General features: G+C 71.5%; 56 protein-coding genes and 1 pseudogene (2 of these 57 running past the window's edge). 23 read left to right on the top strand and 34 right to left on the bottom strand.

Translation table 11 applies throughout. The annotated features are described in order from the left end of the window. The 3 genes and pseudogenes from ABD951_RS10050 to ABD951_RS10040 all read left to right on the top strand — a co-directional run. On the top strand, positions 1-3,084 hold the 3' portion of the coding sequence (locus ABD951_RS10050; protein ID WP_345344236.1) for a multifunctional oxoglutarate decarboxylase/oxoglutarate dehydrogenase thiamine pyrophosphate-binding subunit/dihydrolipoyllysine-residue succinyltransferase subunit. The gene continues 690 nt to the left of window position 1, outside the view; 3,084 of the gene's 3,774 nt are visible here — the last part of the coding sequence; the start codon falls outside the window, past its left edge; the stop codon is at positions 3,082-3,084. Positions 3,085-3,134: 50 nt separating this feature from the next. After that, positions 3,135-3,835 (top strand): annotated as a pseudogene (locus ABD951_RS10045) (AAA family ATPase). 77 nt (positions 3,836-3,912) lie between these two features. After that, positions 3,913-5,319 (top strand): selenium-binding protein SBP56-related protein, encoded by a 1,407-nt coding sequence (locus ABD951_RS10040; RefSeq protein ID WP_345344234.1) that lies wholly within the window; start codon positions 3,913-3,915, stop codon positions 5,317-5,319. A gap of 28 nt (positions 5,320-5,347) precedes the next feature. On the opposite strand, the gene ABD951_RS10035 is transcribed toward ABD951_RS10040, so the two are convergent. Further along, positions 5,348-5,956 (bottom strand): TetR/AcrR family transcriptional regulator, encoded by a 609-nt coding sequence (locus ABD951_RS10035; protein ID WP_345344232.1) that lies wholly within the window; start codon positions 5,954-5,956, stop codon positions 5,348-5,350. Between the two features lie 72 nt (positions 5,957-6,028). Here ABD951_RS10035 and ABD951_RS10030 point away from each other — a divergent pair, with 72 nt between their 5' ends. From ABD951_RS10030 to ABD951_RS10020, 3 genes are read left to right on the top strand one after another with little or no spacing between them, the layout of a single operon-like run. Continuing rightward, positions 6,029-7,609 carry a flavin-containing monooxygenase gene (locus ABD951_RS10030; RefSeq protein WP_345344230.1) on the top strand — a complete coding sequence of 527 codons (1,581 nt, stop codon included), beginning with the start codon at positions 6,029-6,031 and terminating at the stop codon, positions 7,607-7,609. After that, a complete protein-coding gene (locus ABD951_RS10025; protein ID WP_345344228.1) occupies positions 7,606-8,442 on the top strand; it encodes an SDR family NAD(P)-dependent oxidoreductase in 837 nt (278 codons plus the stop codon). Before ABD951_RS10030 ends, ABD951_RS10025 begins: the two co-directional genes overlap by 4 nt. 4 nt (positions 8,443-8,446) lie before the next feature. Next, complete coding sequence (locus ABD951_RS10020) at positions 8,447-9,355, top strand: alpha/beta hydrolase (protein ID WP_345344226.1); 909 nt, start codon at positions 8,447-8,449, stop codon at positions 9,353-9,355. 3 nt (positions 9,356-9,358) lie between these two features. Here ABD951_RS10020 and ABD951_RS10015 read toward each other — a convergent pair whose 3' ends face one another. Continuing rightward, the gene (locus tag ABD951_RS10015) at positions 9,359-9,979 is read right to left on the bottom strand and encodes a glycine betaine ABC transporter substrate-binding protein (protein ID WP_345344224.1); all 621 of its coding nucleotides are present in this window, start codon (positions 9,977-9,979) and stop codon (positions 9,359-9,361) included. A 113-nt stretch (positions 9,980-10,092) separates the two neighbouring features. Between ABD951_RS10015 and ABD951_RS10010 the strand changes: the two genes are divergently transcribed. From ABD951_RS10010 to ABD951_RS09995, 4 genes are read left to right on the top strand one after another with little or no spacing between them, the layout of a single operon-like run. After that, positions 10,093-11,031 (top strand): ABC transporter substrate-binding protein, encoded by a 939-nt coding sequence (locus ABD951_RS10010; protein WP_345344222.1) that lies wholly within the window; start codon positions 10,093-10,095, stop codon positions 11,029-11,031. 6 nt (positions 11,032-11,037) lie between these two features. Further along, positions 11,038-12,132 (top strand): ABC transporter ATP-binding protein, encoded by a 1,095-nt coding sequence (locus ABD951_RS10005; RefSeq protein ID WP_345344220.1) that lies wholly within the window; start codon positions 11,038-11,040, stop codon positions 12,130-12,132. Continuing rightward, on the top strand, positions 12,132-12,818 hold the full coding sequence (locus tag ABD951_RS10000) for an ABC transporter permease (protein WP_345344217.1): 687 nt from the start codon (positions 12,132-12,134) through the stop codon (positions 12,816-12,818). The genes ABD951_RS10005 and ABD951_RS10000 overlap by 1 nt, the downstream gene beginning before the upstream one ends. Continuing rightward, positions 12,815-13,504, top strand: coding sequence for an ABC transporter permease (locus ABD951_RS09995; RefSeq protein WP_345344215.1), 690 nt, complete (start codon positions 12,815-12,817; stop codon positions 13,502-13,504). Before ABD951_RS10000 ends, ABD951_RS09995 begins: the two co-directional genes overlap by 4 nt. On the opposite strand, the gene ABD951_RS09990 is transcribed toward ABD951_RS09995, so the two are convergent. The 4 genes from ABD951_RS09990 to ABD951_RS09975 all read right to left on the bottom strand — a co-directional run bounded on the left by ABD951_RS09990 (position 13,491) and on the right by ABD951_RS09975 (position 16,461). After that, complete coding sequence (locus ABD951_RS09990; protein WP_345344213.1) at positions 13,491-13,625, bottom strand: hypothetical protein; 135 nt, start codon at positions 13,623-13,625, stop codon at positions 13,491-13,493. The genes ABD951_RS09995 and ABD951_RS09990 overlap by 14 nt on opposite strands. Positions 13,626-13,706: 81 nt before the next feature. Beyond that, positions 13,707-14,897 carry an NAD(P)-dependent malic enzyme gene (locus ABD951_RS09985; RefSeq protein WP_345344211.1) on the bottom strand — a complete coding sequence of 397 codons (1,191 nt, stop codon included), beginning with the start codon at positions 14,895-14,897 and terminating at the stop codon, positions 13,707-13,709. A gap of 335 nt (positions 14,898-15,232) precedes the next feature. Next, positions 15,233-15,610 carry a hypothetical protein gene (locus ABD951_RS09980; protein ID WP_345344209.1) on the bottom strand — a complete coding sequence of 126 codons (378 nt, stop codon included), beginning with the start codon at positions 15,608-15,610 and terminating at the stop codon, positions 15,233-15,235. Continuing rightward, positions 15,607-16,461: a PHP domain-containing protein gene (locus ABD951_RS09975; RefSeq protein ID WP_345344207.1), complete on the bottom strand. Its 855-nt coding sequence runs from the start codon at positions 16,459-16,461 to the stop codon at positions 15,607-15,609. Before ABD951_RS09975 ends, ABD951_RS09980 begins: the two co-directional genes overlap by 4 nt. A 104-nt stretch (positions 16,462-16,565) precedes the next feature. Between ABD951_RS09975 and ABD951_RS09970 the strand changes: the two genes are divergently transcribed. Next, complete coding sequence (locus ABD951_RS09970) at positions 16,566-17,648, top strand: magnesium and cobalt transport protein CorA (RefSeq protein WP_425569815.1); 1,083 nt, start codon at positions 16,566-16,568, stop codon at positions 17,646-17,648. A gap of 12 nt (positions 17,649-17,660) precedes the next feature. Here the strand turns inward: ABD951_RS09970 and ABD951_RS09965 are convergent, their stop codons facing one another. Together ABD951_RS09965 and ABD951_RS09960 are read right to left on the bottom strand one after the other, a co-directional pair. After that, the gene (locus tag ABD951_RS09965; protein ID WP_425569821.1) at positions 17,661-18,233 is read right to left on the bottom strand and encodes a suppressor of fused domain protein; all 573 of its coding nucleotides are present in this window, start codon (positions 18,231-18,233) and stop codon (positions 17,661-17,663) included. Between the two features lie 50 nt (positions 18,234-18,283). Next, a complete protein-coding gene (locus tag ABD951_RS09960) occupies positions 18,284-19,723 on the bottom strand; it encodes a cellulase family glycosylhydrolase (RefSeq protein WP_345344203.1) in 1,440 nt (479 codons plus the stop codon). Positions 19,724-19,758: 35 nt separating this feature from the next. Here ABD951_RS09960 and ABD951_RS09955 point away from each other — a divergent pair, with 35 nt between their 5' ends. After that, positions 19,759-20,352, top strand: a complete 594-nt coding sequence (locus ABD951_RS09955; RefSeq protein WP_345344201.1) for a hypothetical protein — start codon at positions 19,759-19,761, stop codon at positions 20,350-20,352. Here the strand turns inward: ABD951_RS09955 and ABD951_RS09950 are convergent. Then, positions 20,330-21,436 (bottom strand): winged helix DNA-binding domain-containing protein, encoded by a 1,107-nt coding sequence (locus ABD951_RS09950; RefSeq protein WP_345344199.1) that lies wholly within the window; start codon positions 21,434-21,436, stop codon positions 20,330-20,332. The two genes, ABD951_RS09955 and ABD951_RS09950, sit on opposite strands and share 23 nt — an antisense overlap. Before the next feature lie 297 nt (positions 21,437-21,733). Between ABD951_RS09950 and ABD951_RS09945 the strand changes: the two genes are divergently transcribed. After that, a complete protein-coding gene (locus tag ABD951_RS09945; protein ID WP_345344197.1) occupies positions 21,734-22,006 on the top strand; it encodes a hypothetical protein in 273 nt (90 codons plus the stop codon). Positions 22,007-22,070: 64 nt separating this feature from the next. Here ABD951_RS09945 and ABD951_RS09940 read toward each other — a convergent pair whose 3' ends face one another. Together ABD951_RS09940 and ABD951_RS09935 are read right to left on the bottom strand one after the other, a co-directional pair. Continuing rightward, positions 22,071-22,562, bottom strand: a complete 492-nt coding sequence (locus ABD951_RS09940) for a YflT domain-containing protein (protein ID WP_345344195.1) — start codon at positions 22,560-22,562, stop codon at positions 22,071-22,073. Positions 22,563-22,630: 68 nt separating this feature from the next. Next, positions 22,631-23,587, bottom strand: coding sequence for an HpcH/HpaI aldolase/citrate lyase family protein (locus ABD951_RS09935; RefSeq protein WP_345344193.1), 957 nt, complete (start codon positions 23,585-23,587; stop codon positions 22,631-22,633). 74 nt (positions 23,588-23,661) lie between these two features. Between ABD951_RS09935 and ABD951_RS09930 the strand changes: the two genes are divergently transcribed. From ABD951_RS09930 to ABD951_RS09910, 5 genes are all read left to right on the top strand, one after another. Then, the gene (locus ABD951_RS09930) at positions 23,662-24,933 is read left to right on the top strand and encodes a magnesium transporter MgtE N-terminal domain-containing protein (RefSeq protein WP_345344190.1); all 1,272 of its coding nucleotides are present in this window, start codon (positions 23,662-23,664) and stop codon (positions 24,931-24,933) included. Next, positions 24,926-25,441 carry a DUF1003 domain-containing protein gene (locus ABD951_RS09925; RefSeq protein WP_345344186.1) on the top strand — a complete coding sequence of 172 codons (516 nt, stop codon included), beginning with the start codon at positions 24,926-24,928 and terminating at the stop codon, positions 25,439-25,441. The genes ABD951_RS09930 and ABD951_RS09925 overlap by 8 nt, the downstream gene beginning before the upstream one ends. 94 nt (positions 25,442-25,535) lie before the next feature. After that, positions 25,536-26,594 carry a lytic transglycosylase domain-containing protein gene (locus tag ABD951_RS09920; protein ID WP_345344184.1) on the top strand — a complete coding sequence of 353 codons (1,059 nt, stop codon included), beginning with the start codon at positions 25,536-25,538 and terminating at the stop codon, positions 26,592-26,594. Positions 26,595-26,787: 193 nt separating this feature from the next. Next, positions 26,788-27,639, top strand: coding sequence for a lytic transglycosylase domain-containing protein (locus ABD951_RS09915; protein WP_345344182.1), 852 nt, complete (start codon positions 26,788-26,790; stop codon positions 27,637-27,639). A 48-nt stretch (positions 27,640-27,687) separates the two neighbouring features. Further along, on the top strand, positions 27,688-28,824 hold the full coding sequence (locus ABD951_RS09910; RefSeq protein ID WP_345344180.1) for an Mrp/NBP35 family ATP-binding protein: 1,137 nt from the start codon (positions 27,688-27,690) through the stop codon (positions 28,822-28,824). 28 nt (positions 28,825-28,852) lie between these two features. Here the strand turns inward: ABD951_RS09910 and ABD951_RS09905 are convergent, their stop codons facing one another. From ABD951_RS09905 to sigE, 14 genes are all read right to left on the bottom strand, one after another. Then, the gene (locus ABD951_RS09905; RefSeq protein WP_345344178.1) at positions 28,853-30,070 is read right to left on the bottom strand and encodes a vWA domain-containing protein; all 1,218 of its coding nucleotides are present in this window, start codon (positions 30,068-30,070) and stop codon (positions 28,853-28,855) included. After that, entirely contained in the window at positions 30,063-30,722 is a 660-nt protein-coding gene (locus ABD951_RS09900; protein WP_345344176.1) for an SRPBCC family protein, read from the bottom strand. The genes ABD951_RS09905 and ABD951_RS09900 overlap by 8 nt, the downstream gene beginning before the upstream one ends. Positions 30,723-30,748: 26 nt before the next feature. Beyond that, positions 30,749-31,639 carry an AAA family ATPase gene (locus ABD951_RS09895; protein WP_345344174.1) on the bottom strand — a complete coding sequence of 297 codons (891 nt, stop codon included), beginning with the start codon at positions 31,637-31,639 and terminating at the stop codon, positions 30,749-30,751. 3 nt (positions 31,640-31,642) lie between these two features. Continuing rightward, the gene (locus ABD951_RS09890; RefSeq protein WP_425569814.1) at positions 31,643-32,227 is read right to left on the bottom strand and encodes a nucleotidyltransferase family protein; all 585 of its coding nucleotides are present in this window, start codon (positions 32,225-32,227) and stop codon (positions 31,643-31,645) included. After that, positions 32,224-33,108 carry an XdhC family protein gene (locus ABD951_RS09885; protein WP_345344171.1) on the bottom strand — a complete coding sequence of 295 codons (885 nt, stop codon included), beginning with the start codon at positions 33,106-33,108 and terminating at the stop codon, positions 32,224-32,226. The genes ABD951_RS09890 and ABD951_RS09885 overlap by 4 nt, the downstream gene beginning before the upstream one ends. 28 nt (positions 33,109-33,136) lie before the next feature. Continuing rightward, positions 33,137-35,551: an aerobic carbon-monoxide dehydrogenase large subunit gene (locus ABD951_RS09880; RefSeq protein ID WP_345344169.1), complete on the bottom strand. Its 2,415-nt coding sequence runs from the start codon at positions 35,549-35,551 to the stop codon at positions 33,137-33,139. Then, on the bottom strand, positions 35,548-36,111 hold the full coding sequence (locus ABD951_RS09875) for a (2Fe-2S)-binding protein (protein ID WP_345344167.1): 564 nt from the start codon (positions 36,109-36,111) through the stop codon (positions 35,548-35,550). The genes ABD951_RS09880 and ABD951_RS09875 overlap by 4 nt, the downstream gene beginning before the upstream one ends. Positions 36,112-36,155: 44 nt before the next feature. Then, on the bottom strand, positions 36,156-37,022 hold the full coding sequence (locus ABD951_RS09870) for an FAD binding domain-containing protein (protein ID WP_345344165.1): 867 nt from the start codon (positions 37,020-37,022) through the stop codon (positions 36,156-36,158). A gap of 116 nt (positions 37,023-37,138) precedes the next feature. Further along, positions 37,139-38,266, bottom strand: coding sequence for an XdhC family protein (locus tag ABD951_RS09865; protein ID WP_345344163.1), 1,128 nt, complete (start codon positions 38,264-38,266; stop codon positions 37,139-37,141). Between the two features lie 35 nt (positions 38,267-38,301). Continuing rightward, on the bottom strand, positions 38,302-39,015 hold the full coding sequence (locus tag ABD951_RS09860) for a DsbA family oxidoreductase (RefSeq protein WP_345344161.1): 714 nt from the start codon (positions 39,013-39,015) through the stop codon (positions 38,302-38,304). Between the two features lie 25 nt (positions 39,016-39,040). After that, on the bottom strand, positions 39,041-39,442 hold the full coding sequence (gene tatB / locus ABD951_RS09855; protein ID WP_345344159.1) for a Sec-independent protein translocase protein TatB: 402 nt from the start codon (positions 39,440-39,442) through the stop codon (positions 39,041-39,043). Positions 39,443-39,582: 140 nt separating this feature from the next. Next, complete coding sequence (locus ABD951_RS09850) at positions 39,583-41,049, bottom strand: S1C family serine protease (protein ID WP_425569820.1); 1,467 nt, start codon at positions 41,047-41,049, stop codon at positions 39,583-39,585. Positions 41,050-41,076: 27 nt separating this feature from the next. Continuing rightward, positions 41,077-41,442, bottom strand: a complete 366-nt coding sequence (locus ABD951_RS09845; RefSeq protein ID WP_345344557.1) for an RNA polymerase subunit sigma-70 — start codon at positions 41,440-41,442, stop codon at positions 41,077-41,079. A 17-nt stretch (positions 41,443-41,459) separates the two neighbouring features. Then, a complete protein-coding gene (gene sigE / locus ABD951_RS09840; RefSeq protein WP_345344155.1) occupies positions 41,460-42,086 on the bottom strand; it encodes an RNA polymerase sigma factor SigE in 627 nt (208 codons plus the stop codon). 300 nt (positions 42,087-42,386) lie between these two features. Here sigE and ABD951_RS09835 point away from each other — a divergent pair, with 300 nt between their 5' ends. Then, the gene (locus ABD951_RS09835; RefSeq protein ID WP_345344555.1) at positions 42,387-42,998 is read left to right on the top strand and encodes an O-methyltransferase; all 612 of its coding nucleotides are present in this window, start codon (positions 42,387-42,389) and stop codon (positions 42,996-42,998) included. A gap of 9 nt (positions 42,999-43,007) precedes the next feature. Here the strand turns inward: ABD951_RS09835 and eutC are convergent, their stop codons facing one another. From eutC to eat, 3 genes are read right to left on the bottom strand one after another with little or no spacing between them, the layout of a single operon-like run. Beyond that, the gene (eutC, locus tag ABD951_RS09830; protein ID WP_345344153.1) at positions 43,008-43,781 is read right to left on the bottom strand and encodes an ethanolamine ammonia-lyase subunit EutC; all 774 of its coding nucleotides are present in this window, start codon (positions 43,779-43,781) and stop codon (positions 43,008-43,010) included. Continuing rightward, complete coding sequence (locus ABD951_RS09825) at positions 43,778-45,190, bottom strand: ethanolamine ammonia-lyase subunit EutB (protein WP_345344151.1); 1,413 nt, start codon at positions 45,188-45,190, stop codon at positions 43,778-43,780. The genes eutC and ABD951_RS09825 overlap by 4 nt, the downstream gene beginning before the upstream one ends. Continuing rightward, positions 45,187-46,641 carry an ethanolamine permease gene (gene eat / locus ABD951_RS09820; protein ID WP_345344149.1) on the bottom strand — a complete coding sequence of 485 codons (1,455 nt, stop codon included), beginning with the start codon at positions 46,639-46,641 and terminating at the stop codon, positions 45,187-45,189. The genes ABD951_RS09825 and eat overlap by 4 nt, the downstream gene beginning before the upstream one ends. A 284-nt stretch (positions 46,642-46,925) precedes the next feature. On the opposite strand from eat, the gene ABD951_RS09815 reads away from it, so the two are divergent. The 3 genes from ABD951_RS09815 to ABD951_RS09805 are packed head-to-tail and all read left to right on the top strand — an operon-like array spanning position 46,926 to position 50,271. Further along, positions 46,926-47,639 carry a TetR/AcrR family transcriptional regulator gene (locus ABD951_RS09815; protein WP_345344147.1) on the top strand — a complete coding sequence of 238 codons (714 nt, stop codon included), beginning with the start codon at positions 46,926-46,928 and terminating at the stop codon, positions 47,637-47,639. Next, complete coding sequence (locus ABD951_RS09810) at positions 47,636-48,583, top strand: ABC transporter ATP-binding protein (RefSeq protein WP_345344145.1); 948 nt, start codon at positions 47,636-47,638, stop codon at positions 48,581-48,583. The genes ABD951_RS09815 and ABD951_RS09810 overlap by 4 nt, the downstream gene beginning before the upstream one ends. Next, on the top strand, positions 48,580-50,271 hold the full coding sequence (locus ABD951_RS09805; protein ID WP_345344143.1) for an ABC transporter permease: 1,692 nt from the start codon (positions 48,580-48,582) through the stop codon (positions 50,269-50,271). Before ABD951_RS09810 ends, ABD951_RS09805 begins: the two co-directional genes overlap by 4 nt. Positions 50,272-50,293: 22 nt before the next feature. Here ABD951_RS09805 and glgC read toward each other — a convergent pair whose 3' ends face one another. Then, positions 50,294-51,508, bottom strand: coding sequence for a glucose-1-phosphate adenylyltransferase (gene glgC / locus ABD951_RS09800; protein WP_345344141.1), 1,215 nt, complete (start codon positions 51,506-51,508; stop codon positions 50,294-50,296). A 132-nt stretch (positions 51,509-51,640) separates the two neighbouring features. Between glgC and glgA the strand changes: the two genes are divergently transcribed. Further along, entirely contained in the window at positions 51,641-52,807 is a 1,167-nt protein-coding gene (gene glgA, locus ABD951_RS09795; protein ID WP_345344139.1) for a glycogen synthase, read from the top strand. On the opposite strand, the gene ABD951_RS09790 is transcribed toward glgA, so the two are convergent. The 5 genes from ABD951_RS09790 to ABD951_RS09770 all read right to left on the bottom strand — a co-directional run. After that, complete coding sequence (locus ABD951_RS09790) at positions 52,783-53,646, bottom strand: putative RNA methyltransferase (protein ID WP_345344137.1); 864 nt, start codon at positions 53,644-53,646, stop codon at positions 52,783-52,785. The genes glgA and ABD951_RS09790 overlap by 25 nt on opposite strands. A gap of 110 nt (positions 53,647-53,756) precedes the next feature. Then, positions 53,757-53,924, bottom strand: coding sequence for a DUF3117 domain-containing protein (locus tag ABD951_RS09785; protein ID WP_006554284.1), 168 nt, complete (start codon positions 53,922-53,924; stop codon positions 53,757-53,759). 148 nt (positions 53,925-54,072) lie between these two features. Beyond that, positions 54,073-54,639 carry a DNA-3-methyladenine glycosylase I gene (locus tag ABD951_RS09780; protein WP_345344092.1) on the bottom strand — a complete coding sequence of 189 codons (567 nt, stop codon included), beginning with the start codon at positions 54,637-54,639 and terminating at the stop codon, positions 54,073-54,075. Further along, positions 54,636-54,968 carry a DivIVA domain-containing protein gene (locus ABD951_RS09775; protein ID WP_345344090.1) on the bottom strand — a complete coding sequence of 111 codons (333 nt, stop codon included), beginning with the start codon at positions 54,966-54,968 and terminating at the stop codon, positions 54,636-54,638. The genes ABD951_RS09780 and ABD951_RS09775 overlap by 4 nt, the downstream gene beginning before the upstream one ends. A 48-nt stretch (positions 54,969-55,016) precedes the next feature. Then, a protein-coding gene (locus tag ABD951_RS09770; RefSeq protein WP_345344089.1) for a glucosyl-3-phosphoglycerate synthase crosses the window boundary here: on the bottom strand, positions 55,017-55,688 show its 3' portion. The gene runs 258 nt beyond the window's last position; only the last 672 of its 930 coding nucleotides appear in the window; the start codon falls outside the window, past its right edge; it ends in the stop codon at positions 55,017-55,019.

The raw sequence follows: 55,688 nt of genomic DNA, 5'->3' as shown, positions 1-55,688 counted from the left end.
ACCAACCTTGGCCTGGCGATCGACCTGCCCGGCAAGGACGGCAACCGGTCGCTGGTCGTCGCCGCGATCAAGGGCACGGAGTCGATGAACTTCGTGCAGTTCTACTCGGCGTACGAGGACATCGTCCGCCGCGCCCGCGACGGCAAGCTCACCGCCGAGGACATGTCCGGCGTGACGATCTCCCTGACCAACCCGGGCGGCATCGGCACCGTGCACTCGGTGCCGCGTCTGATGCAGGGCCAGGGCGCGATCATCGGCGCCGGCGCGATGGAGTACCCGGCCGAGTTCCAGGGGTCGAGCGCCGAGAAGATCGCCGAGATGGGCGTCGGCAAGCTGATGACCCTGACGTCGACCTACGACCACCGGATCATCCAGGGCGCCGAGTCCGGCGACTTCCTGCGGACGATCCACAACCTGCTGATCAGCGACGAGTTCTACGACGAGATCTTCCACTCGCTGCACATCCCGTACGAGCCGGTCCGCTGGCGTCAGGACGTGCCGGAGGGCGCGGTCGACAAGAGCACCCGCGTGCTCGAGCTGATCGCCGCGTACCGGCACCGCGGCCACCTGATGGCCGACACCGACCCGCTGCAGTTCGTCAAGGACAAGTTCCGCAGCCACCCCGACCTCGACGTCACCACCCACGACCTGACCCTGTGGGACCTCGACCGCGAGTTCAACGTCGGCGGCTTCAACGGCAAGGACCGGGCGAAGCTGCGCGACGTGCTCTCGATCCTGCGCGACGCGTACTGCCGTCACGTCGGCGTCGAGTACACCCACATGCTCGACCCCGAGCAGATGAAGTGGCTGCAGGAGCGGGTCGAGGCGAAGCACGTCAAGCCGACCGTCGCGCAGCAGAAGTACATCCTGAGCAAGCTCAACGCCGCCGAGGCGTTCGAGACGTTCCTGCAGACGAAGTACGTCGGCCAGAAGCGGTTCTCGCTCGAGGGCGCCGAGTCCGTCATCCCGATGATGGACGCCGTCATCGACCAGTCCGCCGACCACGGCCTCGACGAGGTCGTCATCGGCATGCCGCACCGCGGTCGCCTGAACGTGCTCGCGAACATCGTCGGCAAGCCCTACTCGAAGATCTTCACCGAGTTCGAGGGCAACATGAACCCGGCCGCCGCGCACGGCTCCGGCGACGTGAAGTACCACCTCGGCGCCGAGGGTCAGTACATCCAGATGTTCGGCGACAACGACATCAAGGTCTCGCTCACCGCGAACCCGTCGCACCTCGAGGCCGTCGACCCGGTGCTCGAGGGTCTGGTCCGCGCCAAGCAGGACATCCTCGACAAGGGCCAGGAGGGCTTCACCGTCCTGCCGCTGATGCTGCACGGCGACGCCGCGTTCGCCGGTCAGGGTGTCGTCGCGGAGACCCTGAACCTGGCGCTGCTGCGCGGCTACCGCACCGGCGGCACCGTGCACATCGTGGTCAACAACCAGGTCGGCTTCACCACCGCGCCGGAGCACTCGCGCTCGTCCGAGTACTGCACGGACGTCGCGAAGATGATCGGCGCGCCGGTGTTCCACGTGAACGGCGACGACCCGGAGGCGTGCACCTGGGTGGCGCGTCTGGCCGTGGACTTCCGCGAGAAGTTCAACAAGGACGTCGTCATCGACATGATCTGCTACCGCCGCCGCGGCCACAACGAGGGCGACGACCCGTCGATGACGCAGCCGGCGATGTACGACCTGATCGACACCAAGCGCAGCGTCCGCAAGAGCTACACCGAGGCCCTGATCGGCCGCGGCGACATCTCGCTCAAGGAAGCCGAAGACGCCCTGCGTGACTACCAGGGTCAGCTGGAGCGGGTGTTCAACGAGGTCCGCGAGCTGGAGAAGTTCAAGCCGGAACCGTCGGAGTCGGTCGAGCTGGACCAGACCCCGCCGGCGCGCCTGCAGACCTCGGTCGACGCGGCGACGCTCGCCCGCATCGGTGACGCGTTCCTGAACGTGCCGGAGGGCTTCACGGTCCACCCGCGCGTCAAGCCGGTCATCGAGAAGCGGCACGAGATGTCCCGCGAGGGCAAGATCGACTGGGCGTTCGCGGAGCTGCTCGCGTTCGGCTCGCTGGTCGAGCAGGGCGCCCTGGTGCGCCTGGCCGGTCAGGACTCGCGCCGCGGCACGTTCACCCAGCGCCACTCGGTGCTGATCGACCGCAAGAACGGCGACGAGTACAACCCGATCGCGCAGATCGCGGCGAACGCGGACAACGGCGGCAAGTACATGGTCTACGACTCGGCACTGACCGAGTTCGCGGGCCTGGGCTTCGAGTACGGCTACTCGGTCGGCAACCCCGACGCGCTCGTGCTGTGGGAGGCGCAGTTCGGCGACTTCGTCAACGGCGCGCAGACCATCATCGACGAGTTCATCTCCTCCGGTGAGGCGAAGTGGGGTCAGCTCTCCGACGTCGTGCTGCTGCTGCCGCACGGCCACGAGGGCCAGGGCCCGGACCACACCTCGGGCCGCATCGAGCGGTTCCTGCAGCTGTGCGCCGAGGGCTCGATGACCGTCGCGGTGCCGTCCACCCCGGCGTCGTACTTCCACCTGCTGCGTCGCCACCACCTCGACGGCATCCGCCGCCCGCTGGTGGTGTTCACCCCGAAGTCGATGCTGCGCAACAAGGCCGCGGTGTCCGAGCTCGAGGACTTCACCACCGGCAAGTTCCGCTCGGTGTTCGAGGAGCCGACGTACGAGACCGGGGGCGGCGACCGCTCCAAGGTCACCCGCGTGCTGCTGGTCAGCGGCAAGCTGTACTGGGAACTGTTGGCGCGCAAGCAGAAGGACAGCCGCGACGACATCGCGATCGTGCGGATCGAGCAGCTGTACCCGCTGCCGAGCCGGCGTCTGCGCGAGACCCTGGACCGCTACCCGAACGCCACCGAGTTCCGCTGGGTCCAGGAGGAGCCGGCGAACCAGGGCGCGTGGCCGCTGTTCGGTCTCGCCCTGCCGGAGAAGCTGCCGGAGAAGCTGGCCGGCATCAAGCGGATCTCGCGTCGTGCCATGTCGGCCCCGTCGTCGGGTTCGAGCAAGGTGCACGCCGTCGAGCAGCAGGAGATCATCGACGAGGCGTTCCGCTGAGCGCGTGACCGCCTGACGACACCGACCCACGGCGAGCCGTGCAGTTACCGCTGGGCCGGGTCGAGTTCACCCCACGGGATGGATTCGACCCGGCTTCCTGGTATCTGGAGGTTCCCGCGATCGCCGAACTGTGCGGTCGCGGCGTGGAGTTCACGAACCCGGTGACGGTGATCGTCGGCGAGAACGGGGTCGGCAAGTCGACGCTCGTCGAGGCCGTCGCCGGGGCGTGGCAGTCGGGGTTCACCGGTGCGCAGGACCGGATGTGGTCGGCGGGCGGCAGCGCCGAGGACACCGACCTGCCGTGGCACCTGACCTGTGTCGGCGCCCGGCCGCGCCCGCACGGCGGGTGCTTCCTCCGCGCCGAGACCATGCACGCGGTGTTCGCGCGGGCGGACGCGGACCGGGTGCGCAGCGCCGATCAGGGCTTCGACGAACTCTCCCACGGCCAGTCGTTCCTGCACTACGTCGCCGAACGCCCGGTCGGGGTGGGGTTGTGGATTCTCGACGAACCGGAGGCGGCACTGTCGTTCCGGTCCTGCCTGGCCCTGCTCGGGGTGATCGGCGACCTGGTCGCCGAGGGGTCCCAGGTGATCGTGGCGACGCACTCCCCCGTCCTCGCCGCCTGCCCCGGGCCGACATCTGGGAACTCACCGAGGACGGCATCGAGCACCCGGCCTGGGAGGACCTGGACCGGGTCCGCGACTGGCGCGCCTTCCTGGACGCCCCGGACCGTTACCTGCGCCATCTCTGAACTCGGTGCGGTTCCGCACCCCGGCCGGTTCTCCTAGTCTGAGAAGCGGGTCTACCCGTCGACTAAGGAGGCTGAAGATGAATCAGCCAACCACCGACCCGACCTTCTATCGGACGGCAGCGGACGCGGCCGCCGCCCCACCGGAACGACTGGCCTACGTGGCCGCGTTCGACCGCGCGGCGGACAAACCCGACGCGATGAGCGTGATCGACGTGGATCCCGGCTCGGACACATTCGGCCGGGTGGTGGGCTGGACCGAGGTTCCCGGGCGCGGCAACGAACTGCACCACTTCGGCTGGAACGCGTGCAGCAGCGCGCTGAAGCACGAGGGTCACGACATGGCAGGGCTGGCCCGCCGGTACCTGATCGTGCCGGGCCTGCGTTCGTCCGCCCTGTACGTGCTCGACACCGAGCCCGACCCCCGCCGGCCGACCGTGGTCAGGGTCGTGGACGCCGAAGAGCTCGCCGCCAGGGCCGGCTACTCCCGACCGCACACGTTGCACTGCGGGCCGGACGGCGTGTTCCTGACCTGCATCGGCGGCGCCGACGGAGCGGACGGACCGGGCGGGATCGCGCTGCTCGACCACGACACGTTCGACGTGCTCCGGCAGTGGGAAACCGACCGGGGGCCGCAGTACTTCGCGTACGACGCCTGGTGGCATCTGGGCCGGAACACACTGATCAGCAGCGAGTGGGGCACGCCGTCGATGATCGAGGACGGGTTGGTGCCCGACCTGCTGCTGGAGAACCGCTACGGCCACGCCATCCACTTCTGGGACCTCGCCACGGGCGAGCACCGGCAGCGGGTGGACCTCGGCGCGCAGCACCAGATGCCGCTCGAACTGCGCCCGTCGCACGACCCGGAGGCCACCTGGGGATTCGTCGGCGTGGTCGTCTCGACCGAGGACCTGTCGGCTTCGGTGTGGCGCTGGCACCGCGACGACGACACCTGGGCGGTGGACCGGGTGATCACCATTCCGGCCGAGCCGGCGGATCCGGACCTGCTGCCGCCGGCGCTGAAGCCGTTCGGTGCCGTGCCGCCGCTGGTCACCGACATCGACCTGTCGGTCGACGACGAGTTCCTCTACGTCTCGTGCTGGGGAACCGGCGAGCTCAAGCAGTTCGACGTGCGCGATCCCGCCGCCCCGCGGGAGACCGGGTCCGTCCGGCTCGGCGGGATCGTCGGCCGCACCCCGCATCCGGCGGCACCGGGCCGACCGCTGACCGGCGGCCCGCAGATGGTCGAGATCAGCCGGGACGGCCGCCGGGTGTACCTCACCAACTCCCTGTACGGGGCGTGGGACGACCAGTTCTACCCGGACGGGGTAGGCGCCTGGATGGCGTTGCTGCACACAGATCCTCGCGGCGGGATGACCGTCGACGAGCGCTTCTTCCCGCACGACGGGGACTTCCGGGGCCTCCGGGCGCACCAGGTCCGGCTCCAGGGTGGCGACGCCTCGTCCGATTCGTACTGTTACCGCTAGCCGGCCTGTTACCGCCGGCCGACCGGTGTCACTGCAGTAGCGCGGCCGCCGCGGACGCGCCGAGGGTGACGGCGGGCAGCGCCGCGACGTGCAGGTCGATCAGCTCCTCGCGGGTGATCCGGGCGTCGCGGAGCCAGCTGATCGTGGCCTCCTCGACGAACGCGATCCAGCCGCGGACCGCGAGGGCGGCCCGGGCGTCGGGAGTGATGCCGACGCGCGGCAGGTACGCGATGATCCGGTCGGCCATCGCCGCGCGGGTCCGTTCGAACTCCTCGCGCATCTCCTCGTCCCCGCTGGCGCTGCCGCGCAGCAACGAGACGTAGGTGTTGCGGTTGTCCGAGACGTAGTCGACGTACGCGGCGACCGCGGTCCGCAGCATCTCGATCGGTTCGAGCGCCGGGTCGGGTTCGGTGTGCACGAGCATGTCGGCGCCTGCGTGCCGGACGATTGCCAGGTGGAAGTCGTGTTTCGACGCGAAGTAGTGGAACAGCAGGCCACGGGAGACACCGGCCTGATCGGCGATCTCCTCGACCGAGATCTGTTCGAGGGGACGCTCGGCGAGCATGCGGGCGCCGAGCTCGAGCAGCTGGGCACGCCGGTCCTCCGGGCTCATTCGGGTGCGCTTGACCACCTCCATGACTCACCATCTTACTGAACGGTGATCAACAGACTGTTGACTGCGGCTCAATAGGCCCATATCCTTCGGTACATGAGTCTCCCAGTTACAGGTACCGCCGCGAAGGCGGGGACTGCTCCGCGCGAGATCGACACTCTGATCATCGGCAGCGGCTTCGCAGGTCTCGGTGCCGCCATCAAGCTGTCCCAGGCGGGCAAGAAGAACTTCGTCGTGCTCGAACGGGGATCGGACGTCGGCGGCACGTGGCGCGACAACACCTACCCCGGTGCCGCCTGCGACGTCCCGTCGCACCTGTACTCGTACTCGTTCGCACTGAACCCCGACTGGACGCGGTCCTTCTCGCGGCAGCCGGAGATCCAGCGGTACATCGAGTCGGTCTCCCGCAAGTACAACGTCCTCGACAAGCACGTCTTCAACTGCGACGTGCAGTCCGCGCGCTGGGACGCCGACCGGGCCCGCTGGATGGTCGAGACCTCGCAGGGCTCGTTCGTCGCCAAGTTCGTCGTCTCCGCGATCGGCGCGCTGTGCGAGCCGTCCCTGCCGGACATCAAGGGCATCGAGGGGTTCGAAGGCGAGATCTTCCACTCCGCGCAGTGGAACCACGACTACGACCTGACCGGCAAGCGTGTGGCGGTGATCGGCACCGGCGCGTCCGCGATCCAGATCGTCCCTCAGCTCGCCGCCAAGGCCGAGCAGCTCGACGTGTACCAGCGCACCGCACCGTGGATCCTGCCCCGCGCCGACCGCGAGTACACCGCCGCCGAGCGGTTCGCGTTCAAGCACCTTCCCGGCTTCCAGAAGCTGTCCCGGCTCGGGATCTACCTGATGCGTGAGACGCAGGTCGTCGGGCTGGCCAAGGCGCCGGTCTTCATGAAGCCGCTTCAGCTGACCGCACAGATTCACCTGCGCCGCCAGATCAAGGACCCGGTGCTGCGCAGGAAGGTCACCCCGAACTTCCAGATCGGCTGCAAGCGGATGCTGATCTCGAACAACTACTACCCGGCACTCGCGCAGTCCAACGTCGACCTGGTCACCGACGGCGTCGCCGAGGTCACCGCGACCGGGATCGTCGACCGGACCGGCCGGACCCGCGAGGTCGACGCGATCGTGGTCGCCACCGGCTTCCACGTCACCGACTCCCCGACCTTCGCCGGCATCTTCGGCAAGGACGGCCGCAGCGCCGCAGAGGTTTTCGAGAGGAGCGGTCAGCAGGGCTACAAGGGGTCCGCGATCGCGAACTTCCCCAACATGTTCTTCCTCGTCGGCCCGAACACCGGCCTCGGCCACACGTCGATGGTGTACATGATCGAATCGCAGCTCAACTACGTCGTCGACGCGCTCGACGTCGTCGAGCGCAACGACATCGGCACCATCGAGGTCCGCAAGGACGTGCAGGACGCCTACAACCGCGACCTGCAGGAGAAGCTGTCGCACAGCGTCTGGAACAACGGCGGTTGCGCCAGCTGGTACCTCGACAAGCACGGCAACAACACCACGCTGTGGCCCGGCTTCACGTTCGAGTTCCGGGGCATCACGCGCACATTCGACCTCGAGGCCTACGACAGCGTGAACGTCGCAGACCTGCCGGCGGCCACCATCGGCACCCCGGCGACCTCCCCCGACAGCGACGACGAGAAGGTGACGGTTCAGTGAGCGAGTTCGCAGGCAAGGTCGTCGTCATCACCGGCGCCGGTTCCGGCATCGGTCGCGCACTCGCGCTGAACCTGGCTCGCCGGGGCGCGAAACTGGCACTGTCCGACCAGGACTCGGTCGGACTCGCCGAGACCGCCCGGCAGGCGAAGGCCCTGGGCGCCGAGGTCAGGTCCGATCACCTCGACGTCACCCAGCGCGAGGCGGTGCTCGAGTACGCCGACGCGGTCGTCGCCTACTTCGGTGGGGTCAACCAGGTCTACAACAACGCCGGCATCGCCTACCACGGCGAGTTCGTCAAGTCCGATTTCAAGGACATCGAACGCATCATGGACGTCGACTTCTGGGGAGTCGTCAACGGCACCAAGGCCTTCCTGCCGCACCTGATCGCATCCGGCGACGGTCACGTGGTCAACGTGTCCAGCCTGTTCGGTCTGCTGTCGATGCCCGGGCAGTCCGCCTACAACTCGGCGAAGTTCGCGGTCCGCGGATTCACCGAGTCGCTGCGCCAGGAGATGCTCATCGCGAAGCACCCGGTCAAGGTGACGTGCGTGCACCCGGGCGGCATCAAGACCGCCATCGCACGCAACGCCACCGCCGGCCCCGGCGAGGACCTGGCCACGTTCGCCGAGTTCTTCGACCGGAAGCTGGCCCGTACGACTCCGGAGGACGCGGCCGCGACGATCGTGAACGGGGTCCGCAGGGGCAAGGCGCGGGTGTTGATCGGCGCGGACGCCAAGCTCCTCGACGCCTGGGTGCGGCTGGTCGGTTCGAGCTACCAGCGGATCGTCGCGGAGGTCGCCGGGCGCGTGCTGCCGAAGTCGAAGACGGCGTAGTCCGATGCCGTACCTGCCACGGCCGCTGGTGGCCGCCAATCTGGGCCTGTTCTACCGCCTGGCACTGCACCGGTCGCTCCCGGCGCCGGTGGCCCGCAGAATCCTCGACGCCGGGGCCGTGGTCCAGCGGCTGCCGCGGGACACCGTCGTGCGGCGGACCACTCTGGCGGGCCGCCCGGCCGAGCGGGTCACCGTCGGCGCCACCGAACGGCGCACGGCGGTGCTGTACCTGCACGGCGGCGGGTACACGCTCGGCTCCCCGACCACCCACCGGTCCGTCGCCGCGCACCTGGCCCGCGAGACCGGTGCCGCGGTGTACGTGCTCGACTACCGGCTGGCTCCGGAGCATCCCTACCCGGCGGCGTTCGAGGACGCGGTCGCCGCGTTCCTGCAGATCGTCACGGAGCACGGGTTCACGCCGGACCGGGTTGCGGTCGCGGGCGATTCGGCGGGCGGAGGCCTGGCACTGGCGACCGCCCGCCGGCTGATCGACCGGCACGGCGTACGTCCGGCCGCGCTCGGGCTGATCGCGCCGTGGGTGGACCCGGGGGCCCGCGACGCCCCGTTCCCGCGGGACCTGGTCGTGAACACCGGGTGGTCGTACCGTGCCGCCGCCGCGTACCTCGGTGGCGGCGACCGCACCGATCCCGGCTTCGCTCCCCTGCTCGGCGACCTGTCGGGGCTGCCGCCGACGATCGTGCACGTCGGTACCGGCGAGGTGCTCCACCCGCAGGTCGTCGAGCTGGTCGGCCGGCTCCGCGGCGCCGGCGTCACGGTCACGTTCACCGAGTACCCGACCCTGTGGCACGTCGCGCACCTGCAGGCCTCGCTCGTCCGCGACGCCGACGACGCGGTGCGCGAACTCGGCGGCTTCCTGCGCGACGCCCTGGCACGCACCCGGCGGGTGGCGTAGCCGCTACTGACGCGCGGCGAGCCAGTCCGCGGCCGCCTGCTCGGGGGTGCGCTCGCCGCGGTCGACGGAGTCCGTCATCGCGGCGAGCTCCGCCGACGTCAATTCCCCCGCGACGACGCTCAGCGCCTTGATCTGCGGCTCGGTCAGCACACCCGTCCGCATCACGGGCACCACGTCGAGCGCCGGGCGGGTGCCGCCCTCCTCACCCGCGTCGCCGGCGTTCGGCGCCTGCGCGCTGCCCGGGTCCGACACCGAGAGTCCTTGCGGGAGAGATCTGTTCAGTTCCTCGTAGACCTCGTCCGAGGTGATCGCGGACGCACCCGGCTGCAGCCGGAGCAGCAGCTCTCCGGTGTACTCGGGGACCAGTGTCACGGTGCCGGCGTCGAGCGCGGTCAGGTCCTCTCCCCCGGCCAGTCCGGGCTCGGTCCGCACCGGGGATCCGGCGCCGCGCAGCACCCCGGCGTAGATCTCGGCGAGCACCCGGCTGTCCGGCGACGCTCCCGCGCCGACGGTGACCGCGGCCGGCGCCGGATCCGCGGTCAGTGTGCTGCTCGGCGCGCACCCGGCGACGGCCGCCGCCGCCGTCGCGGCCGCCGCCACGACCCTGGCCACCCGGAGATTCATCGCGCGCCACGCTCCTCTGCTCACCGTGCGATCACGGCATCCATCGTTACACTGAGCGCCGGCGTCGGCACGAGCGGCCGGGCGCTGACGGAAGGATCCGACGGAAGGACACCATGACGATCTCGTTCCGCTCCCGCCTCGCGCTCGGGGCCGCGCTCGTCCTCACCACGGTCACCGCGTGCGGGAACTCCGACCCCCTCGCCACCGGCGGTGGCAGCACCGACCCGAACGCGGTGATCGTCGGCTCGGCGAACTTCCCCGAGTCCGAGACGGTCGCGAACGTCTACGCCGAGGCGCTGCGGGCCAACGGTTTCGCCGTGAGCACAAAGCTCGGGATCGGGAGCCGCGAGACGTACGTTCCGGCGCTCCGCGACGGATCGATCGACGTGATCCCGGACTACACGGGCAATCTGCTGCAGTTCCTCGACAAGAACGCGACCGCGACCAGCGCCCCCGACGTGAACGCGGCGCTCACCGCGGCCGTCGGACCGGACCTGGCGATCACCACCCCGGCTCCGGGCGAGGACAAGGACGCCGTCGTCGTCACCCGCGGAACCGCGGACCGCTGGCAGCTCACCGGGATCGGGGACCTCGCGCCGCACTCACCGGAGGTCACGTTCGCCGCCCCCGCCGAGTTCCAGGAACGCCCGGCCGGGCTGCCCGGACTGCGCGAGAACTACGGCCTCGACATCGCGCCCGGCAACTTCGTGCCGATCGCCGACGGCGGCGGCCCGGCGACGGTGCGCGCGCTGGCCGACGGAAAGGTCACGGCCGCAAACATCTTCACCACCTCGCCGGCGATCGGCGCGAACGACTTCGTGGTCCTCGCGGACCCGAAGAACAACTTCCCGGCCCAGAACGTGGTGCCCCTGCTGCGGGCACAGAAGAAGTCGGACAAGCTCTCCGCGGTCCTCGACGCCGTGTCCGCGAAGCTGACCACCGACCAGCTGATCGCCCTGAACGACGCGGTGTCCGGCGACGCCAAGACCGAACCCGCCGACGCCGCGGCACGGTGGGTGCAGGCGCAGGGACTCGACCGGCCGGTGTCGTAGGCCGCCGTGATCACGTTCGAGTCGGTCACCAAGCGCTACCCCGGCGGAACGGTCGCGGTCGACGACCTCGACCTCACCGTCGAGGCCCACAGCCTGACCGTGTTCGTCGGCCCGTCCGGGTGCGGCAAGACCACCTCGATGCGGATGATCAACGCGATGGTGGCGCCCACGTCCGGCACCGTCACCGTGAACGGCCGGGCGGTCGCGGACACCGACGCCGTCGAGCTGCGGCGCGGGATCGGCTACGTCATCCAGGGAGCCGGCCTGCTGCCGCACCGCACCGTCGTCGACAACGTCGCGACCGTGCCGGTCCTGCGCGGCGAGTCGCGCCGCACCGCCCGCCGCGCGGCCCTCGAGGTGCTCGAGCGGGTCGGCCTCGACCTCGCGCTGGCCGGGCGCTACCCCGCGCAGCTGTCCGGTGGCCAGCAGCAGCGGGTCGGCGTCGCCCGTGCGCTCGCGGCGGACCCGCCGATTCTGCTGATGGACGAACCGTTCAGCGCGGTCGACCCGGTGGTGCGGGCGGACCTGCAGGCCGAGATGCGCCGTCTGCAGGCGGACCTGCGCAAGACGATCGTGTTCGTCACCCACGACATCGACGAGGCCGTCACGCTCGGTGACCGGGTGGCGGTGTTCGGTCCACACGGCCGGCTGCAACAGCACGCGGACCCGCGCACCGTGCTCGCCTCCCCCGCAACCGATTTCGTGGCCGCGTTCGTCGGTCGCGATCGCGGGTACCGCGGCCTGTCGTTCCGCACCGCGGACGAGGTTCCGCTGTCCGAGATCCGGACTGTGACGCGGGCGCAGGTGCCGGGCCTGCACGTCGGCTCGGGCGAGTGGGTGCTCGTCGTCGGCGACACCGGCGCACCGGTCGGCTGGATCGGCGCGGACGGCATGCACCCCGGAGGTTCCGTGTTCCCCGTCGGCGGCGACCTCCGCCAGGCGCTGGACTCCGCGATCTCCTCGCCGTCGGGAACAGGTGTGGCCGTGGACGATTCCGGCCGGGTGGTCGGCGGCATCGACGCGACGCAGGTGATCGCCGCGCTGGCCGAGCAGCGTCGCACCGAGATGCGCGGCGGGACCGACGGCGGGCGACCGCTCTGATGCGCTGGCTCGTCGACAATTTCGCGTATGTCCGCGATCTGGCCGCGACGCATCTGTACCTCGCGCTGGTTCCGCTGCTCGTCGGCCTGATCGTCGCGGTCCCGCTCGGCGCCGTGATCCGCCGGGTTCCGTGGCTGCGGCGCACCACGCTGACCGTGGCGTCGCTGGCGTTCACGATCCCGTCGCTGGCCCTGTTCGTGACGCTGCCGCCGCTGCTCGGCCTGTCGATCCTCGACCCGCTCAACGTGGTGATCGCGCTGAGCATCTACTCGACCGCACTGCTGGTGCGTGCGGTGCCGGAGGCCCTGGACTCGGTGCCTGCCGCGGTGGTCGACGCGGCCACCGCGGTCGGCTACGCCCCGGCGCGCCGGGCGTTGACCGTCGAACTGCCGCTCGCCCTTCCGGTGTTGATCGCGAACGTCCGGGTCGTGGCGGTCACGAACATCTCGCTGGTGTCCGTCGGATCGCTGATCGGCGTCGGCGGGCTCGGCGTCCTGTTCACCCGCGGCTACCAGCGTGACTACCCGGACCAGATCCTGGCCGGCATCATCGCGATCGTCGCGTTGGCGCTGTTGTGCGACGCGCTGCTGTACCTGGCGGGACGAGTGCTGACGCCGTGGACACGGACGGGCCGGGCGCGCGACGAGCCGGCCGCGGCGCTGCGGGCGGGTGAGGGGCCGGCGTGAACATCTTCGGTTCGGCCTTCGCCTACATCGGTGACCCCGCGAACTGGTCGGGGCCGACCGGCATCACCGCCCGGATCGTCGAGCACCTCGGGTACAGCCTCCTCGCGCTCGTCCTGTCGGCCGTGGTCGCGGTCCCGCTCGGACTGGCGATCGGCCACGCCCGCCGCGGCGAGGTGCTGCTGGTGGGTCTGGTCAACGCGCTCCGGTCGCTGCCGACGTTGGGCGTGCTGACCTTCCTGGTGCTGCTGCTCGGGCTGGGCCTGATCCCGCCGATGCTGGCCCTGGTGCTCCTCGGTGTGCCGTCCGTCCTCGCCGGCACCTATGCGGGGGTCGCGTCCGTCGACCCGGTCGTCGTCGACGCCGCCCGGTCGATGGGCATGACCGAGACCCAGGTTCTCACCCGCGTCGAGATCCCGAACGCGCTGCCGCTGATCCTCGGCGGAATCCGCGGCGGCGCACTGCAGATCATCGCCACCGCCACCATCGCCGCCTACGTGAACCTCGGCGGGCTGGGCCGGTACATCTTCGACGGCCTGGCACTCGGCGACTACCCGCGCGTCGTGGTCGGCGCGATCCTCGTCGCGGTCCTGGCGCTGGCCGTCGACGGCCTGTTCGCGCTGGCGGTGTGGGCGTCGGTGCCCGGCACCGGCCGCCTGCGCCGCCCGGTCGTGGTCACCGCGCCGTGAGGAACTCCCGGACGCGCATGCCCACCTCCGGTGGCCGTTCGAGCCGGAGGAAGTGGCCCGCGCCGGCCATCACGTGAACCGCGCTGCCCGGCGGCAGCACGGGCCGAGAGCGACGGGCCACGCGGGCGATCCACCCGACAGCATGCAGCGGGGCCCCGCCGCTGCGTGCGACGGGGCCCCGCTGACGAGCATGGTTACCGGGTCAGGCGACGCCCTCGGCCTTGGCGGCCTTCGCGACGGCCTCGGCGACCGCCGGGGCCACCCGCGGATCGAGCGGGCTCGGAACGATCTTGTCGGCAGCGAGCTCGTCGGCGACGACGGACAGGATCGCGTCGGCGGCGGCCAGCTTCATGCCCTCGGTGATGCGCCGGGCACCGGCGTCCAGCGCACCCTTGAACACACCCGGGAACGCGAGCACGTTGTTGATCTGGTTCGGGAAGTCGCTGCGTCCCGTGGCCACGATCGCGGCGTGCTTGCGCGCGATGTCGGGGTGGATCTCCGGATCCGGGTTCGACATCGCGAAGATGATCGCGTTGTCCGCCATCGTCGCGATGATCTCCTCCGGCACCGTGCCTGCCGAGACACCGAGGAACACGTCCGCACCGTCGAGCGCCTCGACGAGGCCACCGGTGCGGCCGGCCGGGTTGGTGCGCGACGCCAGGTCCACCTTGATCTCGTTCAGGTCACCACGCTCGCTCGACACGATGCCCTTCGAGTCCAGCACGGTGATGTCGGAGATGCCCGCGGCGAGCAGGATGTTCGCGCACGCGACACCGGCGGCGCCGGCACCGGAGATGACGACGCGCAGCGTCGTGATGTCCCGGTTCTGGACCTTGACCGCACCCTTGAGCGCGGCCAGCGCCACGATCGCGGTGCCGTGCTGGTCGTCGTGCATGACCGGGCAGTCGAGGGCCTCGATGACCCGCTTCTCGATCTCGAAGCACCGCGGCGCCGAGATGTCCTCGAGGTTCACGGCGCCGAAGCTCGGGCGCAGCCGGATCAGCGTCTCGACGATCTCGTCGGGATCCTTGGTGTCGAGAACGAGCGGGATCGAGTTCAGGCCGGCGAAGTTCTTGAACAGCGCGGACTTGCCCTCCATCACCGGCAGCGACGCACGGGCGCCGATGTCGCCGAGACCGAGCACCGCGGAGCCGTCGCTGACGACGACGACGAGGCGGCTGGTCCAGGTGTAGCGGTCGGCGAGGGTCTCGTCGGCGTGGATCGCGCGGCTCACCTGCGCGACACCGGGGGTGTACGCGATGGACAGCGCACGCTGGGAATCGAGGGGGGCCGTCGTCTCGACCGAGAGCTTGCCTCCGATGTGGCCGGAGAAGATCTCCTCGTCGGTCAGCTCAACCTTGGGCGGGGTGGTTGGTTCAGACACGAGAGACACGATGACACTCCTACTCATGCCGCCACCACTCGGGGGCGGGTTACTGGTAAGTAGCAGCGGCGAAGGATGTTTTTCGACGCAGCCGCAGGTTTTCGTACGAGACTTCTTGCGCGCTCCGAGGGTGCACGATGGAACCCGATCGGTCTACGGGAAGGGCACTCGGCCCGGAGGCTCGTGGGCACCGGACGGGGTGAGTCCGGGCGCTGGAATCTGCCGCTGGTTGAATCCGACTTCGCTCCGCGGTCGGGCTGTGGCACCGGCTGTGGAGTGCAGCAAGTGTGCCACCGTTGCCTCACTCCGGGCAAATCTCACCGGTGAGCAGGGTCGCGGGTGAGCTACCCCCACCACTGGGTCCAGAGCAGCAGCACTGTGATCAAGAACACGGCCACCGACCCCGCCACCGCGAGCGGACCGCGACGGTGATCGGCGAAACGCTGCGCGACGACCACCGCGACGGCCGCGAGAACGTGCGCCGTCACCGACATCCCACCGGGGCCGGGGAACCCGCGTCGCGACCCCAGGTAGGCGGTCACGACCACGACCACCGCGAGCAACACCACCCCGGCGGTGACCGCCCCGCTGAGCGCCTGCAGCACCCGCCCGGCACCGGTCCGCCGCGGCGGTCGCGGCGGCTGCCGGCGCGGCTCCCGCGGCGGAGGATCGCCCTGCGCGTACCGCTCGCCGTCGTACTCGTCGACCCAGGCGTCACTCATCCGGCCACCACCTCGACGCCGGACGCGGACGCGACGAGGCGCTCGAACTGCTCGGGCGCGGTGACGAACTCGCCCAGCACCACCGACTTGTTCCGGCCGTGGTAGTCCGAGGACCCGGTCACGACCAGGTCCAGGTCCGCGGCGATGCCGCGCAGCAGCGCCTCGTCCGCCGCGCCGTGGTCGTGGTGGGCGACCTCCACGCCCGACAACCCGTCGGCGACGAGCTCGCCGATCTGGTTCATGTCCATCAGTCGGCCCCGGGCCGATGCGCGCGGGTGGGCGATCACGCTGACCCCGCCGGCCTGCGCGACCATCCGGACCGCGTCGGGCAGCGGAGTGTCCTCCTTGTGCACGTAGTAGCGCCCCCGGATGCTCAGCAGGTCCTCGAACGCCTCGTTCACCGATCCGACGACGCCGGCCTCGACCAGGGCCCGCGCGAGGTGCGGACGCCCGGCCGCCGGTCCGGCCGCCGCCAGGACCGCCTCCGGGTCCACCGGCAGCCCGTCGGCCGCCATCTTCTCGGCCATGCCCCGCAGCCGCGACGTCCGTTCGGCGCGCAGCCGTTCCCGTTCCCGCGCGAATCCCTCGTGCGCCGGGTCGAACAGGTACGCGAGCAGGTGCACCGCGACGGGACGCCCGTCCTCGCCGCGACCCTCGCACGACATCTCCATCCCCCGCACCAGGCTCAATCCCGCGGGCAGCGCGTCGACGGCCTCCGCCCAGCCGGCCGTGGTGTCGTGGTCGGTCAGCGCGACGACCCCGAGACCCGCCTCCCCCGCGGCGCGCACCACCGTGGCGGGACTGTCGGTTCCGTCCGAGGCGGTCGAGTGGGTGTGGAGGTCGATGCGCACCCCGCCATTCTTCCAGGCGGCGGCGCGCCACGTCGGGCCGCCGCCGGGGCGCGCCCGGCATAGGATCGAAGCGGAACGTTCCGAGCGACCTGGAGGTGACCGCGGTGCCGTCCCTGCCGCCGAGGTCGTCGCTGCGGCCGTCCCGCACACCGGCCGACACGTCCGCGCACGCGATTCGGGTCCCCGCGGCGCGTGCCGTCGTCGACTGCGCGGTCTACGTCGACGGCCACCGGCAGCCTGGCCGGTACACGCACTCGGCCGCGCTCGCCGAGGTGCGCGAACGCGGCGAGGGCTTCGTGTGGCTCGGACTGCACGCCCCGGACGAACGCCAGATGAGCTCCATTGCAGAGGTTTTCGGACTCCACGCGCTGATGGTCGAGGACGCGGTGCACGCGCACCAGCGTCCGAAGCTCGAAATCTACGACGACGTGCTGTTCCTCGTCCTACGGACCGTGAACTACGTCGAGCACGAGTCGATCTCGACCGCCCGCGAGATCGTGGAGACCGGCGAGATCATGATCTTCGTCGGGCGGGACTTCGTCGTCACCGTGCGCCACGGCGACCACTCCGGACTCTCCGGTGTCCGCGCCGAAATGGACGCGCACCCGGCGCGTCTGGCGCTCGGCCCGACGACGGTGCTGCACGCGATCGCCGACCACGTCGTCGACAACTACCTGGCCGTGACCGAGTCGGTCGAACACGACGTGGACCTGCTCGAGGAGGACGTGTTCAGCCCCAGCAGCCACGTCGCGATCGAGCAGATCTACCTGCTCAAGCGCGAGATCGTCGAGTTGCGCAAGTCGGTCGCGCCGCTCGGCGCGCCACTGCAGCGTCTCGGGCAGGATTCGAATCTCGGTGTGCCGAAGGAGGTTCGGCGTTACCTGCGCGACGTCCAGGACCACCACACGATCGTCGCCGACCGGGTCTCGGAGTTCGACGAGGTGCTCAGCACGCTGGTCGAGGCGGCCCTGGCGAAGGTCGCGGTCCAGCAGAACACCGACATGCGCAAGATCTCGGCGTGGGTCGCGATCGCGGCGGTCCCGACGATGGTGGCCGGGGTCTACGGCATGAACTTCGAGCACATGCCGGAGTTGCAGTGGAGTTTCGGCTATCCCGCGGTGATCATCGTCATCGCGGTGGTGTGCGCCGGACTGTTCGTGACGTTCCGGCGCAACAACTGGCTGTAGCGCCGCTCGGCCTCAGAGCGAGACGGGCCCGCGGCGGGGGTCACGCACGTCGATGCCGGCCTCGGTCCAGGCCTCCCGGAGTGCCGCGGCGCCCCGCAACCGGACCCAGGCCGCCTCGGTCCCGGTGATCGGCACCGCGGCGAGGAACTTCACCGGCTCCGCCGGCTCCGGAAGCAGGAGGTCGTCGATGCCGCTGTCCCCCATCAGGATTGCGGTGAACGGTGCACCCACCCACAGCGGCTCCCCCAGGTCGAGCAGGCCGTCGGCGGCGAGGACCACGCCCTCGACCGCGGGTGCGGCGGCGAGGACGGCGAGCGACTTGTGCACCCCCGAGGCCACGCCGAGCCCGCCGCGCACCGTGAGCACCAGCTCGGCGCGGGGTCCGCGGACCGGGTCGGCGACCAGATCGCTGGGGTCGCCCATCGGCCGCCGCGAGCACCCGAGCGTGACGTACCGGACCAGGCCGTCGCGGCCGGCCTCGAAGCGCAGCACCTCGAGCGGCTCCAACCCCAGGAACGTCACCGACGCGGCGGACGGCTGCGGTCCACCGATGTGCTCGACCAGGTGGGCACGAACGGAGGGCAGGACGTCGGCGATCACCACTCCATCTAACACCCGGCGGCCGAACGGCCCGATCAGCGGATCGGTGTGACGGTGAGCGTCACGTCACCGGAGCCGGCCGGGGTCCGCACGGTCAGCAGCCGGGTCTGCTGGTTCCAGTCGACGATGTCGGCGCCCGCGACGTCGACGCCGCCCGGGAAGCCGCGCCGCGGCAGGTGGATCTCCGTCGGCGCACCGACCGCCGGGTCGGGCCGGTAGGTCAACTCCAGCCGGTCGACCTGGGCGGTCCACGTCACCGGGGTGCCGGCCACGGCCCGGGGATACGGCGTGTCGAGCGCGGCCACCAGGTTCCGGGGGGTGCCGTCCTCCTCGTACGGGCCCCACGGTCCGGGGTCGCGGGACCAGTAGCTGACCCCCGCACCCATCTCGGCGGCCGTCGCGTACATGCGGTCCACGAAGTCGAGTGCCCCGGGCAGGGTGGTGTCGAGCCCGAACTCGCCGAGGACGATCGGCACACCCCCCAGCGCGTCGGCGGTGCGCTGCGCGTTGGCCCGCCACGAGTCGACGGTCGCGTCGACGAGGGTGCGCGAGGTGCCCTCGTATCCGCCGCCGAGGTCCATCGGCAGCGGATAGATGTGCGGGCAGTAGGCGATCCGGGGATCACCCTCGCGGGCGTCGTCGATCTTGCCGAGCCCGCTCGGGGTGCCCCAGTTGGTGCCCATCGCCTGCGGGGCCACGCACACCCAGGTGTCCTGGTCGACGGTGCGGATCGCGTCCGCGGTCCGCTGGTACGTCGAGGTGAGCGGACCGGCCTCGAAGACCGGGCCCTGCAGGGTGCCGCCGTAGGGCTCGTTCATCAGGTCGTAGGCGATGACGGCGGGGTCGTCCGCGAACCGCTCCGCCACCGCCCGCCACGCGCCCGCGTAGTGCTCGACGAGCTCGGGATGCTCGCCGGTGGTGTTCCAGAAGTTGTCGAAGGCACGGATGACGCCGGCGTCCAGGTAGTACTGCTCCCACATCTCGTGCTCGCCGACCGGCATCCCGTCCATGTACGTGGCCCAGGCCGGGGCGCCGTTGCCGGTCCTGCCGTCCGGGGTGATCGCGCCGGACCACAGGTCCTGGTGCATGTCGAGCATCACGTGATAGCCGCGCTCGGCGTACCAGCCGACCCGCTCGGCGACCCGGTCCAGATACTCCCGGCTGTAGACCCCGGGCTCCGGCTCCACCGACCGCCACGAGATCAGGAACCGAACGAAGTTCGTGCCCATGTCGGCGTGTTCGCGGTCGAGCTGGTCCTCGGTGAACTCCGGCATGCCGTCCGGGGTGCTCTTCGCGCTCGACGCGGTGTTGAAGCCGCGCAGGATCAGGGCGCGGCCCTGCTCGTCCCGCAGGTAGACGCCGGACGGTTCGGGGTCGCTGCGCAACGCGGCCGCGACCCCACCGGCGAGCACGAGGGTGGCCGCCACCACCAGGGACACGATTCGGATGCGCCGCACGCCTGCCTCGACTTTCAACCCCGAATTGGACATTTGTCCACTAATGTTGCGACATGCCCGACACCAGCGCGCCGGAATCGCCCAACCGGCGGGCCGACCCGGTCCCGTCCCGCCCGCTGCCCGCGGCGGCGACCGCCCTCGCCGTCACGGTGCTGGCGGGCGTCTGGCCGCTGACCGGGACGGTGATGACGTACGTCCCCGCACTGCTGGTGCCCAGCGCGATCGGACTGCCGTTCGCGGTGCCGGCACTGCGGCCGTGGCCGCTCGGCCGGACCACCACCGGGCACTGGCTCGTGGACCTGCTCGCCGCGCTGGTGCTGATCGCGGTCGTCGCGGTCCGGCTGACCCGACCGGTGGCCGGGCCGTGGCGCGCGTTCGCCGCCGGGGTCGGTGCGACCGTCGTCGGAATGGTCGCCGCCAACCTGATTCGCTCGGTGTACCTGAGTTTCGTCGAGCACGCCGGGCTCGGCACCTACCTGTTCGCGCTGCTCGGCGGCGCCGCCCTCGCGGTGATCTGGGGGACCGCGGCGGGCATCCTCGTCGGCGCGGTGCACGCGGCCGCGACCGCACGGCCTGCTCGCCGGAGCGCCGAGCACCCCGTGGTCACCGTGACCGCCGAGAGCGTCACCGCACCGCAGGGATCCTGACGTCGTGCGACTCGGCGTCGGGGTGCGTGAAGCGCAGCAACCGCATCGCCTCCTTCTCGACGACGGGAAGGTCTCGTCGTGAAATCCTCTGCAGCAGAGTGATCTCCACCGCTGCGGCGCCCCGTTTCGCGCTCGTCGCGACGTGACCTGCGACCCTGCCGTCGACCAGCAGCGCCGGTTTGACGATGCCGTTCACCGTGAACAGCGCCGCGCGGGCGGCGTCGTCGAGCACGCGGCCGCGATTCGCGTGGGCGAGCAGCAGGCTGTCGAACGGTGCGAGGATCCGCGCCGGTGCCGGCGTGTCCGGGTCCGGGCGGGGCGCGTCGGGCAGGTCGAACAGTTCCGTGCCGCAGGCATCCACGAAGCAGCGCAGCCGGGGGCGCAGCCGGTCGAACACCTCGCCGAGCCGGGTCAACCCGGACCACGCCTGCGCGTCGGCCACCGATGCCGGTCCGTACGCCCGCAGGTAGCGCGTCACGAGCCGCTCGGGGTCCGGCGCGGACAGCGACTCCCCCGTCCACCGTTCGAGCGTCGTGCACACCGGCCCGCCGGACCGTCCCCACAGGCCGCGCGGCGGCATCTGCACCAGCGGCAACACGTCCCGCACCGCGTGTGCGAGCGCCTCGGGATCGTGGTCCGGCCACCGCCGTGCGAGGTGCGGCCGCAACGCGGCCAGCGTCATCGGCGTCTCGTCGAGGATCGCCCGAGCGTGGTCGGCGAGCGCGACGACGTCGAACCCGGCCAGGGCGCGTTTGTGCCGGGCGTTGGTGCGCAGGTCGGCATCCATGATCGGCTGCAGCCAGGGCCGCAGCTCGAGCGCGTCCGCCGCGGTCACCGCGTGCACCGTGCGCCGCATCACCGCGATCCGCACGACCGCGCCGTCGGCGATCAGCCGGGACAGGTCGCCGGGTCGAAATCCCTCCGAGCGGGCCCACAGCGCGAAGTACGGGGCGGTCGGTGACTGCGCCTGCAGGCCGAACAGGTGCCGGGTCATCGCCGCCGCGGAGTCGGTCGTCCGGGCGAGCAGGTGCTGACGCGCCAGGGTCGCCCGCCCGAGCGCGCGATCGTCGAGTGTCGTCCGCATGCATCCCCCACTGTCGCTCCGGAACGGGCCGAACTCACAGTAGTTCTCGAGGTGGCATCGTCTGCACAGGCCGTGCCGTGCGACTGCGGCGGCGCCGTCCGTCCGGCCCGGGACCGGCCGTGATCAGCCGATCCCGGTGCCGTAGCACGGGATTCGGCGCACGTCGGCCCGGTCCTGTCACCCTGCTGTGAAGGCCGCTCGGGACCTGTCGCCTGCCGCCACCGGCTCCTACCGTCGAAGACGAGCCCGGAACCACCGGTCCGGGCCCGAATTGCACTGACGACGAAGGGAAACCCCATGTCTGCACGTACACGGTCGGGACGGCGCACGCTTCGCCGGGTTGCGGTGACCGGAGCCCTGATCGGACTGCCCCTGATGGCCGTCACCGGGACCGCGATGGCCGACCCGGTCCACCACGACACACCGAGCCGGAACTGGGGGCAGGACCGGCAGCACGACCAGGACCGGAACCACGATCAGGACTGGCAGCAGTGGTGGAATCGGATCGTTCCGGGACCGCAGCAGCCCCCGCAGCTGCCGCAGCAGCAGGCTCCGATCTTCGGGAGCTGACCGAGGGGACGCGCCGCCGCCCGTCCGGACGCCCCACGGATCGGGCGGCGGCCTCGTCCTGCGGCTAGAGCGCCAGCTTGGCCAGCATGTCGCGGGCCCGCTCGGCCGTCTTCGGTTCGCACAGCACGTCGTAACGGCCCGCGACGAGCTGCATCGTCGAGGCGAAGTCCCGGGTGCCGCGGGTGGCCGCGTACGGAATCGTGGTCGAGATCACACCGAAGACGATGCCCCCGAGAATGCCGGCGATCAGCGGGCCGAGCAGGTTGTCGGTGAACAGGCCGAGCAGCAGGCCCAGGAACACACCGAGCCACGCTCCCGAAACAATGCCGCCACCAATGACTTTCGCCCAGGTGAGCCGACCCAGCACCCGCTCGACCTGCATCAGGTCGACGCCGACGATCGTGACGTCCTCGACGGGGAACTGCTGGTCGGACAGGTAGTCGACTGCGCGCTGCGCCTCCGCGTAGGTCGGGTAGGAACCGATCGGCCACCCGCTGGGCGGGGTCGGAAGCCCGCCCCGTCCGGGCCGGTTCGGCGCTCCGAGTGGATTGGTCATCGTCCGCGCTCCCTGAATTCGTCGTCCGGTCTGGGCGTTCACCCCGACGGGCCCGCCCGGTGTCCAGTTTACGGAGATTCGGGATCGAATCGCGTCGTGCGCCTCATGCCCGCCGCCCGCCCCTTGGCGGCGACGACCTGAGCCATCTTCGCGCTCGCCTCGTCGATCATCTCGTCGCCGAGCATCGCCGCGCCGCGGCCGCCACCGGCCGCGGAGGTGTGGAACTCGTAGGCGTCGAGGATCATCTCCGCCTTGTCGTAGTCGGCCTGCCGCGGACTGAACACCTCGTTGGCCGCGTCGATCTGCGTCGGGTGCAGCACCCACTTGCCGTCGAAGCCCAGCGCCGCCGTCCGCCGCGCCGCACGCCGGAACGCCTCGACGTCCCGGATCTGCAGGTACGGCCCGTCGATCGCCTCGAGCCCGTGCGCGCGGGCGGCCATCAGGATCGTCATCAGGATGTGGTGGTACGCGTCGCCGGTGTCGTAGCCGTCGGGCTGCTCCCCGACCACCAGCGTGCGCATGTTGATGCTCGCCATGAAGTCCGCAGGACCGAACACCAGCGTCTGCACACGCGGGCTGGCGGTGGCGATCGCGTCGATGTTGCGCAGACCGATCGCGTTCTCGATCTGGGCCTCGATTCCGATTCGCCCGACTTCGAGCCCGTTGGCCTTCTCCACCTGGGTCAGCAACAGGTCCAGTGCCCGAACGTGACTGGCGTCGACCACCTTCGGCAGCAGGATCGCGTCGAGGTGCGCACCGGCCGCGGACACCACGTCGACGACGTCGCGGTACGTCCACTCGGTGGTCCAGTCGTTGACCCGCACCACCTTGATCTGCGACCCCCACCCGTCGGAGGCGAGCGCGTCGGCGATCTCGGTGCGCGCCTGCGCCTTTGCGATCGGGGCGACCGCGTCCTCGAGGTCGAGGAACACCTCGTCCGCGGGCAGACCCTTCGCCTTCTCGATCATCTTCCGGCTGCTGCCGGGGACTGCGAGAACCGACCGACGCGGACGCGCGAGCACCATCGTGAACCTCCCACCGAGCCGTGACGGCATCCGCGGTCGCACGTGCGGAGGCCGGGACAATTAGCCTTGCCATCATGGCAGCAGTGAGCAAGGTCTTCGCAGCCAGGCTCTCCGGTCTGGTGGTGCTCGGACCGGACGGTGAATCGATCGGACGCGTTCGCGACGTCGTCATCACGATCCGCATCGGCCGACAGCGCCCCCGGGTCCTCGGACTCGTCGTCGAACTGGTCACCCGGCGCCGGATTTTCGTCCCGATGCTCCGCGTCACCGCGATCGAACCGGGCTCGGTCACGTTGACCGGCAGCGTCAGCCTGCGCAAGTTCACCCAGAAGCCCGGCGAAGTGCTCGCGCTCGCCCAGGTCGTCGACACGAAGGTCCGGGTCGACGACCCCGCACTCGAGGATCTCACCGGGATCGACCTGCTCGTCGTCGACCTCGGCATCGAACTGACCCGGACCCGGGACTGGGTGGTCTCCCGGGTCGCGGTCCGCAAGCCGCGCGCCGGGCTGGCCCGCCGGTCGGCCGTGCACGTGGTGGAGTGGCAGCACGTGCAGGGGCTGACGCACTCCCAGCTGGACCTGCCGGGCCAGGGCGTCTCGCAGCTGCTCGCGCAGTTCGAGGGGATGCGGCCGGCGGACGTCGCGGAGGCGATTCGGGACCTGCCGGACAAACGTCGCCACGACGTCGCGCTCGCGCTCGACGACGAGCGGCTCGCGGACGTGATCCAGGAGCTGCCGACCGACGACCAGACCGACCTGCTCACGCACCTCGAGGTGGAGCGGGCCGCGGACGTCCTCGAGGCGATGGACCCGGACGACGCGGCCGACCTGCTCGGCGAGCTGCCCGCGACCGAGGCGGAGTCGCTGCTGCAGCTGATGGACCCGGAGGACTCCGAGCCGGTGCGCCGACTGCTCGAACACTCCCCCGACACCGCGGGCGGCCTGATGACCCCCGAACCGGTGATCCTGACCCCGGCGACGACGGTCGCCGAGGCGCTCGCACGCGCCCGCAACCCCGACCTGACGCCGGCACTGGCCAGCATGCTGTTCGTGGTGCGCCCCCCGATCTCGACCCCGACCGGCCGCTACCTCGGCTGCGTGCACCTGCAACGCCTGCTGCGGGAACCGCCGGCGTCGCTGGTCGGCGACCTCCTCGACACCGACCTGATCCGACTGTCCCCCGAGGACCCGCTCGCGCAGGTGACCCGCTACTTCGCCCGGTACAACCTGGTGTGCGGACCCGTCGTCGACGACGAGGGACACCTGCTCGGCGCCGTCGCCGTCGACGACGTGCTCGACCATCTGCTGCCCGAGGACTGGCGCGAAGAGGAGACGGCCCATGAGTGACAAGCGCCCGGACCGCTCCGCGCAGAGTGCCCGCGCCCGCCTCGAGACGCCCGGCAGCCGCTGGCGCGGGTTCCACATCGACGTGGAGGCGGTCGGTCGCGTCAGCGAGTCGATCGCCCGGTTCCTGGGCACCGGCAAGTACCTGGTGATCCAGACGGTCGTCGTGGTCGTGTGGATCATCCTCAACGTGGCCGCCGTCGGGTTGCAGTGGGACCCGTATCCGTTCATCCTGCTGAACCTGGCGTTCTCGACCCAGGCCGCGTACGCGGCCCCGCTGATCCTGCTGGCCCAGAACCGGCAGGAGAACCGGGACCGGGTCTCGCTCGAGGAGGACCGGGCCCGCGCCGAGCAGACGAAGGCGGACACCGAGTTCCTCGCGCGCGAACTGGCCTCGCTGCGACTGGCGGTCGGCGAGGTCGCCACCCGCGACTACCTGCGCCGCGAGCTCGACGAGATCAAGTCGCTGCTGGCCGAACGGGACATCGAGGACGCCCGGGTGAACCGGTAGTGGACAACGGAACGGCGACGCGGGGGGTGGCCGTTCTGTAATGTCGGTCACATTCCGGGTCGGGGCCGGGACGTGAACGACGAGGGGGGCGTGCATGCGACTGCGGGGGTTGGCGGGAATCGCCACGGCCGCGCTCGTCGGCGGCGTGACGGTCGGGATGTCGATCGGGGGCCCGTCCACGGCCCCGGGCGCCCTCGCCGAACCCGTCGCGGTCACGACGGACCTGCCGACCGGCACGGTCGGGGTGCTCGCGCCCGCACCGCAGCTCTCCCGCCCGCCACGGGCGTACACGCCACCCCCGCCGGTCGCCTTCGAGCTGCCGCCCGCCGTCGCCGAACGGCTGTCGTCGCCGTTCACCGAGTCGCTGACACCGATCCCGGTGTCGATCGGCGCGCTCGGCATCCCGGAGCTGGTCCTCGGCGCCTACCGCTCGGCCGAGGCGACCCTGGCCGCCGAGCAGCCGGGATGCGGGGTGTCCTGGCACCTGCTGGCCGGGATCGGCCGCATCGAGTCCGGGCACGCCGGAGGCGGCCGCACCGACGCCGCCGGGACGACGGTCGCCCCGATCCTCGGCCCGCGGCTGGACGGCTCGCTCGCGGGCAACAACGTCATCCTCGACACCGACCGCGGCACCGTCGACGGCGACCCGGCCCACGATCGGGCGGTCGGGCCGATGCAGTTCATTCCCGGCACCTGGGCGAAGTACGCCGCGGACGGCAACGACGACGGCCGCGCCGACCCGAACAACGTCTTCGACGCCGCCCTCGCCGCGGCCCGGTACCTGTGCTCGGGCGGCCTGAACCTGCGCAACCACGACCAGGAGCTGCGCGCGGTGCTGCGCTACAACAACTCGATGGCGTACGCGTCGAACGTGTTGGCCTGGTCCGCCGCCTACGCCGCCGGCGGCACGCCAACACCGGGGTCGATCCCGGAGGTTCCCGCCGCACCGGGCCGTCCCGCCGAACCGACCCCCACCCCGGCGCCGGCCCCGTCTCCCACCCCGGATCACGACACCCTGCGCGACGCCGCCGCCCGGAGTCCGGGCGCGCCGGCCCCGGCGATTCCGGGCCTGCCCGCGCTGCCGACGCTCCCAGCGCTGCCGCCGCTGCCGTGCCTGGCGTTCTGCCCGCCGGCGCCGGCCCCCGCGCAGTAACCCTTTCGACACCCGAAACACCGATTTCGAGACCTTTCCGATACTTTCCGGAAAGGGCCTTTCACCTGCCTTTTTCATTCCGATCCGCGGCCGCATTCATCACGGTCAGGTAACGGAAATATCTCGAATCGGGTAGCCTCGTCTGCGGTTCACGGCACTACACGCCCCGCCCTGGGGCCGCAGGAGGTACCAGGTGGGTCGTCACAGCAAGAAGTCGGACTCGAAGATCCGGCGCAATTCCGTCATCGCGCTGACCGGTCTCGTCCCGGCCGGACTCGTCACCGTGACGGCCACCGGCGCCCCGGCCTCGATCCCGCTCCTGGCGACGGCCGGGTCCGCCCCGATCACCGAGCCGCCTGCCGAACCGGCGGCCGCACCCACCGTCGCCCCCGCGGCCGACATCACCCCGGCACCGGCCGCCGCGGCGCCGGCCATCGGCACCCCGGCTCCCGCCCCCGCACCCGCGCCGGCCCCCGCGCCGCTGCCCGACGGCCCGCTCGGCATCCCCGGCATCAACTTCGCCGCGTACCAGTCCGCGGAGAAGATCATGGCCGAGCGCAACCCGGCCTGCGGCATCACCTGGCAGCAGGTCGCCGGCGTCGGCCGGGTCGAGTCCAGCCACGCGAACGGCGGCAAGGCCGACGACAAGGGCAACCTCCTCGAGCCGATCATCGGTCTGCCCCTCAACGGCAGCCTGCCCGGCCAGGCCACGATCATGGACACCGACGGCGGGAGGCTCGACGGCGACACCGTCTACGACCGCGCGGTCGGCCCGACCCAGTTCATCCCGACCACCTGGGCCCGGTACGGCATCGACGGCAACGGTGACGGCGTCGCCGACCCGCAGAACCTCTACGACGCCGCCGCGTCGACCGCGAACTACCTGTGTGACGGCGGCACCAACATGCGCGACATCGTCTCGGCCACGAAGGCGATCCTGCGTTACAACAACTCGATGGCGTACGTCGCGAACGTGACCGCGTGGTCACTCGCGTACTCGACCGGCGTCAACCCGAGCGCCGCGGACCTGCCGCGCATCCACTGAGTCGTCCCTGCCGCGAATCCACCGATCCGGCGCCCCTACCATGGGGGTATGTCAGCAGTGACCGAGTCCGACGTTCGCAGCGCCCTGTCGAAGGTGATCGACCCGGAGATCCGCAAGCCCATCACCGAACTGGGCATGGTCAAGAGCGTCACGCTCGCCGACGACTCCGGGGTCGACATCGTCGTCTACCTGACGACGGCGGCGTGCCCGATGCGCACCGAGATCACCGAACGGGTCACCAGGGCGGTCGCCGACGTTCCCGGCATCGGCCCGATCCGTGTCGAGCTCGACGTGATGAACGACGAGCAGCGCACCGAGCTGCGCAAGTCGCTGCGCGGTGACTCCCCCGAACCGGTCATCCCGTTCGCCCAGCCGGGGTCGCTGACGCGGGTGTACGCGGTCGCGTCCGGCAAGGGCGGTGTCGGCAAGTCCTCGGTCACGGTCAACCTGGCGGCCGCGATGGCCGCGCGCGGCCTGTCCGTCGGCGTGCTCGACGCCGACATCTACGGTCACTCGATCCCCCGCATGCTCGGCACCGACGCGAAGCCGACGCAGGTCGAGCGGATGATCATGCCGCCGCAGGCGCACAACGTGAAGATGATCTCGATCGCCCAGTTCACCCAGGGCAACACGCCCGTCGTGTGGCGCGGGCCGATGCTGCACCGCGCGCTGCAGCAGTTCCTCGCCGACGTGTTCTGGGGCGACCTCGACGTGCTGCTGCTCGACCTGCCGCCCGGCACCGGCGACGTCGCGATCTCCGTCGCGCAGCTGATCCCGAACGCCGAGATCCTGGTCGTGACGACCCCGCAGCAGGCCGCCGCGGAGGTCGCCGAGCGCGCCGGATCGATCGCGCTGCAGACCCGCCAGCGGATCGTCGGCGTGGTCGAGAACATGTCGTGGATGGAGCTGCCCGACGGCACCCGCATGGACGTCTTCGGCTCCGGCGGCGGCCAGGTGGTCGCCGACCGCCTCAGCCGCGCCGTGGGTGCGCCGGTCCCGCTGCTCGGCCAGATTCCGCTCGAACAGTCCGTCCGCGAGGGCGGCGACGATGGCGTCCCGATCGTGCTCGGTGCCCCCGACTCTCCCGCGGGCACCGCGCTGCGCGAGATCGCCGAGAAGCTGACGGTCCGGGCGCGCGGGCTGGCCGGTATGTCCCTCGGCATCGACACCACCCGGCACCTCTGAGATCCCCGTGGGCCCGACCGACGTCGGGTCAGTGCGCCGTGGCGGTGCGGGGCCGCGCCGCCACGGCGCCGATCACCGCCAGCGCCTCGCACACCGCGGTCAGCGTGTCCGCGGGAAGCAGCCGGTCGCAGTAGGGCAGCGCGGCGGCCATCGCGCCCGCGAGCGGCTCGAAGTGCGCCGCCCCCGCCCGTGGGTTGAGCCAGATCACCCGGTGGGCCCGGCGCTGCAGGCGGGCCATCGCGGCTCGCAACTCGTCGGGGCGGTCGCTGTCCCACCCGTCCGAGGCGATCAGCACCACCGCGCCGCGCAGCGCGTTGCCGTGATGCGACGCCAGCAGCGCGCGCACGCTGCCTGCGATGTGGGTGCCACCGAACCGGTCGACCACCCGGTCGTTGGCATGGGCGATCGCGGCCTCGGCGGATCGGTGCGCCAGCACCGCGGTCAGCCGCGTCAGGCGGGTCGAGAAGGCGAACACCTCCGCGTCGCGGCGGGTCACGGCGGCCCGCATCAGGTGCAGGTAGACACCGGCGTAGGGCTGCATGGACTGGCTCACGTCACAGAGCAACACCAAGCGCCGAGGCCTGGTCACCGGCCTGGTGCGCACGATCTCCACCGTCTCCCACCCGGTGCGCCGGGAGCGGGCGATGGTGTCGCGCAACGCGATCCGGCGACCACTCGGGTGCCGGCGCCGACGCCGGGTGCGCCGGCGCGGCCAGCCGGCCGAGGCCAGGTCCAGCCAACTGCGCAGCGCCCGCAGCTCGTCCTCCTGCAACTGCCCGAACGGACTGCCCGCCAGCGTCTCGATCCGGCCGGGCAGCCGCAGGCGCAGCGCCCGGGCGTCCGCGGCCCGCTCGTGCCCGGCCGGGATCGAGGACGTCGGCAACCCCCCGCCCCGGTGCTCCGCGGAGCCGGCCCCCGACGGCGGTACCAGGACCCGCCCCTGCGGCTCGGGCGGCGCGACCGGGCCGGGGCGTCGCGCGTCGCGCGGGATCAGCGGAGCCGCACCGGCGAAGACCGCCGAGAACACCCGGTCGAAGACGGCGAGATCGGCCTGCCTGCGCACGAGTGTCAGGCGCGCGGCCCAGTACAACCGGGACGTCGAGGTCGGCGGCAACACCACGAGCGCGCGGGCGAACTCGGCGGCGCCGCCCTCGGTCACCGCGATGCCCGCCGCACGCAGGCGCGCGTTCATCGCGGTGGCGAACGCGGCCAGGTCGATCGCCCGGGCGAGTGGGGGGTCACTCATCGACGCCGGACCGGCGCCGCAGTCGCCGGACCAGCAGGCAGGCGAGCACGCCGGCGGCCACGCCGGCCAGGACCGGGAGCAGGCGCCTGGCGAGGGCGGGGCCGGCGAGCCCGACCAGGTCGATCGCCTCCGGCTCCGGGGCCGAGGCCCGCTCGGACTCGGCGCCTGCCGCGGCGCCGGACCCGGCTCCGCCCGCTGCGGCGGCGCCGCCCGCGGCGAGCTTCGCCTCGAGCGCGTCCGCGAACTGGTTCATCAGCTTCTCCGACACCTGGGCCAGGACACCGCTGCCGAACTGTGCCAGCTTGCCGATGATCTTCATGTCCGTGTCGACCGTCACGGTGGTCCGGCCACCCTCCTCGACCAGCCGGGCGGTGATCGTCGCGGCGGCGTTCCCCGCGCCCCGCGAGTCCTTGCCCTTGGCCTCGATGACGGCGCGGTGGTCCGCGTGGTCGCTCTCCGCGAACGCCGCCCGGCCGGCGAACTCGCTCGTGACCGGCCCGACCTTGACCGTCATCGTGCCCAGATAGGCGTCGCCGTCCCGACCGGTCAGCCGGGCGCCGGGCAGCAGGGGCGCGACGGCCTCGAGGTCGGTGAGGGTGGCCCACGCCGTCTCGATCGGCGCGTCGACCGTGAAGTGGTGTGCCAGTTTCATGTCTGCGACCTCTCATCCTCCCGGTGTCAGGGCACCGGCCCGACCCGATTGCCGTCGTCGAGCAGCGCGAGGACCGCGTCGCGGTCGTCCGGGGTCTTGGCGATCGCGCCGAGGCTCGCGACCGCGTCGGCACGCCCGAGTTCGGTCGCGCCGAGAGCCGCCAGCGCCGCCACCCAGTCGATGGACTCGGCCAGGCCCGGCGGCTTGTCGAGGTCGAGTTCGCGGGCGGCACCGACGAACTCGGTGACCTGATCGATCAGGGCGGCGTTCGCCTCGGGGACGATCCGCCGCAGGATCGCCACCGCCCGTTCGGGTTTCGGGTAGTCGATCCAGTGGTAGAGGCAGCGGCGGCGCAGCGCGTCGTGCAGGTCCCGGCTGCGGTTCGAGGTGAGAACGACGACCGGCGGGGTCTCGGCGGTGAAGGTCCCCAGTTCCGGCACCGTCACCGACGACTCGCCCAGGAACTCGAGCAGCAGTGCCTCGAATTCGTCGTCGGCGCGGTCGATCTCGTCGACCAGCAGCACCGGGGCCGCCGGGCCGCGGTGCCGCACGCACCGCAGGATCGGGCGGGGCAGCAGGAACTCCTCGGTGAACAGATCCGACTCGTCGAGCCGGTCCGCCCGCGATTCGGCCATCCGGACCGCCAACAGCTGGCGCTGGTAGTTCCAGTCGTACAGCGCCTCGGCGGCGCCGAGGCCCTCGTAGCACTGGAGCCGGATCAGCGTGGTGCCGAGAGCGGCCGCCAGCGCCTTCGCGGCGGTCGTCTTGCCCACCCCGGGTTCGCCCTCGAGCAGTAGTGGCCGGCCGAGCGCTACGGCCAGGTGGACGGCCGACGCCGTGCCCTCGTCGAGCAGGTAGTCCTGCGCGTCGAAGCGCCGGACGACGTCGGCGAGATCGACGAACCCGTGCCGGACCATGGCTCACCCGGGGTCCCGCGCCCGCAGCGCCCGATAGTCCTCCCAGGTGTCCACGTCCAGTGGCACCTCGGCCTCGATCGGGACCTCCACGACCGGAATCCGGCCCGATTCGAGCAACCGCCACACCCCCTTGTCGCCGTGCAGCGTCCGCAGGTCGGCGAAGATCTCCCGGCCGAACCAGAGCGGGTGTCCACGGCCGTCCCGATAGCGGCACACCGCACCGACGTCCGGCCGCGCCGCACGCACCAGCGCCGCGACGGTCGCCGGCTCGACCCCGGGCTGGTCACCGAGCATCAGCACGACGCCCTCCGCACGCGGGTCGGCCGCGTCCAACGCGCGCGCGATCGTCGACGCGCATCCGGAACCGAAGTCCGGGTTGTGCACGACCCGGACCCCGGTCAGGTCGACGGCGGCCTCGACCTCGGCGGCCGCGCCGCCGAGCGCGACCACGACCCGGTCGAAGTCGCACCCGCGCGCGACCCGCAGCACGGCGTCGAGCATCGGGGAGCCGCGGTACTCCAGCAGCTGCTTGGGTCGTCCGAGGCGCGTCGAGCCCCCGGCCGCGAGGACGATGCCGGTCACGGTCACGGGGACCACTCGCTCTCGAACCGGTCACGGCACCCGGCGCTGCAGAACCAGTGCGTCGCGCCGTCGCGGTCGACCCGCGGAGTGTCCGGACCGACCGTCACCGACATGCCGCACACCGGATCGGTCGCCGTGTCCGCGAGCACGTCGCCCGCCGCCGGATCCCACCGGCCGAGGCGGTCGATCCGGATGGCCCGCACCAGCTCCGCGAGGATCGCGACCGCGATCTCGGCCGCGGTGCGCGCGCCGATGGGCAGCCCGGCCGGGGTGTGCACCCGGGCCAGCTCCGCGTCGTCGAGCCCGAGCTGCTCGAGCACCCCCGCCCCGCGCACCCGGCTGGCCACCAGTCCGACGTAGCCGACCCCCGCGTCGAGCGCGGCCCGGACGCCCTCGGCCTCGCCACTGCCGAGACCGGCGACGACGGCCGCGACCGCGCCCTCGACCCGGCCGCCCTCCTCGACCCGCTCGACCGCGAACCCCAGCATCCGCGCCAGGTCGGCGACCGCGTCGGCGGTCGGATTGGCGCCGACCAGGTACAACCGCGGGGCGGGCAGCCGCGGTTCCAGGAAGATCTCCAGCGCGCCGCCCGACAGGCACGGGTTGACCACCACCCGCGCGCCGGGGGCGTCGGGGAACCGCGGGGCGTCCGGGGGCAGCACCCGCAGCAACACGCCCTCCTCGGCGCGCAGCACGTCCAGGGCGGCGGTGCGCACCGAACTCTCCGCGCACTGTCCCCCGACGAAGCCCTCGATCGTGCCGTCGGGCAGCACGATCGCCTCGTCGCCCGGGTGCGCGGACGTCGGCGGCTGGGCCCGGACCACGGTCGCGTGCACGAACGGCTGCCGGTGGTCGATCAGCTCGGCGATCCGTGCGCTCGTCTGCATGCCGCGTCCTTCTGCCCCGCGCCGTGGCCTAGATCGGCGGTCGTGCCCTGCCCTGCATCGCCTCCCACACCCGGGACGGCGTCAGCGGCATGTCGGCGTGCCGGACGCCGAACGGCTTCAACGCGTCGACGACGGCGTTGACGACGGCGGGCGGGGACCCCACGGTCGCCGACTCGCCGACGCCCTTCGCGCCGATCGGGTGGTGCGGCGACGGCGTCACCGTGTGTCCGGTCTCGAAGTGCGGCACCTCGACCGCGGTCGGGATCAGGTAGTCCATGAACGAGCTGCCGAGGCAGTTCCCGTCCTCGTCGAACGCCATGATCTCCATCAGCGCCATGCCGATCCCGTCCGTGAGCCCGCCGTGCACCTGCCCCTCGATGATCATCGGGTTGATCCGGGTGCCGCAGTCGTCGACCGCGAGGAACCTGCGGACCTTCACCACACCGGTGCCCGGGTCGACGTCGACGACGCAGAAGTACGACCCGTACGGATACGTGAGATTGTCGGGGTTGTAACAGATCTGCGCCTCGAGCCCGCCCTCGACGCCCTCCGGCAGGTCGCCCGCGCCGTACGACCGCATCGCGATGTCCTGGATCGTCACCGCCGCCGCCGGATCGCCCTTGACGTGGAACGACCCCTTCTCCCATTCGAGGTCCGCCACCGAGACCTCGAGCATCCCGGAGGCGATGATCTTCGCCTTGTCGCGCACCTTCCGCGCGACCAGCGCGGCGGCGGCACCGGACACCGGTGTCGACCGGCTGCCGTAGGTGCCGAGCCCGAACGGGGTGTTGTCGGTGTCGCCGTGCAGCACCTCGATGTCGTCGGGCGGGATGCCGAGTTCCTCGGCGACGATCTGCGCGAACGTCGTCTCGTGCCCCTGCCCCTGGGTCTGCACCGACAACCGGACCACGGCCTTGCCGGTCGGGTGCACGCGCAGCTCGCAGCCGTCGGCCATGCCCAGCCCGAGGATGTCCATGTTCTTGCGCGGGCCGGCGCCGACCGCTTCGGTGAAGAAGGACATCCCGATGCCCATCAGCTCACCGCGCTCGCGCCGCTCGGCCTGCTCGCGGCGCAGGTCCGCGTACCCGATCATGTCCATCGCCTTGCGCATGGTGGTCTCGTAGTCGCCGGAGTCGTACACCCAGCCGGTCTTCGACGTGTACGGGAACTGGTCGGGCCGCAGCAGGTTCTTCAGCCGCAACTCGGCGGGATCCACCCCGAGGTCGTAGGCGAGGCAGTCGACCAGTCGCTCGACGAGGTACACGGCCTCGGTGATCCGGAACGAGCACGCGTACGCGACCCCGCCCGGCGCCTTGTTCGTGTAGACGGCGGTCATCTTGCAGTAGGCGGCGTCGAGGTCGTAGCTCCCGGTGAACACACCGAAGAAGCCGGCCGGGTACTTCACCGGCGCCGCGGTGCCGTTGAACGCGCCGTGGTCGGCGAGCACGTTGGTCCGGATCGCGAGGATCTTGCCCTCCCGGGTGGCGGCGATCTCGCCCTGCATGATGTAGTCCCGCGCGAACCCGGTGCTCATCAGGTTCTCGCTGCGGTCCTCCATCCACTTGACCGGCTTGCCGGTCACCAGCGAGCCGACGATCGCGCACACGTACCCGGGGTAGATCGGCACCTTGTTGCCGAATCCGCCGCCGATGTCCGGGGACACGACCCGGATCTTGTGTTCGGGCAGCCCCGCCACCAGTGCGTAGAGGGTGCGGTGCGCGTGCGGCGCCTGCGAGGTCGACCAGAGCGTCAGCTTGCCCTCGACCGGGTCGTAGTCCGCCACCGCGCCGCAGGTCTCCATCGGCGCGGGGTGCACCCGCGGGTAGACGATCTCCTGGGTGGCGACGACGTCCGCCCGCGCGAACGCCTCCTCGGTCGCCCGCGGATCGCCCGCCTCCCAGTCGAACACGTGGTTGTCGGCCTTTCCCTCGAGGTCGGTCCGGATCACCGGTGCGCCCTCGGCGAGCGCGGTCCGGGCGTCGATCACCGGGTCGAGGAGGTCGTACTCGACGTCGATCAACTCGAGCGCGTCGCGCGCGGAGTACCGGTCCTCGGCGATGACACAGGCCACCTCCTGACCCTGGAAGCGCACCTTGTCGGTCGCCAGCACCGCCTGCACGTCGTTGGACAGGGTCGGCATCCAGGCCAGCCCCTTCTCGGCCAGGTCGGCTCCGGTGACGACCGCCTTCACCCGCGGATGCTCTTGTGCCGCGGCGGTGTCCACGCGCACGATGCGCGCGTGCGCGACCGGCGATCGCAGGATCGCCAGGTGCAGCATGCCCGGCAGCCGAATGTCGTCGACGTAGTGTCCACGGCCCCGGATGAAGCGGGGATCCTCCTTGCGGAGCATCCGCCCGTACCCGATCGGCTTCTGGTTGTTGTCGACGTGTTCGTTGTCCTCGCCGGCGGCGGGTCCGGTCGGCGGGCGTTCGACGGTGGTCATGTCGTCCCTCCCACGGGTTCGGTGACCCGCGGTTGCGTGGTCGATGTTTCGGCCGCGGTCGGGCCGGTCCGGCTCCGCGGCTCGGGTTCGCGCTCGGCACCCTCCTCGTGGGCCGCGGCCCACTGCACCGCGCGGACGATCGTGGTGTACCCGGTGCAGCGGCAGATCTGCCCGGAGATCGCCTCACGGATCGTCTGCTCGTCCGGATCCGGATCGCGGTCGAGCAGGGCGCGAGCGGTCATCATCATGCCGGGGGTGCAGAACCCGCACTGCAGGCCGTGGCACTCCATGAAGCCCTGCTGGACCGGGTCGAGCGTGCCGTCCCGCTCGAGGCCCTCGACCGTGCGCACCTCGTGGCCGGCGGCCATCGCCGCCAGCATCGTGCACGACTTGACCGGCTCGCCGTCGACCAGCACCGCGCAGGTGCCACAGTTGCTGGTGTCGCAGCCCCAGTGGGTTCCGGTCAGCCCCAACTGGTCTCGCAGGAAGTGCACCAGCAGCAGTCGCGGTTCGATCTCCGCCGTCACGCGCTCGCCGTTGATGGTCATCGTCACCTGCATGTCGTCGTCCTTCCCTGCCCGGCGCCGCCCGAGGGCACGCCTCGCTAGTGCACCCGTGCCGCCGCCGTCAGCAGTGTGCGACGAGTGAGTTCCGCGGCCAGGTGCCGCTTGTACTCCGCGCTCCCGCGCATGTCGGAGACCGGGTCACAGTGACCGGCGACCAGCTCGCCCGTCTGCCGGGCGACGTCCTCGGTGCACGTGCGGCCGACCAGGAACTCGCGCGCCTGCCCGAGTCCCGCCGGATCCGCGTTCACCGCGGTGAGCCCGATCCGGGCCTCGGCGACGACCGCACCGTCCAGCCACAGCGCGCACCCCGCCGCCACGATCGCCCAATCCCCCACGCGCCGCTCCACTTTCGCGTAGGCGTTGGATCCGTGGTCGCGGAACGGGATCCGGATCTCGGTGAGGATCTCGTTGTCCGCGGCGGCGGTCTCGTAGGGCCCGACGTGGAACTCGTCGATGCCGACCGTGCGCACGCCGCCGGGTCCCCGCAGCACGCAGGTCGCGTCGAGCACCCGGCACACCGTCGTCAGGTCCTCGGCGGGATCCGCCTGACACAGCGATCCGCCGATCGTGCCGCGGTTGCGCACGAGCGGGTCGGCGATCACCCGCTCGGCGTCGCGGAAGATCGGCCACAGCGCGGCCAGCTCCGCGGACTCGAGCAGCTCCCGGTGCCGCACCATCGCACCGATCCGCACCCCGGCGGGCTCCACCGCGATGTGGCCCAGCTCGTCGTGCAGCGGATTGATGTCGATGAGGCACCCCGGGTTCGCCAGCCGAAGCTTCATCATCGGGATCAGGCTGTGGCCGCCGGCCAGCAACGTGGCCTGGCTCCCCAACCGGTCGAGCAGTTCGACGGCGTGCTCGACGCTCGTCGCCCGTTCGTATTCACAGGGGGCAGGGACCTGCATGGGATCCACCTCGCATCGCATGGGGACAGGTCCAGACTCGACCGGTCCACCAGGCGTGTCAACACCCCCGCGACGGGCGCGAACGGGCGCCGGTACCTGCGCGAACGCGCCGCCGATCAGGCGTTCGGATCGTGGTGGATTCGGCCCCGGGTCGCGGACAGCCGTTCGCCGCCGCCACCCCAGCGCAGCTCGATGATCTCGGCGGCGATCGACACCGCGGTCTCCTCGGGGGTGCGGGCACCGATGTCGAGTCCGGTCGGGCTGGACAACCGCGCCAGCTCGGCCTCGGTGACCCCGGCCTCCCGCAGTCGCCGCAGCCGGTCGAGGTGGGTGCGGCGCGAGCCCATCGCCCCGATGTAGGCGACGTCCGGCAGTCGCAGCGCCAGCGCGAGCAGCGGGACGTCGAACTTGGGGTCGTGGGTGAGCACACAGATCACCGTGCGCGGGTCGATCGCCCCCGCGTCGATCTGCGCCTGCAGGTAGCGGTGCGGCCAGTCCACGACCACCTCGTGCGCGGTCGGGAAGCGGGTGTGGGTGGCGAACACCGGTCGGGCGTCGCACACGGTGACGCGGTAGCCGAGGAAGGCACCCACGTGCGCCACGGCGGCCGCGAAGTCGATCGCGCCGAACACCAGCATGCGGGGGCTCGGCGCGTGGCTGCCGACGAACACCCGCATCCCCTCACCGCGCCGCTGCCCGTCGGGGCCGTAGGTGAGCACCCCGGTCCGGCCCGCGGCGAGCAGGCCGCGGGCGTCGTCGACGACGGCGGCGTCGGCGCGCGCCGACCCGACCGATCCGCTGACCGCGTCCGGTCGCACGATGACGCGGCGGCCGACCACCGCCGGCTCGGGGTGGTCGATCACCGTCGCCACCGCGACCGGGCGCTCGCCCTCGATGTCCGCGGCCACGTCGGCGAGTTCGGGAAAGCTGCGGCGCGAGATCGCCTCGACCCAGACGTCGAGGATGCCCCCGCAGGTCAGCCCGACCGCGAAGGCGTCGTCGTCGCTCACCCCGTACCGCTCGAGCGCCGGCCGGCCCGACTCGACGACCTCCCGGGCGAGCTCGTACACCGCCCCCTCCACGCAGCCACCCGAGACCGATCCGGCCACCGTCCCGTCGGGCGCGACCACCATCGACGCGCCGGGTGGGCGGGGGGCCGATCGGAAGGTCTGCACCACCGTGCCGACGCCCGCGGTGCCGCCGGCACGCCAGACCGCCATCAGCTCGCCGAGGACGTCACGCACGGGACATCACGCTCCGCCGCCGGCGGGCCGGTGCCTCATCGCACCGGCCCCGGCAGGTCGACGACCCGACCGCGGTCGACGCTCACCCAGTCCCGCGCGTCCAGATACGGCCGCAGGGTCTCGAGGATCAGCTGTGAGTCCTCGGCACCCTTCGGTCGCTGGATCTCGTACACGTTCGGGAACTCGAGCATGCCGGTGACGACCTCCCACAGCCGCACCGCGGCCACTCCGGTCGGCGGTCGCACCAGGACCGGCCCGAACAGGGCCTGGCCGTCGGGGAAGAACAGTGTCGGCACGCCGAAGCCCCCGGCCTCGACGACCCGCAGGTGGTCGGCCCGCACGTCGTCGTGGGTGGTCCCGTCCGCCAGCGACTCGTCGAGCACTCCCGGGTCGACGCCGATCTCGGCGAGCATCCGGCGGGCGGTGTCCGGCTCGTGCGGCTTCTCCGCCGCCACGTGCAGGCCACGGCCGATGCGCTCGTACCAGGTGTCGAGCAGGGCCATGTCGATGCGGCGCAGCGTCGCCCCGATCCGCATCAGCGACCAGCCGTAGGACCACTCCCGATCCCACGGATGCTTGCCGCCCTCGGCGCGGTTGATCTCCTCGAGGCTGAAGAACCGCCAGTTCACGGTCAGCCCGGTGAGATCGCGCACCTCACGAATCCACCGGGAGGTCTGGTAGGCGAACGGGCACATCGGATCGAAGTGGAAGTCGACGGAGTCGAACCCCGCCTCGTCGCGGGTGGTCACACCTCGGACGGTACGCCCCCGCGCCCTATGTCGCGTCGAAGTCGATCGGGGGCTTCTCGCCGTCGGCGAGCGGCGAGGACGCCGGCCGCCCCGCGGCACCGCCGGACGCGGGCCCCGAGGACGGCTTCCGGTCGTCGAAGTTCCCGGTGAAGATCGAGTCGTCGCCGTCGAGGAGGTGCTTGGTGATCGCCGCGCGCGGCGTCATGCCCCGGAGCTCGTTCAGGTCGGACAGCGGCTTGCGCAGATCCTCGAACTCGGGACCGAGCTCGTCCTTGAGCTGCTGGGTCGCTCCCCCGGCGTATTCGCGCACCTGACGCAGGGCCTTCGTCACCCAGGTGACGGCACCGGGCAGACGCTCCGGCCCCAGGATCACGAGCGCAGCGACGAGCAGAATCATGAACTCGCCCCAGCCGATGTTGCCAAACACGCGACCAGCCTACGTGCCGGGACGCGACCGCGCCGCCACCAGGGCGAAATTGGGTCGATCCGACAGCAGATTCGCAGGTTCGCCGACGCTCCACCCGGATACTCGCTCTCGCGGTGCCGGCCACGCGGCGCCCCCGGTCGTCAGTCCGAGACCGGGGTGACCTGCACCTCGACCTGGCGGCCCGACCGGATCAGCGCGACCGGGACCGGCTGCCCCACCTCGGTGCCGTGCACCGCGACGACGAGTTCGTCGGCGCTGCCGACCTCGCGATCGGCGACCTTGACGATGACGTCGCCCTCGACGATCCCGGCCTGCTGCGCGGGACTGCCCGACTTCACGTTCGCGACCTGGGCGCCGGTGGTCTGCTCGTTCGTGACGGTGCGGGCGTTGACGCCGATCTCGGAATGGTGCATCGACCCGGTCCGGATCAGTTCCTGCGCGACCCGCGTCACGTCGTCGACACCGATCGCGAACCCGAGACCGACCGAGCCGCCGCTCTCGCTGCGGATCGCCGAGTTGATCCCGATGACGCGGCCCTCGTCGTCGACGAGGGGGCCGCCGGAGTTGCCGGGGTTGATCGCGGCGTCCGTCTGCACGGCGTCGATCACCGCGTCGGTGTCGGTGCCCTCGCCGCCGAGCCGCACCGGACGGTGCAGCGCGCTGACGATACCGCTGGTGACGGTCTTGCTCAGGCCGAGCGGGGAGCCGACCGCGACGACGTCGTCCCCGACCTGCACGTCGGCGGACTCGCCGAGTTGCGCGACGGTGAGGTTGCCGACGTCGACCTTGAGCACGGCCAGGTCGGTCTTGGTGTCGCGCCCGACGATCCGGGCGGGCACCCGGGTGCCGTCCGAGAACACGACCCGCAGGGTCGCGTTGTCGGGGTCCACCGCGGCCATCGAGATCACGTGATTGTTGGTCACGATGTAGCCGGAGCCGTCGATCACGACCCCGGACCCGGTGCCGGACTGCTCCCCGAGGGCGACCTGGATCGACACGACGGACGGGAGCACCGCCTCGGCCACCTTCGCGACCTGCCCGGCCTCGCGGTCGCCGCGACCGGACTGGGTCAGCTCGACCTTCTGACTGGTCAACGCGCTCACGCTCTCGGCCGTCAACCGGCCGACGGCACCTCCGAGGAGCCCGATCACCAGGGCGATCGCGGCGAGGGTCGCGAGGGCCCGGGGTGCGACCCGGTCCCCGAACAGCACCTCGCGCACGCCGAGCTTGCGGCCCGGCGGCAGGGGTGCCGGGGCCGGAGTCGGGGTGGCCGGGTCACCGAGGTGCGCGGGGGCGTCGGGGTCGCGCCACGGGTCGGCCGGGGCGGCCGCGCCGGTGTCGCCGGCGGCGGTGCCCGCGGGCCCGCGCTGCAGGGGGTCCGACTCCCCGTCGGGGCGACCGAACGCCTCGGCCAACACCGGATCCGGTGGCCGCACGGTGAGTTCGGGTTCGACTGCGGTGCCGGTGGGTGCGGACGAGCCGGTGACACCGTCGGGGCGCGAGAACGCGGCAGCGTCGGCCGCGGCGACGGCAGGCCGGTACAGCGGACGCGGCGTCAGGCGCGGTGGGGACGCGTCCCCCTCGTTGGCGTCAGTCACGGATCCCAGTATCACCGACGACGCGTGGCGGGTGTGTCACCGGCGGCGGCGCCAGCTCGTCAGCGAATACCCGGCGGCCCGGGACCCGAGCCGGGAGCGACGCCAGCCCGCATCGAGGTCCGCGGACGCCGCGGTGTCGTCGCCGTCGGGTGTGCAGGTGGGGATGCGGCTGAGGACGCCGAACAGGGAGCTCGGCATGCTGATCTCGCCGGACTGCCGCAACGCGCCGCGGGCGTGCTGCTGGGCGTCGACGGCGGCCGCGCACTCCGGGCACAGCGACAGGTGCTGCGCGGCCCGCAGGTAGGCGTTCATCTGCAGTTCGCCGTCGACGTACGCGGCCACCGCCTCACTGGCCAGATGCTCGGTCGAACCGAACCGGCGCGGCTTGGGGGCCTGCGTCATCCGCTCCTCCTGCACACTCATGCGACCGTCGACTTCCCTGCGGCGAACTCCCTGGCTGCCTGCGTGGCGGCCAGGTGATCCCGCAGCGCCTGGCGACCGCGGTGGATGCGGCTGCGCACGGTCCCGAGCTTGACGCCCAGTGTGGCACCGATCTCCTCGTACGACAGACCTTCGACGTCACACAGTACGACCGCGGCGCGGAACTCCGGCGCGAGGGCGTCCAGCGCCGCCTGCAGATCGGGGTCGAGGCGGGCGTCGTGGTACGCCTGCTCCGGGCTGGGTCCCTGCGCGGGGACCCGCTCGTAGTCCTCGGGCAGTGCCTCCATCTTGATCCGGTTGCGGCGCCGGACCATGTCCAGGAACAGGTTGGTCGTGATGCGGTGCAGCCAGCCCTCGAAGGTGCCGGCCTGGTAGTTCGACAGGGAGCGGAACACCCGGATGAAGGTGTCCTGGGTGAGGTCCTCGGCATCCTGCGCGTTGCCCGACAGGCGGTAGGCCAGCCGGTAGACACGGTCGCCGTGCTCGCGGACGAGCTCGTCCCACGACGGCATGGTGGACTGGTCTCCGCTGGCGTCGAACGCGGCGGTGCCGCTCGGGGCCGACTCGGCGACCGCGGTGTCGGTATCGGACGGGGCGTTGACCATCGAGATGGGGGAACCTCCTGCTCGGGACAGCTGGAAGCGGGTGCGCGGGCGTCGCGCTGCGTACTGGAAGAACTCCCGGGTTGTCCGGATTGTTCCCGACGCGGTCGCTTCCGATGCGGTCTGCTGATCTCGTGGCAATCACCCTCACCGACGCGCGTGTGTGCGACGTGTGAGCAACCTGAGTGACACCTGAGAATGTCGGCATTGCGATCGAGCCCACGCAGGACGAGCGTGCGCGCCTGGACACGCCCGGGTCGCGACGGCGATAACCTCGTTGTCGTGCACACGAACGGTGACCAGATGCTGGCCCACACCGAGGAGTCCGTCCTGGAGGACGACATCCTCGTTTCCGCACGTGAGCGGGCCGAAGACCTCGGTGCCGACCCGGTGCCGCCGTCGGTCGGAGCGCTGCTCAGCCTGTTCGCGCAGATGCTGGGGGCCCGGACGGTCGTCGAGATCGGCACCGGCGCCGGTGTGAGCGGCCTGTGGCTGCTCGACGGCATGCGCCCCGACGGCGTGCTCACCACGATCGACCCGGAGCCCGAGCACCAGCGGGCCGCGAAGGACGCGTTCCGGTCCGCGGCGATCGCACCCGGCCGCACCCGGCTGATCAACGGGTGGGGCCTCGACGTGCTGCCGCGGCTCGCGGACAGCGCCTACGACCTGGTGTTCGTCGACACCACACCGGCCGACCACCCGCACTACGTCGAGCAGGGTGTGCGCCTGCTGCGGCAGGGCGGTGTGATCGTGTTCCACAACGCCCTGCTCGGCGGCCGCGTCGCCGACCCCGCCTCCCGGGACGCGACGACCCTCGCGGTGCGTGCCGCCGCGAGGGCCATCGCCGAGGACGACCGGCTGACGAAGGTGCTGTTGCCGGTCGGCGACGGACTGCTCTGCGCGTCCCGGACCTGACGGCCGCGGTCAGAGCTCGAGGATCTGCGCCGGCGCGGACAGCGCGTCCGCCCGGGAGGTGTCCTTGAGGTCGACGCCCGACCGGCCGAGCTGCCGGGCCCCGGTGACCAGGCCCGACACCACCCGCGCGGCGTGCCGGTAGCCCAGCCCCTCCGGCGGGTGGATGTTCGACACGCAGTTCCGGTCGGCGTCCGTGCGCCCGGGTCGCGGCCGGTGGGTGAGGTAGATCCCGACGCTGTCCGCGACGGACAGCCCGGGCCGCTCGCCGATCAGCAGGACCAGGGTTCCGATCCCCATCGCCTCGCCGATGTGGTCGCCGAGCGCGACCCGCGCCTGGGTCGCGATCACCGGCGGCGCGAGGGTGTACCGCCCGTCGAACTCGGCGACCAGCGCCGCGAGGAGCGCGCCGCCGTGGTCGGCGACCGCCCGCGGCGACAGTCCGTCGGCGAGCACGAACCCGATGTCGGCCCCCGACGGCACGACCTCGGACAGGTCCCGCGGCAGCCTGCCGAGATCCGGCCTGCGCAGGTACTCGCCGCGGTCGGAGACCCGGCTGGTGACGACGACGGGCCGGCCGAGCCCGACCGCCTCGACGCGGCCGACCAGGGTGTCCGTGTCCAGCGGCTGGTGGACCGCGTCCCGGGCGGCGGCGTGCGCGGATCGGAACTCGAGCACCCGATCGGTCGGCAGGGCGTCCCCGGCCCGGCCGAGACCGATGCGGGCCTGGGTGGTGGCGCGCAGTTCGTCCCAGAATCCCCGCGGCGCGGGCTCGTGCGCGGTCATGTCGCGGCCGCCAGCGCACGCAGCGGCGAGGTGGCCGCATCGACCGGGAGCACCCGACCCGCGTCGTCGAGCAGGCCGAGCCGGCGCAGCCACTCCTCGAACTCGGGCGCGGGCCGCAGCCCCAGCACCTGCCGGGCGTAGAGCGCGTCGTGGAACGACAGGCTCTGGTAGCCCAGCATCACGTCGTCGGCGCCCGGGACGGCGATGACGAACGCCGTCCCGGCGACGCCGAGCAGCGTCAGGAGGGTGTCCATGTCGTCCTGGTCGGCCTCGGCGTGGTTGGTGTAGCAGACGTCGACGCCCATCGGCAGTCCCAACAGCTTCCCGCAGAAGTGATCCTCGAGCCCGGCCCGGATGATCTGTTTGCCGTCGTAGAGGTATTCGGGCCCGATGAACCCGACGACGGTGTTGACCAGCAGCGGCTCGAGGTCGCGGGCGACGGCGTAGGCCCTCGTCTCGAGGGTCTGCTGGTCGACGGGTCGCCCACCGGTGCCGAGGTGCGCGCCCGCGCTGAGCGCCGACCCCTGCCCGGTCTCGAGGTACATGACGTTGTCGCCGACGGTGCCGCGGCGCAGCGACCGTCCGGCCGCGTTGGCCTCCCGCAGCAGCGGGACGGTGACACCGAAGCTCGCGTTCGCGCCCTCCGTCCCGGCGATCGACTGGAAGACCAGGTCGACGGGCACACCCTCCTCGATCAGCCCCATCGTCGTGGTCACGTGCGAGAGCACGCACGACTGGGCCGGGATCTCGTACCGCTGCCGGATCTCGTCGAGCAGGTGCAGCAGGTCCGCGGTGGCGTGCGGCGAGTCGGTCGCCGGATTGATGCCGATGACGGCGTCTCCGCAGCCGAGCAGGAGCCCGTCGAGGGTCGCCGCCGCGATACCGCGGGGGTCGTCGGTGGGGTGGTTGGGTTGCAGTCGGGTGCCGAGGCGGCCCGGCACCCCGAGGGTGGTCCGGAACGCCGAGGTGACGACCGTGGCGCGGGCGACCGCGATGAGGTCCTGGTTGCGCATGATCTTGCTGACCGCCGCGACCATTTCGGGCGTCAGGCCGGGCGCGACCCGCCTGAACGTCTCGGCCGCCCGGTCGCCCGCGGCCACCTCGAGCAGCCAGTCCCGGAAGCCGCCGACCGTCAGGTGCGAGATCTCCTGGAACGCGACGCGGTCGTGTGTGTCGATGATCAGCCGGGTCACCTCGTCGTCCTCGTACGGGACGACCAGCTCGTTCAGGAAGGTGGTGAGCGGGACCTCGGCGAGCGCCCACTGTGCGGCGGCACGTTCGGCGTCGGAGGCGGCCGCGCACCCGGCCAGTTCGTCGCCGCTGCGGAGCGGGGTGGCCTTCGCCAGGAGGTCGACGAGTCCGTCGAACGTGTAGCCGACGCCCGCCACGTGATGCGTGTAGGTGGTCATTCCAGCTCTTCCTCCGCTCGAGCGAGCGCGGCGAACTCTTCGTCCGGCGAATTCGCGACCAGATGGTGTCGACTGTAGACGCCGAAGTAGGCCAGGAACCCGGCGAAGGCGAGCAGGGTCCACAGTGCGGCGACGGGATCGACGAGGAAGGTCGCGACGACCGCGGCGGCCGCGATCACGAGCGCGAACGAGGTGGTCACGATCCCGCCGGGCGTCCGGTAGGGCCGGCGCATGCCGGGTTCGCGGCGACGCAGGACGATGTGGCTGACCATCATCAGCACGTAGCTGACCGCCGCCCCGAACACCGCCATGTTCAGCAGCATCGCGCCCTCGCCGGTGAGCGAGAGGACGAAGCCGATCACGCCGGGCACGATCAGCGCGAGGGTGGGCGCCTTTCGCGAGTTGGTGACGGACAGGTTCTTCGGCAGGTAGCCGGCCCGGGACAGCGCGAACGTCTGACGGGAGTAGGCGTACATGATCGAGAAGAAGCTCGCGACCAGCCCGGCGAGGCCGATGTAGTTGACGACCTTCGCGGCCGTGCCGTCGCCGAGTGCCTCGACCAGCGGATTGCCGGAGGTCGACAGCGCGTCGGCGCCGAGTGCACCGGTGGCCAGGAACAGCACGGTCGCGCCGGTGACCAGCAGCACCAGCATGCTGGTGATGATGCCGCGGGGAACGTTCTTCTCCGGTTCGCGGGCCTCCTCGGCGGCCAGCGGGACACCCTCGACGGCGAGGAAGAACCAGATCGCGAACGGAACCGCGGCCCAGATGCCGAACAGCCCGAACGGCAGGAAGCCCGACGCGCCGACCGCGTCGGTCGGCGCGATGTCGGTGAGGTGCGCGGTGTCGAAGAGTCCGACCGCGGACACCGCGAAGACGACGAGTCCGACCAGCGCGATGCCGGTGATCACGAGCATCGCCTTCAGGGCCTCACCGGCCCCGGTCAGGTGGATGCCGATGAACAGCGCGTAGACCGCGAGGTACACCCACCATCCGTCGGTGATCCCGAACAGGTTCAGCGACTCGACGTAGCCGCCGATGAACGTCGCGATGGCCGCGGGAGCGATCGAGTACTCGATGAGAATGGCTGTGCCGGTGGCGAATCCACCCCACGGACCGAGCGCGCGCCGCGCGAACGTGTAGCCGCCGCCCGCCGCGGGGAGCGCGGACGACAGCTCGGCCATGCCGAGGACCATGGCCAGATACATCCCTGCGATGACGATCGCCGCGATCAGCAGGCCACCGAAACCACCCTCGGCCAGGCCGTTGTTCCACCCGGCGTAGTCGCCGGAGATGACGTAGCTGACGCCGAGTCCGGCGAGCAGCACCCAGCCCGCGGACCCCTTCCGCAGCGTTCGTTTCTCGAGGTACGCCTTGTCCTCGTCATGGAAGTCGGCCCCGTCGTGGTGTTCGGCGGTTCCGGGGTTCTGCGATGGTTCTACGAGCGACATGGTGTCCCCTACGTCGATCCGTTCGGGCGAGTGCGCCCGCCCGAACGCCGGCTGCGATGTGTGCGCGCCGCGGCGGACCGATCCGGCCGGGGCACGAACGTCGTGGTGTGTGAGCTGCGCACCGGGCTGCGACCCGGTGTGATTCAGGACACTAGTGAGCGCGGCGTTGCAACTACGTTGCGTGCGCGCCGACCGCATGCGACGGGCGGGCCGGGGCGCAATTGACGACTTCTTGACGCGCGAACCCTTGCCACTCGATTGAACGCCTGTTTAATCTATTGAACATGCGTTCAGCGTTGGAGGGGCACACCGACAGCGGCGCCCGGGATCGCGACCTGACCACGCGGGCCCGGGTCCGGGACGCGGCGATCACCGTGTTCGGCGAACAGGGCTTCGGCACCGGGGTCCGCGCCGTTGCGGCGGCCGCCGGGGTCTCCCCCGGCCTGGTCAACCACCACTTCGGATCCAAGGACGGACTGCGCGAGGCGTGCGACGAGCACGTGCTCGCGCTGATCCGGGCGGCCAAGACCGAGGCGCTGACCCGACCGAGCGCAACGGGACTGCTGCAGCAGCTCGCGGACGTCGAGGAGTACGCACCGCTGGTCGCCTACCTCGTCCGCAGCTACCAGGCCGGCGGCGAGCTGGCACAGCACCTGTTCGAACACATCGTCGTCACCACCGAGCAGTACCTCTCGGACGGTGTGGCCGCCGGAACCCTGCGACCGAGCCGGGACCCGGCCGCCCGCGCCCGCTATCTCGCGATGCAGTCGCTGGGCAGCACGCTGCTCTTCCTGCAGATGCGGGGTGAGCGGGGCGGCCCCGTCGACTGGGGTCGCGCGATCCGCGAGCTCACCGACGGGATCATGCTGCCCGCCCTCGAGCTCTACACCGAGGGGCTGTTCACCGACTCCACCTTCCTGGACGCGGTCGTCGACCAGCGCGCCGGGACCGAAGGCGACACCACCCACCACTACTCGGACCACCGGGAGAATCGATGACTGGAATCATCGAAGTTCACGACCTGCACAAGCACTTCGGACGCACCCGCGCGCTCGACGGCCTGAACCTCACGGTCGGACCGGGTGAGATCCACGGGTTCCTCGGCCCGAACGGCGCGGGCAAGTCGACCACCATCCGCGTCCTGCTCGGGATCCTGCAGGCGACGTCCGGGCACGCCCGGCTGCTCGGCCGCGACCCGTGGACGGACTCCGTCGCCCTGCACCGTGACATCGCCTACGTCCCAGGGGACGTCACGCTGTGGCCCTCGCTGTCCGGCGGTGAGACCATCGACCTGCTCGCCCGCATGCGCGGCGGCATCGACGAGAAGCGGCGCGCCGAACTGATCGACCGCTTCGACCTCGATCCACGCAAGAAGGCCCGCACCTACTCGAAGGGCAACCGGCAGAAGGTGTCGCTGGTGTCGGCACTGTCGTCGAACGCCCGGCTGCTGCTGCTCGACGAGCCGACCTCGGGCCTGGACCCGTTGATGGAGCAGGTCTTCCGTGAGTGCGTGACCGAGGCGTCCACCCGCGGCGTCACCGTCCTGCTGTCCAGCCACATCCTCTCCGAGGTCGAGGCGCTGTGCCAGAAGGTGACCATCATCCGGGCCGGCAAGACCGTCGAGAGCGGCACCCTGGCCGACATGCGGCACCTCAGCCGCACCTCGATCAGCGCCGAGTTGCTCGGCGACCCAGGGGATCTGAGCCACATCGCGGGCCTGTCGGACCTCACCGTCGAGGACCACACCCTGCACTGCCAGGTGGACAGCGAGCACCTGGGCGAGCTGATCCGCATCCTCGGCGACACCGGGGTGCGCAGCCTGGTCAGCAAGCCGCCGACCCTCGAGGAACTGTTCCTGCGCCACTACGAAATCGACGGACCCGAGCGAGCCGAGGGCGAGATCGACGGACCCGAACCCACCGGGGAGAAGGTGTCGGCATGAGCACGGCGACCCTCACCGGCGGGCGGCGCGGCGCCGGCACCCCCCGCGCGGCGACGTCGGACTTCACCGGGACGCTCGGGCTGCTGCGGTTGTACCTGCGCCGCGACCGGATCGTGCTGCCGTTGTGGGTACTGCTGCTCTCGGTCCCGCTGTCCACGGTGTACGTGGGCTCCATCGCGAGCATCTACCCCGACGAGGCGCAGCGCGCCGCGTTCGCGGCCACGATCATGGGCAGCCCCGCCCAGCGGGCGATGTACGGCGTGATCTACAACGACAGCCTCGGGGCGGTCGGTATCTGGAAAGCCGGGATCTTCCACACCCTGATCGCGGTCGCGGTGATCCTCACCGTGATCCGGCACACCCGGGTCGAGGAGGAGTCGGGCCGTGCCGAACTGCTCGACTCCACCGTCGTCGGGCGCTACGCGGGACTGACGGCCGCGCTGATCGTCGCCTTCGGCGCCTCGATCGCGACCGGGCTGATCGGCACCGCGGGATTGTTCGGCACCGACGTCCCGCGGTCCGGGTCGCTGGCGTTCGGTCTCGCCCTCACCGCGTCGGGCATCGTGTTCGCGGCGGTCGCCGCGGTCGCCGCCCAGCTCAGCGCCAGCGCCCGCACGGCGCGTGGGATCGCCTTCGGCGCCCTGGGCGCCGCGTTCGCGCTGCGCGCCGTCGGCGACGCCGGCTCGGGTGCCGCCGGCGGGGCCGGCTCGGGTGCCGCCGGCGGGGCCGGCTCGGGTGCACTGTCGTGGTTCTCGCCACTGGGCTGGTCGCTGCAGGTGCGTCCGTATGCCGGCGACCGCTGGTGGGTGCTGCTGTTGCACCTGACGGCCGCGACCGTGCTCACCGCGGCGGCCTATGCACTGTTGCGCCGGCGCGACGTCGGCGCCGGGCTGATCGCCGAGCGGCTCGGCTCGCCGGCGGCGGCGCCCGCACTCGCCGGCCCGTTCGGCCTCTCGTGGCGGCTGCAGCGCGGCTCCCTGATCGCCTGGACGATCGGAATCTGCCTGTACGCGTTGCTGATCGGCAGTGTCGTGCACGGGATCGGCGACGAGATCGGCGACAACGAGACCGTGCGCGAGATCGTCAGCCGGATGGGCGGGACCCAGGCACTGGAGGACTCGTTCATCGCGATCGCCTTCACGATGCTCGCGGTCGGCGCCGCCGCGCTGGCGATCTCGTCGGCGCTGCGCATGCACAGCGAGGAGGAAACCCAGCACGCGGAGACGGTCCTGGCCGGAGCGGTCGGCCGCACCCGTTGGGCGGCAAGCCATCTGGTGCTCGCCATCACGGGTCCGGTGGTCGCGATGGTGGCCGCTGGTCTGGTGGCCGGCGTGACCTACGGCGCCGCGGCCGGCGACATCGGCGGGAAGCTGCCCGGTGTGATGGCCGCGGCGGTGGCACAGCTTCCGGCGATCTGGATGCTCGCCGCGGTGACTGTCGCACTGTTCGGGCTGGTGCCACGCTTCACCTCGGTCGCCTGGGGCGTGCTCGTGGGGTTCGTCGCGCTGTTCCTGCTCGGATCGATCTCCGGGTTCCCCCAATGGGTGCTGGATCTCCAGCCGTTCACTCACGCGCAGCGGGTCCCCGGCACCGAGTTCTCGTTCGTCCCGATCGTTTGGATGCTGCTGATCGACGCCGCGCTGATCGCGGTGGGGCTCATCGCCTTCCGGCGCCGCGACCTGCGTTAGGCCGTCGGCGGGGCCACCGGACTCAGATCCACACGCCCTTGCCGACGGTGACGACGCCGCCGCTGCTGACCGCGAAGCGCTGCCGGTCCCGGTCGACGTCGACCCCGATGATCTCGCCCTCGCCGACGACGACGTTCTTGTCGAGGATGGCGCGGCGGACCACCGCACCCTTCCCGATCCGCACGCCGGGCATCAGCACGCTGCCCTCGACGGTGGCGCCGTCGTCGACCATCACGTTGGAGCTGAGCACCGAGTTGCGGACCGTCGCCGCCGACAGGATGCACCCGGACCCGACGATCGACTCCTGCGCGAGCCCGCCCTGCACGAATTTCGCCGGCGCCAGGTTCTCGGCGGCGCCGCGGATCGGCCAGCGCCGGTTGTAGAGGTTGAACACCGGGTGCACCGACACCAGGTCCATGTGCGCGTCGTAGAACGCGTCGATCGTGCCGACGTCACGCCAGTATCCGCGGTCGCGGTCGGTGGCCCCGGGGACCACGTTGTCCTTGAAGTCGTAGACGTGCGCGATGCCGGCGGCGACCAGGGCCGGGATGATGTCGCCGCCCATGTCGTGGTCGGAGTCGGAGTTCTCCGAGTCGGCGCGGATCGCGTCGACGAGCACCTTGGTCGTGAACACGTAGTTGCCCATCGACGCGAACGTGACGTTCGGGTCGTCCGGTGTCCCCGGCGGATGCGCCGGCTTCTCCAGGAACTGGGTGATCTTCCCGGACTCGTCGGAGTCGATGCAGCCGAACGCGAACGCCTCGCTGCGCGGCACCCGGATCCCCGCGACGGTGACGCCCGCCCCGGAGTCGATGTGATGCTGGACCATCTGCTCCGGGTCCATCCGGTACACGTGGTCGGCGCCGAACACCACGATGTACTCGGGGTCCTCGTCGTAGACGAGGTTGAGCGACTGCAGGATCGCGTCCGCGCTGCCGGTGTACCAGCGGGGTCCGAGCCGCTGCTGCGCCGGCACCGGGGTGATGTACTCCCCCGCGAACCCGGACAGCCGCCAGGTCTGGGAGATGTGCCGGTCCAGCGAGTGCGACTTGTACTGGGTGAGGACGCAGATCCGGAGGTAGCCGGCGTTGACGAGATTGCTGAGCACGAAGTCGATCAGCCGGTAGGCGCCGCCGAACGGGACGGCGGGCTTGGCCCGGTCGGCGGTCAGGGGGTACAGACGCTTCCCCTCACCGCCGGCGAGCACGATTCCAAGCACATGCGGCTGGCTCCTCACCCTGCCAACCTATCGGCCGTGGGAGACCCCCGCCACCGAGGCGGCCCGCGGTGTCCCGTGAGCGGGAGGACACGCCCGCGGCCGCGCGCCGGATCGGTGGCCGCATCCCGGCGTGACGGCTACGTTTAGCCCGTGCGCGTGGCGATGATGACCAGGGAGTACCCGCCGGAGATCTACGGCGGGGCCGGTGTCCACGTCACCGAGCTCGTGGCCCAGCTGACGCGGTTGTGCGCGGTGGACGTGCACTGCATGGGCACCCCTCGTGAGGGCGCCCAGGTGCACCAGCCCGATCCGGCGCTGGCGTCCGCGAATCCGGCGCTGTCGGTGCTGTCCGCCGAGTTGAGGATGGCGGCCGCCGCGGCGGGCGCGGACGTCGTGCACTCGCACACCTGGTACGCCGGGCTCGCCGGCCACCTGGCCGGCGCACTGCACGGGGTGCCGCACGTGCTGACCGCGCACTCCCTCGAGCCGCGCCGTCCGTGGAAGGCGGAGCAACTCGGCGGCGGGTACCGGCTGTCGTCGTGGTCCGAGCACAACGCCGTGCAGTACGCCGACGCGATCATCGCGGTCAGCGCCGGGATGCGCGCCGACCTGCTCGACGCCTACCCGTTCGTCGACCCGGACCGAGTCCACGTGGTGCGCAACGGAATCGACACCGACGTCTGGTACCCCGAGGGGGACCCGTGGGCGTCGGAGGTGCTGCGCGAGCTCGACGTGGACCCCGACCGGCCCCTGGCGGTGTTCGTCGGCCGCATCACCCGGCAGAAGGGGCTCGCACACCTGATCGCGGCCGCCCACCGGTTCGACCCCGGCATCCAGCTGGTGCTGTGCGCCGGCGCACCGGACACCCTCGAGATCGGCGAGTCGACCGCGCGGGCCGTCGCCGAGCTGGCCGCGTCCCGCCGCGACGTGCACTGGATCCGGGAGATGCTGCCGACCGCATCCGTCCGGCAGATCCTCTCCGCGGCAACGGTGTTCGTGTGCCCGTCGGTGTACGAACCGCTCGGGATCGTGAACCTCGAGGCGATGGCGACCGAGACCGCGGTCGTCGCGTCCGATGTCGGCGGCATCCCGGAGGTCGTCGAGGACGGCGTCACCGGCCGGCTGGTGCACTACAACTCCTACGAGCCGGAGGCGTTCGAGAAAGCCCTCGCAGCGGCCGTCAACGACGTCGCCGCGGACCCCGGCCGCGCGGCCGCGATGGGCCGGGCGGGTCGCCGGCGGGCCGTCGCCGAGTTCTCCTGGGCGGAGATCGCCCGCCGGACCCTCGACGTCTACCGGGCCGCGATCGGGACCTGACGGAGGGGCCGGTAGCGGCTGACGGTCACCGATGCCGTCACCGTCACCGTGTCGGGCAGGGCCGCGATCGCCTGAGCGCGCGCCTGCTCCCCCAGGTGCCGGGCCGACGGACCCATCGCGACGAGCTGGTCGACCTGGGTGCGGGTCAACGCCATCGGGTACTCGACCCCGACCCGCGCGACCCGGTCGAAGTGACCGCCGAGCGACGCGCCCAGCCGGGCGGTCTTGTTCTCGTCGACCCGCACCAGCGACAGCAGGTCCACCAGTTCGTGCAGGTGCCGGGTCGTCGGAGTGAGCACGACGAGTTCCCCGTCGGCGCGCAGCACCCGCCACAGCTCGACGGCATTGCGGGGCGCGAAGATCGACAGCGCGTGGCTGACGGCGTGGTCGCGTACCGGCAGCTGGGTCCAGATGTCCGCGACCACCGCCGCGGCCCGGGGGTGGCTGCGGGCGAGCCGACGCGCGGCGGCCTTCGAGACGTCGACACCGAGCCCGCGAGCGCCGGGCAGCGCGTCGAGGACGGTCGCGAGATAGTGCCCGGTGCCCGCCCCGACCTCGAGGACCGCGGGGTCCGGGACACCGGCGGCGTCCGCGGCGGTCGCCTCCGCGACCGCGGCGCGCAGTGGATCGAAATGGCCGCCGTCGAGGAATGTCGCTCGGGCCGCGATCATCTCGGCGCTGTCCCCGGTGATCTTCGACGCCCCGGACAGCAGGCTCACGTAGCCCTGCCGCGCGATGTCGAAACTGTGCCCGCGACCGCACAGCAGTGCACCCTCGGACTCGTCCAGATCGCCGCCGCAGTGCGGGCAGGCCAGCAGGTCCAGCACGTCGGTGAGCACGACCCTCCTCGCTCCTTGCTCCGATGCCGTCGACCGGTCGCACCCAGCGCTGGGCCCCGCCCGCCTGGTGGCGACGCGGGGCCCGGGGTGCATCGGTTACTGCACGAGGGTTAGCTGGTGACGCTCTTGAGCTCGTCGCCGAGCGCGGCAGCTTCCTCGGGGGTCAGTTCGACGACCAGCCGACCACCGCCCTCGAGCGGGACCCGCATGACGATTCCCCGTCCTTCTTTGGTTGCTTCGAGGGGACCGTCCCCGGTCCGGGGCTTCATGGCCGCCATTCCTGCTCCCTCCAGATCTTCTGCCGTCGTCACCCGGACATTTGCCGGGCCCACGCGTTCATTCTTCCCTATCGCAACAAAGGCCGGGAAGCTGAGTCACGTTTGGACCCCGTCCGACGCCCCCGGAGCGGGCCCGTGGAGGCCGGTGTCACCGGGCCGGAACCCAGCAGTCCGCCAGGTGGTCGTCGACCATTCCGGTGGCCTGCATCAGCGCATACGCCGTGGTAGGACCCACGAATCGGAACCCGCGGCGTTTCAGATCACGGGCCATCGCGGTGGACTCGGCGGTCACCGCCGGAACTTCGTCGACGGTCCGTACCCGGCTCGGGCGTGGCGGCGGCGCGAACGACCACAGAAGGGTGTCGAGATCGGTGTCGGTCAGCGCCAGCACCGCCCGGGCGTTACCGATCGTGGCTTCGATCTTGGCGCGGTTGCGGACGATGCCCGCGTCCCCGAGCAGCCGCTCGACGTCGTCGTGCCCGAACGCGGCGACGGTGTCGACGTCGAACCCCGCGAACGCCGCCCGGAACGCCTCCCGCTTGCGCAGCACCGTGATCCACGACAGGCCCGACTGGAAGGCCTCGAGGCAGATCCGTTCGAACAGCGCGTCCCGGCCGTGCAGCGGGGCACCCCACTCGTGGTCGTGGTAGTCGCGGTACAGGGTGGACCCCGGCGCGTCCACCGCCCAGGGGCACCGGATCGGGTCGTCGCTCACGCCTGGTCCTCCGCACCGTTCGACACGGCCACCGGCGCCGCGGCCGCCGCGCGCGCGTCGGCGAGTTCGGCGCGCAGCGAGTCGATCTCGGCGCCGAGCCGGTCCAGTGCCCAGTCGACCTCGCTGGCCTTGTACCCGCGGAACACCTGCTGGAACCGCAGGTCCTGCACGTCCGCGCCGGTCACGTCCTCCGCAGGCAGCGCGGTGACCGTCGTCGCGGGCGGCAACGGCGCCATCTCCTCGCCGCGGCCGAACACCACGGACGCCACCAGGAACAGCACCCCGCCGACGAGGACCATCACGAGCAGGTAGAGCAGGACCGTGAACATGCCCCGATACTGTCACGCCGCACCGACAGCCGGCCGGTCGCGATCCGATCAGGGACGCAGGGTGTTCATCGGCGGCCGGTCCGCCAGGGAGACGTCGGTGGTCACCGGCAGGAACGACTCGCCGTCGGCCCGGAACTGGGTCAGCCCCGCGCCGGAGTCCGGGACCCCGCAGCGACGCAGCATGGTGCCGATGATCTGCCTGCTCATCACCCCGAGCTCGGCGAGCGGACGGTTGCGATGCTTGCGCACACCGAGGTTGACCTGCCCGATCGCGCCGAGCCCGAGCCGGTCGTAGGTGTCGAGCAGCAGCCCGATCTCGACCCCGTAGCCGGGCGCGAACGGGACCGCGGACAGCAGCTCCCGGGTGCCGGCGTACTCGCCGCCGAGCGGCTGCAGCACCGACGTCAGCTCGGGCCGCAACGCCGCGAGCAACGGCCGCGCGGCCAGCTCGGTGACCCGGCCGCCGCCGGTCGCGTCCTCGGTGCCGCCGACCCGCAGCGGCCGCCGGTAGTACCCCTTGACGAGATGGATGCCGTCGACCGTGAGCAGCGGCCCCAGCAGCTTCGGCACGAACGCCGGGTCCGGGTTGATCAGGTCGGCGTCGACGAACGCGATGATGTCCCCGGTGCTCGCGGCGATCGACCGCCACAGCACCTCCCCCTTGCCGGGGACCGGCAGCAGTTCGGGGACCGCCTGCTCCCGACTGACGACCGTCGCCCC

It is taken from the genome of Rhodococcus olei, from assembly GCF_039540555.1.
Classification (GTDB): Bacteria; Actinomycetota; Actinomycetes; order Mycobacteriales; family Mycobacteriaceae; genus Rhodococcus_G; species Rhodococcus_G olei.
This window is presented reverse-complemented; position numbering and strand designations above follow the sequence as displayed.

What these genes read in the sequence shown, in the direction of transcription:
- ABD951_RS10040 (WP_345344234.1), top strand. Translation starts at nt 3,913, where the DNA reads ATGAATCAGCCAACCACCGACCCGACCTTCTATCGGACGGCAGCGGAC.
- ABD951_RS10035 (WP_345344232.1), bottom strand. Translation starts at nt 5,956, where the DNA reads ATGGAGGTGGTCAAGCGCACCCGAATGAGCCCGGAGGACCGGCGTGCC.
- ABD951_RS10030 (WP_345344230.1), top strand. Translation starts at nt 6,029, where the DNA reads ATGAGTCTCCCAGTTACAGGTACCGCCGCGAAGGCGGGGACTGCTCCG.
- ABD951_RS10020 (WP_345344226.1), top strand. Translation starts at nt 8,447, where the DNA reads ATGCCGTACCTGCCACGGCCGCTGGTGGCCGCCAATCTGGGCCTGTTC.
- ABD951_RS10015 (WP_345344224.1), bottom strand. Translation starts at nt 9,979, where the DNA reads ATGAATCTCCGGGTGGCCAGGGTCGTGGCGGCGGCCGCGACGGCGGCG.
- ABD951_RS10010 (WP_345344222.1), top strand. Translation starts at nt 10,093, where the DNA reads ATGACGATCTCGTTCCGCTCCCGCCTCGCGCTCGGGGCCGCGCTCGTC.
- ABD951_RS10000 (WP_345344217.1), top strand. Translation starts at nt 12,132, where the DNA reads ATGCGCTGGCTCGTCGACAATTTCGCGTATGTCCGCGATCTGGCCGCG.
- ABD951_RS09980 (WP_345344209.1), bottom strand. Translation starts at nt 15,610, where the DNA reads ATGAGTGACGCCTGGGTCGACGAGTACGACGGCGAGCGGTACGCGCAG.
- ABD951_RS09955 (WP_345344201.1), top strand. Translation starts at nt 19,759, where the DNA reads ATGCCCGACACCAGCGCGCCGGAATCGCCCAACCGGCGGGCCGACCCG.
- ABD951_RS09950 (WP_345344199.1), bottom strand. Translation starts at nt 21,436, where the DNA reads ATGCGGACGACACTCGACGATCGCGCGCTCGGGCGGGCGACCCTGGCG.
- ABD951_RS09945 (WP_345344197.1), top strand. Translation starts at nt 21,734, where the DNA reads ATGTCTGCACGTACACGGTCGGGACGGCGCACGCTTCGCCGGGTTGCG.
- ABD951_RS09940 (WP_345344195.1), bottom strand. Translation starts at nt 22,562, where the DNA reads ATGACCAATCCACTCGGAGCGCCGAACCGGCCCGGACGGGGCGGGCTT.
- ABD951_RS09935 (WP_345344193.1), bottom strand. Translation starts at nt 23,587, where the DNA reads ATGGTGCTCGCGCGTCCGCGTCGGTCGGTTCTCGCAGTCCCCGGCAGC.
- ABD951_RS09930 (WP_345344190.1), top strand. Translation starts at nt 23,662, where the DNA reads ATGGCAGCAGTGAGCAAGGTCTTCGCAGCCAGGCTCTCCGGTCTGGTG.
- ABD951_RS09925 (WP_345344186.1), top strand. Translation starts at nt 24,926, where the DNA reads ATGAGTGACAAGCGCCCGGACCGCTCCGCGCAGAGTGCCCGCGCCCGC.
- ABD951_RS09920 (WP_345344184.1), top strand. Translation starts at nt 25,536, where the DNA reads ATGCGACTGCGGGGGTTGGCGGGAATCGCCACGGCCGCGCTCGTCGGC.
- ABD951_RS09910 (WP_345344180.1), top strand. Translation starts at nt 27,688, where the DNA reads ATGTCAGCAGTGACCGAGTCCGACGTTCGCAGCGCCCTGTCGAAGGTG.
- ABD951_RS09905 (WP_345344178.1), bottom strand. Translation starts at nt 30,070, where the DNA reads ATGAGTGACCCCCCACTCGCCCGGGCGATCGACCTGGCCGCGTTCGCC.
- ABD951_RS09900 (WP_345344176.1), bottom strand. Translation starts at nt 30,722, where the DNA reads ATGAAACTGGCACACCACTTCACGGTCGACGCGCCGATCGAGACGGCG.
- ABD951_RS09895 (WP_345344174.1), bottom strand. Translation starts at nt 31,639, where the DNA reads ATGGTCCGGCACGGGTTCGTCGATCTCGCCGACGTCGTCCGGCGCTTC.
- ABD951_RS09885 (WP_345344171.1), bottom strand. Translation starts at nt 33,108, where the DNA reads ATGCAGACGAGCGCACGGATCGCCGAGCTGATCGACCACCGGCAGCCG.
- ABD951_RS09880 (WP_345344169.1), bottom strand. Translation starts at nt 35,551, where the DNA reads ATGACCACCGTCGAACGCCCGCCGACCGGACCCGCCGCCGGCGAGGAC.
- ABD951_RS09875 (WP_345344167.1), bottom strand. Translation starts at nt 36,111, where the DNA reads ATGCAGGTGACGATGACCATCAACGGCGAGCGCGTGACGGCGGAGATC.
- ABD951_RS09870 (WP_345344165.1), bottom strand. Translation starts at nt 37,022, where the DNA reads ATGCAGGTCCCTGCCCCCTGTGAATACGAACGGGCGACGAGCGTCGAG.
- ABD951_RS09845 (WP_345344557.1), bottom strand. Translation starts at nt 41,442, where the DNA reads ATGACGCAGGCCCCCAAGCCGCGCCGGTTCGGTTCGACCGAGCATCTG.
- sigE (WP_345344155.1), bottom strand. Translation starts at nt 42,086, where the DNA reads ATGGTCAACGCCCCGTCCGATACCGACACCGCGGTCGCCGAGTCGGCC.
- ABD951_RS09835 (WP_345344555.1), top strand. Translation starts at nt 42,387, where the DNA reads ATGCTGGCCCACACCGAGGAGTCCGTCCTGGAGGACGACATCCTCGTT.
- eutC (WP_345344153.1), bottom strand. Translation starts at nt 43,781, where the DNA reads ATGACCGCGCACGAGCCCGCGCCGCGGGGATTCTGGGACGAACTGCGC.
- ABD951_RS09825 (WP_345344151.1), bottom strand. Translation starts at nt 45,190, where the DNA reads ATGACCACCTACACGCATCACGTGGCGGGCGTCGGCTACACGTTCGAC.
- eat (WP_345344149.1), bottom strand. Translation starts at nt 46,641, where the DNA reads ATGTCGCTCGTAGAACCATCGCAGAACCCCGGAACCGCCGAACACCAC.
- ABD951_RS09815 (WP_345344147.1), top strand. Translation starts at nt 46,926, where the DNA reads ATGCGTTCAGCGTTGGAGGGGCACACCGACAGCGGCGCCCGGGATCGC.
- ABD951_RS09810 (WP_345344145.1), top strand. Translation starts at nt 47,636, where the DNA reads ATGACTGGAATCATCGAAGTTCACGACCTGCACAAGCACTTCGGACGC.
- ABD951_RS09805 (WP_345344143.1), top strand. Translation starts at nt 48,580, where the DNA reads ATGAGCACGGCGACCCTCACCGGCGGGCGGCGCGGCGCCGGCACCCCC.
- ABD951_RS09785 (WP_006554284.1), bottom strand. Translation starts at nt 53,924, where the DNA reads ATGGCGGCCATGAAGCCCCGGACCGGGGACGGTCCCCTCGAAGCAACC.
- ABD951_RS09775 (WP_345344090.1), bottom strand. Translation starts at nt 54,968, where the DNA reads ATGTTCACGGTCCTGCTCTACCTGCTCGTGATGGTCCTCGTCGGCGGG.